This is a genomic window from Streptomyces sp. NPDC042002 (assembly GCF_055588305.1).
The window spans coordinates 144,916-200,912 of sequence record NZ_JBVJCT010000008.1 but is presented as its reverse complement, the minus strand read 5'-3'; the positions used below and the strand labels follow the sequence as shown (position 1 = coordinate 200,912).

Genomic DNA, 55,997 nt, shown 5'->3' with positions numbered 1-55,997 from the left:
TCCTGCTGGACGTCGACCACTCGCCGCGTCATGTGCTGCACCCCGACCATGCCGTGCTCTACACACGGGCCGGTCTGACGGCCCTGGCCGAACTGCTGTATCCCGGCGGCGTGTTCGCGCTGTGGTCGAACGACCCACCGGACAAGGAGTTCGGCTCGGTACTCGCGGAGGTCTTCGTGGAGACGGCCGCGCATGTAGTGAATTTCGACAACCCGCTTCAAGGCGGGACCGCCGCCAACACCGTCTACGTCGCCCGAAGGCGCGATGGCTGATACCGCTGGGGCCGACCCGGACGCGGACCGCCCCCCCGGTAGCGGGTTCGGTGTCGTCAAGATCGAGCGGTCTGGAGCCTGCGCACGATGCGAGAGCACGCATGATGACGAACCCGAGGTCTCGGTTCGGCGGACCGGCCGGAGCCGGTTCGCGTTGCCGGCCTCAGGCTTCGTTCTGGTGGGGGGACTGGGAGGCGGGCCGGTTCGTCCTGCGAGAGCCGCAGCGCGCCCGCGGTGACGTTCTCGATCAGGTGGTCGGGATCGCCGGTGCCCGGAATGGCCAGCACATGCGGTCCACGGTGCAGGGTCCACGCCGGCCGGACCTGCGCGGGCCGAGCGCGCACTGGCGGGTCACGGGAACGGCCCTGTGGGAGTCGACCCGCACGCCGGCCGACCGGGTCGGTCGGGGGTCGTCGAGGATCTCGCCACCGACCGGCACGAGGAGAGCCGGGTCCGGCTGCTGCTCCTGGACGCGACCCTGGGCCTGCATGACGCGGGCGGGTGGTGGCCGTACGAGAAGGCGGCCGTCGACGACCCGTACGGCCCGTGAGGGAGTGGCGTGGACGTTCGGCCTCATCGCCGAGACGTACGAGCCGTCTCAGCAGACGTGAGGACGACGGACGGCCTCCGGCGACGCCGACCGGTGTCCACGGTTCAGCGCCGCTGACCCCAGGCCATCATCAGGCCGGGTCCGAGTTCGGCGAGCCGGGGTGAGGCCAGGTAGGCGAGTGCGTCGTCGATGGCGGCGGAGTCCACGCGCCCGGTTTCCTCCAGGGCGGGCCGCATCCGGTTCCATGTCTCGGACCAGAAACGAGCCAGGGGGCCGCCCGCGACCAGCGGTGGGCAGAACAGCTCGCCGGCGACGTTCTGGAGGCCTTCCTCTCTCAGGAAGTGCGGATATGCCGGAACGTCCGACGTGTCGGTGCCGATGGTCGACCGCAGTGCCTGCCACATGGCGTCCATGGTCCGCCGGTAGGCCGACGTGGTGTCCAGCGGATTCGGCACCTCCAGGGCGTCGCCGAGCACCAGCCGGCCGCCCGGGTTCAGCCATCGTGCGAGACGTGAGACGAGCTGACGGCGTTCGGGCAGGTGCATGAGAACGAACCTGGCATGAATCAGGTCGAAGCCGCCCAGGTCCAGGCTCTCGTCCCGCAGATCGGCGGTGACCACGCGCAGCCGCGGATCCGCGAGGCCGTCCAGGCCGCCGGTGTCCCGGTCCAGCGCGACCACCTCCGCCGCGCCCGACTCCTCCAGCAGCCAGCGGACCACGGTCCCGGTCCCGGCCCCCACTTCCAGGCAGCGGCTGCCCGGCCCCGAGCCCAGAGCGCGCAGACGACCTGTCGTGACGGGGTCGTAGACCAGCGCCGCCGCGTCGATGCGCTCGGCTTCCTGGGGGTGCTCCGGCTCGAACAGGTCCTGTCCGTAGTGGCCCTCGGAGGCTGGAGGGCCCGTCATGGCCGGCCCTCCAACCCCGGTCCGCCTGTGCCTCTTCTGACCGTCCGTCCCATGGAAACTCCTGAGCATTGAAGATCGGCTGAACCCAGGGTGACAGCTTTCCGGCCGCACGGCAGATCGATGATCACAGGATCGGCTCACCTTTGCACCCCCTGTGACCCTTGAAACCCGCCCGTAACGCTCATAGCATGATCGAACTCACGACGATTGCCCTGATCGTCCGTCCTTCACTAGAAGAACACGCTGTCTAGCGCGAAGGGTGAGCCATTTGACCAACATCTAACAAATCGGCCGAATAGTTGATATCTATAGCATCGCGAATACTTTCGCGGACAAACAACAGAATTGCGTTCGTCGCGCGACACCGGCCACGGGTGATGCTGTGGGCCGTGGCGGGTGTGGTGACCTTCGGATTCCTCGTCACGATGGAGATCGTCGCGCGTCACTACGGCCTGCCGGGGCCGATCGCCAATCAGGTGCGGGAGGTGATACTCGCCCCCGCGTCAGGGCCGCTGCTGTACGCCGGCCTGGCGCTGATGATGGTGGTGCTCACCTGGCGGGAGCGGTTCATCGCGCTGGGTGCCGCGATCGGCATCGACGTCGTCTTCGTGCTGATGCGGTGGGTGCTCGACGCCAGGATGAGCTTCGGCAACGGCGCCTTGTGGGTGATTCTGGGCTATGCGTTCATCGCCGTCACGCGCCGCACCGGCCGGGAACGCGTCCTGCTGCTGAAAGGCGCCGGGCTGGGCCTGCTCCTGGTGGCCGGTCACAAGACGGGCGACACCTGGCTGCTCATCACATCGAAGACCCGTCCGGCCGTCCTCGACCCGTACGTGGCGACAGCCGATCACGCGCTGGGCAACCCCTCATGGGTGGCGGGCCGGATCGTCGCGGCCACCGGTCCGATCGGTACCCACGTTCTCCACCTCGTCTACGGTCAGCTCCCGCTGGCGGCGGCCGTCTTCGCGCTGTACCAGTTGCGAAACGTGGCGGTCGAACGCCGGTTCCCTGGCCATCATCTGGTGCGCACCTTTCTGGCCATCGGTCTGCTCGGGCCGGCCATTTACATGATCTTCCCTGTGGCCGGGCCGGTCTTCGCCTACGGCGCCGAAGGCGGGCACTGGGCGGCGGCCAACCTGTGGCCGCACACGGCGCCGCCGATCCATGCCCCGCACAAGATCCTGTTCGACGACATCACCCCTCGCAACTGCATGCCCAGCCTGCACACGGCCTGGGCCACCACGCTCTTCATCCATACGCGTGAGGCCTCAAGGATCCTGCGATACGCGGGCACGTTCTGGCTGGTCGGCACGCTCACGGCAACACTGGGATTCGGCTACCACTACGGAGCGGATCTCGTTGCCGGCGTGGTGTTCGCGCTCACGATCGAGGCGGCGATGCGCTCGTTCGACCGAGGATGGGACCGGGCGGGAATCCGGCTGGTCAGCTACGGGACGACCGTCTTCATCGCGCTCCTGGTGTCGTACCGCTACCTGCCGCTGGAGATGGCCAGACATCCCTGGGCGTTCGGACCAGGCCTTCTTCTGGCGATGACCTCAGTGGTCTACGGCTACGTGCGGACCAACAAGCTGTGGAGTCCGCAGGCCGTACCGGCGCAGCAATCGGAACCGCAACTCGTACAGGTGTGACCGCGGTCCGCCCACACCCCTCCCAGAAGCCTTGGACCGGCCGTGGAGGGCTTCCGGACCCGGGCGGGGACGGGGAGCCGGTGTCGGGCCGCGCCGGGGAAGGCTGGAGTTGCCTTGGAGCCCACTCGAAGGTGTTGGGTGGTGGGAAAGGCATCGCGACGCGACGTGGTGACCGAGTGGACGACGGGTTTCATGAGGAGCACTCCATGACACAGAAGATCTGGTTCATCACCGGCGCCTCACGCGGCTTCGGGCGGGAATGGGCGATCGCCGCGCTCGAACGCGGCGACTCCGTGGCCGCGACGGCGCGCGACCTGTCCACGTTGGGCGATCTTCGCGAGACGTACGGAGAGCGGCTGCTGCCGCTGCAACTCGACGTCACGGACCGCGACGCCGACTTCGCCGCCGTACGGCTGGCGCACGAGCGGTTCGGGCGGCTCGATGTGGTGGTCAACAACGCCGGCTACGGCCACTTCGGAATGGTCGAGGAAATCACCGAGGCGGAGGCTCGCGCCCAGCTGGAGACCAACCTGTTCGGGGCGCTGTGGGTCACCCAGGCGGCACTGCCGTTCCTGCGCGAGCAGGGCAGCGGCCACATTCTGCAGGTTTCCTCCATCGGCGGGATCAGCGCTTTCCCGCTGGTAGGCATCTACCACGCGTCGAAATGGGCACTCGAGGGAATGAGCCAGGCGCTGGCTCAGGAAGTGGCCCCGTTCGGCATCAAGGTCACACTGATCGAGCCCGGCGGGTTCGCAACCGACTGGGCCGGTTCCTCGTCGAGTACGTCCCGGCAGTTGCCGGCGTACGCCGACTTCCACAAGGAAGTGCAGGAACAGCGAAGCAAGCGCGTCGGCACCCCCGGCGACCCGCGCGCGTCCGCCGCGGCGGTGCTGGAGATCGTGGACGCCGAAGAGCCGCCGCTGCGCTGCTTCTTCGGTTCGGCGCCGCTGGGTATCGCCAAGGCCGACTACGAGCAGCGTCTGGCGTCATGGGAGAAGTGGCAGCCGGTGGCGGAGCTGGCCCAGGGCTGAGGGGCGGCCGGACTCGGTGCGGAGCACGGGACCGGACCCTGCGCAGGCCAAGAGAAGGGGGCCGACCGGGATTGTCTCCGGTCTGCCCCCGCCTGCGGCCTGGCGCCGGGTGAGGGCAGGCGCGGGGAGTTCGGCCGTGGGAAGGTCAGGCGCGGTGGCTCTGGTAGTAGCCGCCGACCTGCTGGTGGTAGTCGGCGTCGCCGACATGCTTGGCCCTGTCGAATTCGGGCGACTCCCTGATCTGTTCCTGGGTGAGCCCGATGTAGATCTTCCGCTCGGCCCGGTCGACCCTCTTCACCGTGCCGGCGGGCAGCATGACATGCCTGCCGAAGATCCACACACCGATGTCGACGACGAGGTACGAGGAGCCGACGTCGTCCGCATGCTTGTCGACCTTCCCGATGGCACCGTCGGTGGCCTCCACCTTGTACCCGATCAGATCGGTGCCCACGATGTGCCCGGCGGTCGGGTGGTAGCCCCAGATGTTGTCACTCACAAACGGCTCCCTCATCGAATTCCTCGCTCGTCCGCAGCAGAACTGGGGAGTCGCGCAGGCGTCATCCAGATTAGATGACGCTTTCGCGGAACATCGCATGCCTCGCCTCCCGGATGTCAGCGCCACACTCACACTGAAGAAATTCGGAAACCGTATTCACCGTTCCACGCCTTGGCGGCGGCAGAAAGCGCAGAGGCCCCGACGCAATCCCAGGGTGACGAAGATCGAGTGCGGATCCGCGAAGGGCGCGGGTGGGGGCGGGGTACGGTTCGCCCCGTGAACGTGGACGTCGACATCGACGGGTGGGAGTCGGGGCACCAGGTCGCCTACGGCTGCGGGGCGTGGGAGCGGGCTTGCCACCAGGCACGCCTGTTGGTCGCCTGGCACGACGAGCGGGATCTCGGCTTCGGCCCGCCCGCGCCCCGGCGGTTCTACGCGGACCCCGGCCCGCGGGTGAAGTGGCCGTGGGGGAGCGCCAGGCACAGCACGGTGGGCCTGTTGCTGTGGAGGGTCGCCTACGAGGCCGGGGTCCTGGTCGACGAGGTACCCCTGGCCGATGCCCTGCGCCACTGCGTCCAGGGCGCCGAACCATTGGACACAGGTCCGCTGCCCGATGCCGCCCGCGAGGCCGGGATCGGAGTCGGCAGCGCGGAATCGGTGGCCGGCATCAGGCACGTACTACAGGCCCATGTCGAGCCCGATCCTGCGAGCCCGCGCCCCACCGAGGCACGACTGACACTCGGCTACCGTGTCCGGGAACTGCGGGCGACGCCCGACTGGGACCTCGGCGACTGGCCGGCCGCCCTCACCGTGGTCCGGCAGGCCATGGGGCGGGCGGACGATCTGCGGGAGCAGGGGGCATGGCGGCCCACCGACCAGGAACGGTCTGTCGGCGCACGGATCGGCGGGGACTGGGAACCACTCGCCGACACGGCCGCCGCGTTCGGGCGCCCTGCATCGAGTTGGCTGGAGCGGGCCTCGCGCCTGGCCGGTACGGCCGCCGCGTTGGCCGTCGCCGCCGACCTGCTGCCGGGCGACGGGCGGGGCAGCGCAAGCCCGCTGGCCCAGGTCCTGGGCGCCACGGCCGACGCGTGCGGCAGGCTGGGGGCCGGCACCGAGGAGATCGGGCGCCTGTGGGCGGCGGAGCCGTACGAGCCCGCGGACCGGGCTTCCTGGGAACTGTCCCATGTACCGGGCGCGCTGCTGGTCCAGACCGAGGAGACGGAACACCTCGTGCGGGCGGTGGCGGTCTTCCTGTGGGTCTTGGCGTGCAGCTGATCGGATCGAGCACGCCGGTGTGGAGTGGGACTCGGGTCCGGGACCCGGGTCGTGTGGGGCACGGGGGACTCAGTAGAAGTCGTCTCGGCGTTGCGCGGGGTTGACTGTGTCACGCCGCTGTTGCTGCAAGCGGGCTGTCCGCACGGCTGATATCTCCCGCAGGTGCGCCTGGCTCTGAAGCATCATCATCGACCCCAGTGCGTGGCGCCCGGTCATCGGGTTGTCCACACAGGACTGATACATCACGGCGGCTCGTTCGGCGTCCTGGTACAGGGTGCGGTAGACCTCCGCGGCACGGTACTGGGCGTAGGGATGGCTGCGTGCGGCGGCAGCGAGGAATTGCTCCAGGGCATGTTCGGCGGGGGTCCGGGCGAGAGGCAGCAACCGCTCCAGGTACAGGTCGCCCAGCGCGAGCATCGCCTCCGGCTCGCCCAGTTCGGCCGAGGCGTGATACCAGCGGCCTGCTTCGTCCAACGACTGAACGATGCCCGCTTGGGGACAGCCCTGGTGGTAGAGCGACGCGAGGTAGTAGGCCGCTCGCGGCGAACCGCTGCTGTGCCGCAGCCGCGGCACCGCGCTCGCGTACCGTCCCTGCACGTAGTCGATGTGCCCCAGAAGCTCGATCGCGGCGCTGTGGCCGCTGGCCGCCGCGGCTTCCAGGAAGTAGACGTCCGCACCGCGGTGCTGGGCGCTGTTCCAGCAGTGCAGGCCGATCTGGTAGTACTCGTCGGCACTCGTCGGCTCGTGTCCGTCCACGGTGAAGTTGGTCCCCTGCCACTGCACCACGTCGCTGCCTTTCGCGTCTTGGCCTGCCTCGGCGGGCACATGCGGCTCCTTGCGCCACAGCCTCGTCAGGAGGGCCGGACCGGCGGTGAGGGACAAGCCGGTTGTTCCCGTACGACGTCCCGGTGCCTCGGGGCCTCAGCAGATGGTATGGCTCGTCCATCGCCCCAATCGTAGGCCGGGTCGTCGGAAAGCCCAGTCGTCCCGCGAGGTGGATCGCCACCGTGGCCCGTTTCGAGTGGCCGCGGCGGTGAGGCGACAGGCACCGGCAGTCGCGGCGACCACTGCCACCAATGTCGTCCAGGTCACCCACGGCATCCCCTCGGCCAGCGGCTTTCCAGCCATCCGCCACCTCACCACTTCGCCTTTACGGCGCTGATCACCGCAGCCACCGCAAGCGGGACACGGCCTCGGCTCGTACGTCGGCTGGCTGAAGACGCGCGGGAGTACCGAAGTTCGACGTTGCCCCCAACGCACCTGTCCGCACACGGAAGCGGTCACCTGTCCGCGCGTGGACAGCCTCATCCGGATGGACCGCGTGACGCTTCCCGCCGCTCCGGAGGCAGCCGAGTGAGCGCGGCCTCGAAGAACCGCCACCCGTCAACACGGGTGGCGTGCCCGAAAGGCTGCCCGTCCGCCAAGACCTCATCGATCAACGCCCTCACGGTCGCCGGCCTGTGGAGATCGAGGTACCCGCCGCCGCTGATCCGGCTGACGCCGCCCTCGTGGGCACCCCAACCACCGCCGCCCACCACACGATCCGGACCGGAAGCGAAGACAACGCGGACGACATCTGGCGAGCCCTCGCGCGCGAAGGCAAGGACTTCTCGGCATGAGCGTCCGACCACACCGCCGGGCTCCGGATCCGGCACATGCTGATGGCTGACCCACCACCGGTAGCGCTCGGGGCCAACGATCAAGTGCCGATATCGACGACGTCCCATGCCATCACGTCAGCAACGTGGGGACCATCAACCTGGACCGTTTTCCCGCCCCATCCGCTGGGCCGGCGACGCGTATCCGTACGCGGCGCGCCACCGTTTCGCGAGTGGCTTTCAGTTCCCCTGGAGGGCAAAAGGAAAAGGCAAGGAGAGCTCTCTCCTTGCCGCTCTCAACTTATAGCGCACTGGGGGGCTTGCCGCAAGACCCGGGTCACGGCGCAGAATCGGCGGCCGATGCCACAACCTGTGGGGGACCGGCGGGGGCAGTTGCGGGTGCTCGGCGCGGAGGAGCGGGGTGCGGGGTGCGGGGTGCGGGGGGTGCGCGCCGTCCGTCCGGCGGAGTGGCCGGCCGACTCGGCAGGGGAAGACAACGAGGGACGAGGACGTGCTCGACAAGAGGTCCGACGGAGTTGGAGGCGCCGGTGATTCGATCGGCCACCGCAGTGCGACGAACACGGCTGCCCCGGAGGCATCGCGATGACTGAGCGGTACGTGTGGGATCTCCAAGAGGTCGACGAGACGCAGGTCGCGGTCGTCGGCGGCAAGGCCGCGCACCTGGGCGGGCTGTCGCGGATCGAAGGCATCCGCGTGCCGGCCGGCTTTTGCGTGACGACGGAGGCCTTCCGGCGGATCATGGCGGAAGCGCCGTCGATCGACGATCGGCTCGATCAGTTGTCGCGCTTGAACCCGGACGACCGGGAGGGGCTCCGCGCGCTCAGCGCGCGGATTCGTCGGACCATCGAAGGGATCGCGGTCCCGGGCGATCTCGCGGCGGAGATCACCCGCGCGCTCGCCCAGTTCGGCGAGCAGGCCGCCTACGCCGTCCGGTCCAGCGCGACGGCAGAGGACCTGCCTACGGCTTCCTTCGCCGGCCAGCAGGACACCTACCTGAACGTCGTGGGGCCGACGGCGATCCTCCAGCACGTCAGCCGGTGCTGGGCCTCGCTGTTCACCGAGCGGGCCGTGACCTACCGTCAGCGGAACGGCATCGACCACCGTACGGTCCACATGGCCGTGGTCGTGCAGCGGATGGTCTTCCCGCACGCGGCCGGCATCCTCTTCACGGCCGACCCCGTCACGGGCAACCGGAAGCTCGCCACCGTGGACGCCGGCTTCGGCCTCGGCGAGGCCCTGGTCTCCGGCCTGGTGAACCCGGACGTCTTCACGGTGCGAGACGGCGAAGTCGTCGCGAAGACGATCGCCGCCAAACGGCGTGCCGTTCAGGCACTGCCGGCCGGTGGTACGCGGGAGGTGGCGATCGACGCGCAGCGGCAGGAGGAACCGGCGCTGACGGATGCGCAGGTCGTGCGGCTCGTGCGGCTCGGGCGGCGGATCGAAGCGCGCTTCGGCCGCCCGCAGGACATCGAATGGTGCCTGGCCGACGACGGCTTCCAGATCGTTCAGAGCCGGCCGATCACGACGCTGTTCCCCGTCCCCGAGGCCGGCGACCAGGAGAACCACGTCTACGTCTCCGTCGGCCATCAGCAGATGATGACCGACCCCATGAAGCCCCTTGGGCTCTCCATGTGGCAGCTGACAGCCATGGTGCCGATGCACGCGGCCGGAGGGAGGCTGTTCGTCGACGTCACCCGGCGCCTGGCCTCGCCCGCGAGCCGCGCCGCCCTCCTGGACGTCATGGGGAGAGGCGATCCACTGGTCAGGGACGCTCTGGAGACCGTTCTCGGCCACGACGATTTCGTCCCGTCGCTCCCGGACGCGGGTCCCGGCGGGCCGCCGGCCAGGGGCGCGTCCGCCCCGAGCGAGCCCGATCCGGCCATCGTCACCGAGCTGATCGAGCGCAGCCAGACGTCCATCGCCGCCCTGGAGCGCGACATCCGGACGAAGACCGGACCGGCGCTGTTCGACTTCCTGCTGACGGCCTTCGAGGAGCACAGGCGAGTCCTCGGTGATCCGCTGAACCTTCAGGCGATCATGGCGGGGATGGATGCCACGTGGTGGCTCAACGACAAGCTGCGGGAGTGGCTGGGCGAGAAGAACGCGGCTGACACACTGACGCTGTCCGCCCCCGACAACGTCACGTCGGAGATGGGACTGGCGCTGCTCGACGTCGCGGACGTGATCCGCCCGCACCCGGAGGTCGTGGCGTTCCTGGAGGGCGTCGACGACGAAGGGTTCCTTGACGAGCTGGCGAAGCTCATGGGTGGGACCGAAGCGCGCGATGCCATCGAGGCCTACCTCGACCGGTACGGCATGCGCTGCGTCGGCGAGATCGACATCACGAGGCCACGCTGGCGCGAGCGCCCCACCACGCTCGTGCCCGTGATCCTCGACAACGTCAGGAACTTCGGGCCCGGCGCCGCCGAGCGGCGCTTCGAGCAAGGGCGGCAGAAGGCGCGGAAGAAGGAACAGGACGTGCTGTCACGCTTGCGGGCCCTGCCGGACGGGGACCGGAAAGCCGACGAGACCAAGCGGATGATCGACCGGGTCCGAACCTTCATCGGGTACCGGGAGTACCCGAAGTACGGCATCGTCAGCCGTTACTTCGTCTACAAGAAGGCCCTGCTGGGGGAGGCCGAGCGCCTCGTGCGGGCCAACGTGCTTGATGAGAAGGAGGACGTCTTCTACCTCACGTTCCAGGAACTCCACGACGTCGTGCGCTCGAACCGGGTGGACGACCAGCTCATCCAGCGGCGGAAGGACGCGTTCCGGTCGTACCACGCGCTCACACCGCCCCGGGTGCTCACATCGGACGGTGAGGCCGTCACCGGGGCGTACCGGCGTGACGACGTGCCGGCCGGCGCGTTGATCGGCCTGCCGGTTTCCGCCGGGAGCATCGAGGGAAGGGCCCGCGTCATCCATGACATGGCGGAGGCCGATCTCGAAGCGGGCGACATCCTGGTCACGACCTTCACGGACCCCAGCTGGTCACCGCTGTTCGTCGGAATCGCGGGCCTGGTGACGGAGGTCGGCGGCCTGATGACCCATGGCGCGGTGATCGCCCGGGAATACGGTTTGCCGACCGTCGTGGGCGTGGAGCAGGCCACCCGGCTGATCCGGGACGGGCAGCGGATCCGCGTGCACGGAACCGACGGGTACGTCGAGATCCTGCCTTGACCGACCGCACGGAGAAGGCGCATCCGTAGAACTCGGCCGCTCCGCCGTCGGCTTGGGCAGTACGGCCAGAGCCTGATCACCTGCGGATAGGTTCGGGACATGACTCGTGACTGGCGGACGGATCGGATCGGGGCTGCTCTGCGGGGTGAGAATCCGACGGTGGTGCGGCGGCTCGACTCGGGGTTCGCGGCGATCGGCGACGTGCAGTTCCTGCCGGGCTACGCCGTGCTCCTCGTGGATGAACCGCATGTGCAGCGGCTGTCCGACCTCCCGAAGCGCAAGCGGCTGGCATTCCTGTCCGACATGGACCGGCTCGGCGAAGCGGTCGAGCGGACCTGTCGGCAACTGGACCCGGATTTCCGCCGGGTGAACCTGGAGATCCTGGGGAACACCGACCCCTTTCTGCATGCCCACGTCTGGCCGCGGTTCGAGTGGGAGCCGCCCGAACTGGTGGGCAAGCCGGTGTGGCTCTATCCGCACGAGCGGTGGAGTGACGAGCGGTTCGGTCTCGGTCCGCAGCACGACGTGCTGCGAGACACGATCGGCACTGAACTGGACCGGCTGCATACGACGGACTGATCACTGCGGGCGCGGTGGTCAGCGCCCTCGTCCTGACGGCGGAAGTCGTCGCTCTGGGCCTGGCGCTCGTACGGCGCACTCGCCATATCCTGTGGGCACGGCGCGAGTGTGCCCGCATGCCCCACGAGAACGAGTTGTCCGTCATCGACGACGACAGGCCCCAGGCTTTCGCCCTCCCGGGCTCGCCCGGCCGGATCGTCGTCTCCCGCGGAATGCTCCAGTGCCTCGCCTCGGATGAACGCGAGGCCCTGCTCGCGCACGAGAGAGCCCGTCTTCGCCACCGCCACCACCACTTCCAGACCTTGTGGCAGCTCACGGCGGCCGCGAACCCGTTGCTGCGGCCGGTCGCCGACGCGGGCGCCTTCGCCCTGGAGCGCTGGGCCGACGAAGACGCGGCAGCGACGGTCGGCAACCGCGGGGTGGCGAGCCCGGGACGTCGATGCGCAGGTCGCCGAACTGGACCGGCCGACGCCGATGCCTGGCCCGTCGTGGACGGGTGCGGCACCGCTGATGGCCGCGGCCGAACGGCCACGGTGGCCCGGGCGCCGCACCCGGGTCTCCCCGGCTCCTCGGCGTGACGTCCTGAAGAGGCGACCGCCTGTGAGTTGCCTCACCCGCCGCGATCGGTTGCCGCACGCGAACCGCCTGGCCAGCAGCCCCTGTTGCCCATTCGGCGACTGCCCGTTGGCCGGATGCGTCAGTAATCTGTCATTGCAGTCGGTGTGATGATCGATACAGGCTGTGACCGTGGCAGAGCGACGTGTTGTTGTGGTGGTGTACGCGGGCGCCATGGCGCTGGACATCACCGGACCGATTGAAGTGTTCGATGTCGCCAACCGGCTCCTCGCCCCGGCGGCCGCCCCCTATCGGATCGACCTGGTGTCCGCTGACGCCCCACTGGTGCGCACGGGTTCAGGAGTGGTCCTGGGGGCCTTGCCGCTGGAGGCGGGGGAGGGCCCTGTCGACACCCTCCTCGTCCCGGGCGGATGGAGTGTCGGCGAGGTGCTTCGGGACCGGGCGCTGGTCTCGTGGATCGGTACGGCGGCGGCCCGGTCGCGCAGGGTCGCCTCGGTGTGTGGCGGATCCTTTCTGCTGGCCGAGGCGGGCCTCCTGGACGGCAGACGCGCCACCACGCACTGGGCGTACACCGAGGCGATGGCCTGCCGCTACCCGGCCGTGACGGTGGACGCCGAGCCGATCTTCGTCTGGGACGGCCCCTTCGTGACCTCGGCGGGCGTGTCGACCGGGATCGACATGGCGCTGGCCCTGGTGGAGGCCGATCACGGTGCGGCACTCGCACTGGAGACGGCACGGTTCCTGGTGCTCTTCCTCAAGCGGCACGGAGGACAGTCCCAGTTCAGCGCGATGCTCGACGCCCAATTGGCCGACCATCCGCCGATCCGTACCGCGCAGGAGTGGATTCTCGAGAACCTGCACAACCCCTTACCCGTGGCCGAGATGGCCCAGCAGGCCAACATGAGCCCGCGCAACTTCGCCCGGGTGTTCAGGCGCGAGGTGGGCACGACCCCCGGCCAGTACGTCCAGCGCACGCGGATCGCCCGCGCGCGCGAGCTGCTGGAGACCACTGATCTGTCGATCGGTCAGATAGCGGGCCGCTGCGGATACGGCGCTCCCGAGACCTTCTTCCGCTCCTTCGGGCGGACTCTGGGACTCACGCCGAAGGAGTACCGGCACCGCTTCCAGGTCATCACGCCGTCCGGCCTCGTCGACCGGCGCCACGAGAGGGACGGGAGCCCCGTATGACCAGCACCTCGGACTTACCGGAGACAGAGACGGTGCGTTTGGCCGACCACCTGGCCGACGAGCTCGCCAGGGCCGGGGTCACCTGCATGTTCGGTGTCGGGGGCGCGAACATCGAGGACCTGTATGACGCCGTTCACCGAGGCGGCATCGTCCGCGGTGTGGTCGCCAAGCACGAGTTCTCGGCCGTCACGATGGCCGACGGCTACGCCCGGACCACCGGGCGCCTCGGCGTTGTCGCCGCCACCTCGGGCGGCGGCGCGATGAACCTGGTACCGGGTCTGGCGGAGGCGTACGCCTCCCGGGTGCCCGTGCTGGCCCTGGTGGGGCAGCCGCCGACCGAACAGGACGGCCACGGAGCGTTCCAGGACACCAGCGGCAAGGGGGACTCCTTCGACGCGGGGGAGGTCTTCGCGCCGATCTCCCGGTTCTGTGCCCGGGTCGAGGACGCGGACTCGCTCATGGAGCTGCTGCCGCGGGCGATGGCGGCGGCACAGGCCGATCCGCGAGGGCCGGCGGTGCTGCTGCTGCCGAAGGACGTGCAGCAGGCGCGGATCCGGGTGCCCGGCCGCGGCGCGGCGCCGACGACGGCCGATCCTTCGCAGACCGTGCCCGCGCCGGCCGCGCCTTCAACGGGCGCGCCGGCTCCGGCACCGGCGGGGACCGCGTCGGCGACACTGCTCGACAGCGTGGCTCTCGCCGAGGTGTCGGACATCCTTCGCGGGGCGGACAAGGTCCTCGTCATCGCCGGTGAGGAGGTCGCCGCCGCCGACGCGCGGGCGGAACTGGCCGGACTGGCCCGGAACCTCGGGGCGTGGGTGGCGGTCACCCCGGACGCCAAGGACGTCTTCGACAACAGTGATCCCCGGTTCGCGGGCGTGGCCGGGGTGATGGGCCATGCCAACGTCGAGGACTGTCTGCGGCGGGCCGACGTGTGCCTTCTGGTCGGTACACGGCTGCCGCTCCTGGCGCGCGGCGGCCTGGAGCGGGCCCTGGCCGCCACCGACGTCGTACACCTGGGCCACGAGAAGCCGTTCGTGCCGGCCACCGTACTGGGCGGAGACCTGCGGGACGCCCTGCGCGCGGTGACCGGCCGGCTCCCGTCGCGCCCGCATGACTGTCCCGAGCACTCCGGTCCCCTCCCCACCGTCATGACGGGTCCGGCCTCCTCGGCCGCCCGGGGGCGAACCGTTCTTCCCTACGCCCAGGCCGTCGCCGCGGTGGAGGCGGCACTCCCGCAGGACGCGCACGTCTTCGTGGACGCCGGCAACGCGGGCGCCAGCGCGATCCATCTCCTCCCGGCACCGCGCCACGGCCGCTTCGTGGTGGCGCTGGGCATGGGGGGCATGGGCTACACCTTCGGTGCCGGCATCGGCGCCGCGCTCGCCACCGGGCGGCGCACGTACGTACTCGCGGGCGACGGGTCCTTCCTCATGCACGGCATGGAAGTGCACACCGCCGTCGAGTACGCCGCACCCGTGACCTTCGTCATCTTCAACAACAACGCCCACGCCATGTGCGCTGTGCGCGAGGAATTCCTCCAGGGCGGCGTCCGCAGCGACGACCTGTTCGGCCGGACCGACATCGCCGCCGGGGTGGCCGCAGCGTTCCCGTCCCTCGACGTCACCGGAGCCGAGAACGCGGCGCAGCTGCGCGGCGCACTGCTGCGCGGCAACGAGGGCGGCGGCCCGGCGTTCGTCGCACTGGACTGCGACCCGGGGGAGATCCCCCCGTTCCTCCCCTTCCAGCCGTTCGCCGAAGCCACCGGCAGTACCCGACACGCCGACAGCAAGGAGTATTCAGATGAGCGACGAGTCGTCCACGTTGGCTGACATCCCCGGCCTGATGCGGATAGAGAACCCCGGCAGGGACGAGCTGACCGCCCACTGCATGGAACTCACCCACGCCGTCTACCCGCACCACCAGGTCTACGGGCAGTACTGCACCATCCACGAGTACGTCGACTGTCCTCCGGAACTGGCCTACGACTACCTCCGCCAGGGCCACCACCTGGAGGAGTGGACCTGCAGCCTGCGGGACTTCGCCCCCTCCGGCACACCCGGACTGTGGGTCGGCCACGACCGGCTCGAGGACGACACCAGGATCTACTGCGAGGTGGTCGCCAACCCCGAGGCCATGACCGTGGACTACCACTGCTCCTGGGACCAGGGCGACAAGCTGTGGATGATCTACCTGATGCGCGTCGTACCGGCCCGCCGGGTGCTCGACAAACCGGGCTCGGTGATCACCTGGACCAACTGCCGCCATCCCTATTACGACAACAACCCGCACCCCGGCCTGGCCCCCCGCCCGGACCGGCCCTGGGTGGGTGACTACTGGGACCTCTTCTACGCGGGGCACACCGTGGAGATGAACAACCTCAAGGCGATCCTGGAACACCGTCACCGCAACGGACTTCCGATCAGCGTGGCTCCGGCGAGGGCGGTGGCACCGTGACCACGGTCAGCCTCACCGACGTCGCGAGCTACCTTCCCGGCGAGCCGGTCCTCGCGGACTTCTACACCGACTACCCCGGAGCGGAGGACAAGCTCCGCGGCCACCCCATGTTCAAGGTCCCCCCGGCACGGCACCACGTGGCCGCGGACGAGACCAACGCGGACATGGTCGAGCGCGCGGTGCAGCCCCTGATCGAACGGCACGGCAGGGACGAGATCCGAGGCGTCGACGTGCTGCTGGTGCACAGCCAGCTGCCGGATCTGCCGTTCGTCGGCGCCGGCACCGAGGTGGCACGCCGACTGGGGCTGAACCCGGAGTGGCTCGTCGATGTGGCCAACGCCGGCTGCGCCTCCTTCGTGTACATGCTGAAGCTGGCCCGGCAGATCCTCAGCACCACTGACGCGAAGACCGCGCTGATCTGCAACGCGCAGAGCGCCGCCGGCCAGTGGTTCACCCAGTCCGAAGTGCGAAGGCTCGCGCAGGCGGCGATCCCGGGCGACGGCTGCGGCGTGGGATTCGTGACGACGTCGGCCGACGCCCCGGTCCTCGACGTGGAGACACGGCACATCGGCGACTACGCCGGGGACATGACCGTGGCGGTCGACGACGGCCGCAAGTACTGGGAGCCGGGGAAGTCCCAGCTGCGGATCGGGTTCACCGACGCCAGCGTCGCCAAGGTCCTGGCACGCGGCAACCGCCTCGTCCCCGAGGTGATCACGGACCTGTGCCGACGGCTCGGCGTGGCGACCGGAGACATCGACGTCCTCATCACCAACCAGCCGAACCGCACCTTCCTGCGGAACTGGCGGGAGGCGCTGCAACTGCCTGCCGAACGGCACCTGAACACCTTCGACCAGTACGGGAACCTCTTCGGAGCGGCGATCCCGGTCACCCTGGACCACGCGATCCGCTCGGGCCAGGTGAAGGACGGTGACCTGGTGGTCCTGGGGGGATTCGCCCACGCCGGCGACTTCGCCGGTGGCGCCGCCGTCCGCTGGCACGGCGGGCGGGGATGACCCAGGGGCGTGCCCCTGCGCGCGGTCGGCGTTCGCGGACGCCGGTGAGTCCGGGGTGGCGAAGGCGACCGTAGCCGCGACACCGAGGAGGGCGCCGTGGCCGCAGCGGCTATCCTTCTCACCTGCCGGGGCCGGCCCCCACACACTTGGGGGACCCGGTTCGGCCGGACGCGGCAAGCCGCGGGTCGATCTTGGAATGTACGGCCGTCCGGCGTTGCTGCACTCGCCATGGGCTCACCCCGTTCCAGGGGCGCCCCGGGCGATGGTGCTCGGCACGACGGGACACGAGAGCTGCTCACGCTCTCGATCCCGTCCGCTCCCATGCGCCCGGCCCGCTGTCTTCGAAAGGTTCTCCCGCACCATGCCCTTGGCTCTGCTGGCCCTGGCCGTCGTCGCGTTCGGTATCGGCACGACCGAGTTCGCCACGATGGGGCTGCTCCCCCAGATCGCTCACGGGATCGGTGTGTCCGTGCCGCACGCCGGCAACGTCGTGTCGGCCTACGCGCTCGGTGTCGTCGTCGGCGCGCCGTTGCTGACGGGCATCGGCGCGCGCGTCCCGCACAAACGCCTGCTGCTGCTCCTGACCGGACTGTTCGTGATCGGCAACATAGCGTCCGCGCTCGCCCCCGACTTCGGCACGCTCTTCGCCGCGCGCTTCCTGGCAGGTCTGCCGCACGGCGCGCTGTTCGGCGTGGGTGCCGTCGTCGCCTCACGACTGGTCGCCCCGGAGCGCGCGGCACGCGCCGTATCGAAGATGTTCCTCGGCCTCACGATCGCCAACATCATCGGAGTTCCGGCCTGCACGGCCCTCGGACAGCACCTGGGCTGGCGGTCCGCCTACGGCGCGGTCGCCGTCATCGGTCTCGTCGCCCTGGCCGGAGTGGCCGCCTTCGTCCCGCACCAGCCGCGCGGGCAGGCGTCCGGCATCCGGCACGAACTGCGGGCCATGGGCAACAAGCAGGTCGGCATCGGCCTGGCCACGGCCGTCATCGGGTTCGGCGGATTCTTCGCCGTCTACAGCTATCTCGTGCCCATGCTCACGCACCTCACCGGAATCGCGGACGCCTCGACCACCTGGGTCCTCGCGCTGTACGGCGTGGGCATGACGCTCGGCACCCTGGTCGCCGGACCGCTCACGGACCGCGCACTGCGCCCGACGATGTACTGGGGGCTCGTTCTGCTCGCCGCGGCGTTGACGACGTTCTACTTCACCGTCCACAGCACCGTGCCCGCCCTGGTCACCATCACGTTCATCGGCGCGATGGGTTCCCTCATCACCACGCCGGTCCAGATGCTCCTCATGTCCAAGGCGAAGAACGCCCCGACGATGGCGGCGGCCTCCAACCACTCCGCCTTCAACCTGGCCAACGCGGGTGGTGCCTGGCTCGGCGGCCTGGTCATCTCGGCGGGCTGGGGCTGGGCCGCCCCCAACCTGGTCGGCGCGGTTCTCGCACTGGCCGGTCTCGGCCTCGCCTTCACGGGCGGTCTCATGGAACGCGGCGACCGACGCTCCGAAGTGATCGCGCAAGCGTCGCCCGCGGTCGAACCGGAGACGCGCGTCCGCACAGCGGACTGAGGCGTCGACACTCGATTGACCCTTGACCGACGTTCGGCAGGGCGCTGGGACCACTCGGACGATGGGGCGCCGGGACTACTCGGACCTGACGGCGCCTTCGGCGGCCGGCCCGTCGGACCGAGTCGACCCGGCATGGCCCTGGACGCCGGCGGGGTGCGGCGGGGCGGCGAGCCCGCACGGCGCACATCCGGATGCCCGGTCCGGGCTCAGCGGCACGCCGTTGCCGCGCAGCACGTCGCGCAGGTCCAGGATGAGCGGGAACACCTCGTGGTTGTGGTCCTCGCCCTGTTCGTCCCAGGCACGCTGTTCCGCCTCGACCGCCGTGCGGTCCTGGGCGAAGACGCGCTCGGTGAAGCGGCGGATGAGCGGCCAGGCGACGTGGAGCGCCCCGGGAACCGACGGTTTCGCGATCGTCAGCAGGCCGTAGGCGTGGTTGACGCGCTGCTCCGCGTCCTCCGGCACGTAGGCGGCCCAGAGGGAGAACACCGGGAGGTCGGCGCCTTCAGGGACGTCCCGCAGGGTCTGGTACGGGTACTCGGTGCGGATGGTGATGACGTCGGGCCTGTCCCGGCCACCGATCCCCTCCGCGGACAGCAGACCCGCGCCCCGGTCCTTGCGCCCTCCGGCGGGGACGAAGAGATACCGGGCCTCGACGTGGCGTGGGCCGGTCTCGTACCCGAGCAGCTCCGGCCGGATCCTGCCGAGCACACTCCGGTGCAGGAACTGGTGGTTCATGTCCAGCAGGTTCTCGTGCATGAACGAGTAGTGGCAGCGCACCGTACGGGAGAACGTCATGGTCCGGTGGGCGGCCGAATGGTATTCGGGCAGCGACGGGAACGGCGCCGCCGCGGCCAGAGCCGGGTCTCCGGGAAACACGAACACCAGGCCGTAGGCCTCTCGGACCGGGTAGGAACGCACCCCGCGCGGCGGCCGTTCGCAGCCCTTGGGCAGGTAGGGGATCTGCGAGATGCGGCCGTCACCGCGGTAGGCCCAGGCGTGGTAGCAGCAGCGCAGAATGTCACCCTCCACCACACCCATGCTCAGCGGCACCTGCCGGTGCGCGCAGCGGTCCTCCAGCGCGTGGACGGTGCCGCTGCGCCCCCGGTACAGCGCGATCCGCTCACCGGCGAACACGGCCGCGAACGTCCGGTTGCGCCGCACGCTCCGGGAGGTCGCCACCGGATACCAGTGGTCCGGGGAGATACCGACCCGCCGCAGGTCGGGAACCGGACCGGGCAGGTCCCGGAGGCGGCCGTCCACGACATGGGGCGGATACGCGACCGCGTCGGTGGCCGACGACCGGTCCTGCCGGTCAGCTCCGGAGCGGCCGGGTCGGGCCTCGGTCATGGGCTGTGGTCCTTTGCGCTCGCGCGAGGTCGTGCCGTGCGGTCGGGAATGCCGCCCACCAGGTTCACGGTGTCCCGCCCGCCCGCTACGCCACCGCGGACGGCCGCTGCCGACGCGGGCGATCCCCCCGCCGCCGCAGGGGATCCACCTCCCTACGGTCGCCGGGGGCGCCTCGGCCGTCAACCGCAGACGCGCGTTGGTGTCCGAGCAGAACATGCGGGCCGCTGACGTCTCCCTCACCCACCGGTGGGGACGGCATGGCTGGGAGCATGGCTCGGTGAGCTACTTCTCGTACTTCAGCATCGGTCCCGGTCAGGACCGGCCGTACCACCCGCAGCCCAGGCGAGCCGAGCCCGGCGAGTGGCCGAAGCTGGAGGCCGCGCTCGCGGTGGTCAACCGCGACGTGGTGGCGACACTGCCGGGTCAGGACGCGCTGGTGCTGATGGTTGTCCCCCCGTGGGAGCCTGGGTCCCGTGGCGCGATCGACGGCGATCAGGTCTACGTGGCGCTGCCGGACGGCCGTTCGCACGGCAATTCGGTGAACGCGTGTTATGTGGAGGAGGGCGACCCGCCAGAGCCGGACGATGCGATGACGGTCCTGGCCGTGGTCGCGGACGCGGCGCAGTCGACCATCATGGAGCTGCTCTGGCAGGTCTGGCCCGTCTGCTGGGAACACAAGATCGGAATGCATCCTCGCCCCGCAGGAACCACTGACGACGAGTGCCACGGCGAAACGGACTCGGCCGACCCGCCGGTGTGGTGGTGCCGGGGCAGCAGGAACGGCGAGTGCCACGACGTCTCCCTGGTGGGCGAGTTGGCGGCCACACTGCCGGGAAAGCAGCGCCGCGCGCTACGCCGCGGCGAGCGCCGTCCCCGTTAGCCGCGGTCCGGACACCTTTCCCACGTCGAGTTCGTGTGTGGCACATGAGCCCTTCGGGTCGGCGTGTCGTACCTGGGGGATCATGCGCTAATATTGATCTTGAGCTGATCGGCGGAAGTCGCACCGGTTCGCGATGCGTTGGTGGTCCAAGGAAAGACGTCCCGCTTCCTGCGGGGAGATGCAGGTGCAAGGCCTGCCCGGCGCTCTGTGAAGACCCTGTCCCGTGTTGTCCGGGACAGGGTCTTTTTTTGGGATCTCCCGGCCGTGATCCGAGTTGACCGCGTCGGCCTTGCCGCGGTTGCCCATGGCGGAGGCCGTGCACTACGGGATGGCACGCTTTCCGAGGTTCGACCGGCCTGCCCGACCCGGGCGGGGACCACGTACGGGAGGCAGCATGGCCGACAGCAGTCGCGGATACGTCAGGGACCGGCGCGGATGCCGCCATTGGGGCCCGCAGGGCGCCGCGGGACTGCTGCTGCGCCAGGACGGCCGATTCCTGCTCCAGCGCCGTTCCTGGCGGGTTCACCATGGCCGCACCTGGAGCATTCCCGGCGGAGCGCTGAAAGCCGGTGAGATCCCGTTGGAGGGGGCACGCCGCGAGTTCGAGGAGGAACTCGGCACCGTTCCGGCACTGCGTCACGTCCGCACCTTCGTGGACGACCACGGCGGATGGGCCTACCACACCCTCGTCATGGACCTGGCGGAGCCGTTCTCGCCGCGACACGGCGACGGCGAGGGCGCCGCCTACCGGTGGTGCACCCCTGCCGAGATCGAGGCGCTTGCGCTCCACCCCGGATTCGAGGCCACATGGCCGCGGTTGCTGACGGCGTTGGACGGACTCTGACCCTTGGGCGGCACGAGGCCGGGAGTGCGCCGGGGCCCGGCTGCGCGCTCTCGGGCCACCGGTGGGCGTTTCCGCGCCGACAACCTGGTCGTCTCTCCCTCCACACGCCGACGAACCCCGGGCGCGGACCCGGTCAGGGCTTCGGGGAGGAAGGCGTCGTAGGCGGCTGCGGGCATCGCGGGGTTGAGCAGGCCGGTCTCGGTGCTCACCGCCTCGGCTGTCCGGGTAGGGCCCGGGCTTGCTGCGGGCCGCCAGGGGACGGGGAAGCGCGCCGCTCCGGGGCGGAGGCCCGGTGGTGGCGGTCAGGCCGTCTGGTTCTGGGGACAGTTTCCGACGGGGCCCATGGCGCCGTTGACCCGGCGGCTGATCTCTCGCAGCTGCTTGTAGTGCGTCCTGGTGAGGGGGTCGATGAGCAGGCGGCGGACTTCGGCGACGTGCCCGGGCGCGGTGGCCCCGACCTTGTCCCAGCCCGCGTCGGTCAGGACGGCGAGGGTGTACCGGCCGTCGGCGGGGTCGGGAGTACGGCGGAGCCAGCCCTTGGCTTCCAGGCGCTTGGCGGTGTGCGAGAGCCGGGAGAGGGAGCCCGCGACGAACTCGGCCAGGTCGCTCATCCGCAGCGTGCGGCCCTCGGTCATGGAGAGCCCGGCAAGGACCTGGTACTCGAAGTGGGAGATGCCCGCGTCGCGCTGCAGTTGGGCGTCCAAGGCGGCGGGGAACCTCACGAGCATCGTGGCCATGGCGAGCCAGGTCTCCTGCTCATCGGGGTCCAGCCAGCGGGGCTCTTCGGTACTCACGCCTCCCACCCTAGCTTGACCGTTCAATCCAAGGAGCCCGGCATTCGCTTGAAGCCTCATGTCGCGCAGTACGTCCATTCGCTTGACGCTTCAATCAATGCGCACGTAGCTTCCGGTTGACCGTTCAAGTCGTCGAGTAGAGAAGTGCCTGATGAACATCACCTTGTGGATCATTGCCGGTCTCCTTGCCGCGGCCTTCCTGGCCGCCGGCCTGATGAAGGCCACCCGGCCTCAGGAGAAGCTCGCCGCCTCCGGCATGACCTGGGCGGCGGATTACCCGGCGGGTGCGGTCAAGGCGATAGGCGTCGTCGAGGTTCTCGGCGCACTCGGCCTGGTCCTGCCCGCCGCGGTGGACATCGCCCCGGTACTGGTCCCCTGGGCGGCCGTCGGCATCGCGGTCACCATGCTCGGGGCGGCCGCCGTCCACCTGCGCCGGGGCGAGGCCAAGGCGCTCCCGGTCAACCTGGTCCTCCTGATCCTGGCCGTCGTCGTCGCCTGGGGCCGTTTCGGCAGCCACGCCTTCTGAGCGGCGGCCCTTCGAGTCAAATCCCTGTCCTCCTGCGATGAGAGGGCGGGGCCGCCGCCTCCCCGTCCACCAGTCCGGGACACGAGCCATCGATCAGGTCCTGGTCGTTCCCGCCGAACCCGCGTGGCCATCCGATGACGTCCGCTGCTTGAACATCGCGGAGGGACGCTCCCTCGAACCTGGCCCCCGTGACGTCGGTCAGCCCGAGCGGGGGCATGCCGGTGTTCACGCTTCCGAGCCTCGCGTCGGTCAGATCGGTGTCGCGCAGGTCAGCACCCCGTAGATCGCATCCGGCCAGGCCGGCCCCGCGCAGGGAAGCCCCGCGCAGGTCTGCGCCGCCGAAGTCGCACAACTTGAACCAACACCCGTCCAGGGTGGCGTGGCGCAGATCGGCCCCGGTGAACGAGCAGCGCGTGAACCGCAGTTGCAACGTGCGAGCGGAAGCAAGGTTCTGGCCCGTGAAGTCCTCCCCGTTCACGGCCGCATAACGGGGGAGAGCGGCAAGTCGTGCTCTCGCGGACAGTGGCGTGGTCATGTGCGACACCCTGTCAGCCCGATCGGTATCCGTCGCCTCCATTCCCCGACAGCGAGCCGCCCGCCAGCCGATCACGCAGGTCCGGGCGGGTCCGGAACGCGGGTGCGGCCACCAATGATCATCTGCGATCACCTGTGATCACTCGTGTGACGGAACTGCCGAACGGACGGACCTTGTTCCAGGAGGCTTCGGAGCGATGGCTGCCGTCTGGTGGTCACACGAGGTGATCAGCCGCAGAAGGCGCCGTCAGTGTGATGTCGCGGTCCCGGACGCAACCGAAGAGGTCCTTGCCGAGCTCTGGACCAGTAGCCGCCGCAACTCACCTGGTGAGGAGACAGAGATGACCCCCTGGAACAGCGAGACCCTCGGTTCCTGCGCCTTCGTCGACCCCTATGCCGCACACTCCCGGGACGACGCCTGGCCGACTCCGGACCAGCCCCGCGATGACATCGACTCCTACCTGCCGCCGCCCGACCCCACCCTGCGCCTCAGCTACACCCTCGACCCACACGACCAGCGACGCCTCGCCCTGCACGCGACACTCACCGCCGCCGGCATCCCGCCGATGCCTGAGGACCGTGCCGTCATCGACCAGATCAGCGCGCTGCCCGCCGACGTCAACGATGTGCTCCAGCGCTGGCTGCACCACGTCCTGTAGTCCCCGAGGTGGCCGCCCCGCCGGGCCTGGCCGGTGCCCTCGAGATCCGGCCGACGTCCGGGAACAGGCTTGGCCGGCTGCACGACCGCTTCCCCGCCCATCGTGGAATTCCGCGTGGCGATGTTCCACGATGGGCAACGGCGCTTCCGGCGGCCCCCGGCCGAGGCGTGGACGTCCCCGGAGGACGCGGGTGGGTTCCTGCGCCCGCTCACGGTTATCCTGCCTCGTCCTGAACAGGCCAGAGAGGTTCCGCACCATGAACAGCACCATGTCGTCCTTTCCCGAGCGGATCGAGCTCTCGGGGGAGGGCCTCGTTCTCCGTGACTGGACGGAGGCGGACCTCACGGCGATGCCGGAGCTGTTCGACCACCCCGACATCGCGTACTGGACACCGCTCGTCTCCCCCTTCGACGAAACGGCCGCCCGCGCACGCCTGGACCGGGACCGGCAGTTGCGGGCCGAGGGTACGAGCGTCCTGCTCGCCATCACCGTCGACGGCGGCGCACCGCTCGGCGAGGTGATGCTGCGGCGTGCCCCCGAGGGCATGGAGATCGGCTACGTCGTCGGTCCCGCGCACCGCGGCCAGGGGCTCGCGTCGCGGGCGGTACGGGTGATGGCCGCGTACGCCTTCGAGCAGTTGGGCGCCGGGCAGGTGATCCTGGAACTGGAGGCCGAGAACGCGGCCAGCGTCGCCGTGGCCACCAAGTCGGGCTTCAGCCTGCTCGACGTGCCGCTGATCACAGGTGAGGAGAAGGGACGGCCCTACGCCCTGCAGACATGGGGTCTCAACCGCCCCTGACACCCCGCTTCCTCGTGGGGGCGGCTTCCGACTCGAACGCTGCTGGTCAGTGGGGACGGTGGCGGACGAGATCGACCGGATCCAGTACCGATCCTTCGACCCCGCTTCCCGGCCTGTCGCTGTCGTCGGCGACAACGGGCCGTTCGCGGCGGGGACTTGGGTCCTCCTGAGAAGGATCCCGGACGTGAACTCCGCCAGCGGGGCCATGATCGTGGATCCGGCGGACTGCTGCTGGAGGGCTGTGTCGTCGAGGCCGGGGCCTTCCCCGATGCGGCCCTGGCGGCACGTCGTGATGAAGAACGATGAAGAACCCGGTGGCGGACTCGGACCGGCGCGGATCACCATGCACCCTATGAGTGACCAACCGGCACGGTGGACCCAGGCGACTGTCTATCCCGACATGTGGGCCGACCCGGACGACGACCCCCGCGACAAGGAAGGTGTCGGTCCGGACGGCGAACTCGCGACGTTGCAGGACTTCTTGACGGACTACCGTATGACCCTGCGGATGAAGTGCGAGGGTCTGGACGCGGAGCAGTTGGCCCGTCGGTCGGTTCCGCCGTCGACGATGTCACTGCTCGGCCTGCTCCGGCACCTCGCCGAGGTGGAACGGGACTGGCGCAACTGGATCAGCGACGGTGACCCGCTGCCGAAGCTGTACGGCCGACGTGACGCGGACTTCGAGGGAGCCGTCGCCGAGCAGGCGGTGGTCGACGCCGCGTACACCGATCTGGAGCGTGAGCAGGGGGCGACCGACGCCGCGCTGGCCGAACACCCGGATCTGAGCGAGCGCGTGGGGAAGGACGGGATCGCGGTCCGTGAGCTGATGGTGCACAGGATCGAGGAGTACGCCCGTCACTGCGGGCACGCCGACCTGTTGCGCGAGTGCACCGACGGCAGGGTGGGGCAGTGACGAGGGCCGGGATCCACCTCCGCCCCCACCCGTCATGCCGGGATCCACACCCGTCCCCGTCATGCCGGGACCCACACCCGCCCCGCCGTGTCAGGAAGTGCCTACGCGTCGGCGGTGCGACGCAGGGGTGGCGACGTCCGGACGCCGAATTCCCCCGCCGCCGCTTCGGCTGGTAACGCGGTCCCGCGGGGCGGGCGGTTCGCCCGGTCGGGGGTGCGCATGCGACTGCCGAGGGCCACCCCCAGCTGGAAGCGGTTGTCGACCCCGAGCCTGTCCATGAGTGAGCGCAGGATGTTCGTCACCGTCCGGGGACTGACGCCGAGCCTGCCGGCGGCACTCGCGTCCGTGTGCCCCGCGAGCAGCAACGCGACGAGTTTCCGCTGACGCTCGTCCAGCGGCATGACGGCGGCGAGCCTGTCCTCGACGCTCGGCCGCAGAGGGACGGGCCGCTGTTCGTTCCCGGGCATCCGGAGGCTGTTGCGGCGCAGAGGTGTGGGGTTCGGTGAGGTACGCACGGGACTCCCCTGGTCGGTGTGATCTGGCGTGTTGTGTGGTGGCGGCCGTGTGCCCTTCGCGGGGGTCGTGACCGGCCCCGTCCGGCGTGACGGCGACACTGGGAGAGGCGCTGGGCGAGGTCAGGCCTTTCGGATCAGAATCGTGGCGCGGAAAGGGTCATTCGTGCCCTTTCGAGTGGCCCGATGGTTGACAGCGGGAGTGACTGTGGTCAATAACCACGTCCCGCTCGCACCAAAACTGCCGAAAGCGGAATCGAAACGCGGCGAGTGGTATCGCTCCCATGATCAGGGCGGTCGCCCTCCATGGGTGCGTCTAGCTGCGATGATGGCCACGGAGGTGGGTGCGCGTACAGAAGGAATGGCCGTCCGTCGGATGCGCGACTTACGAAGACGGTTCACTGCCGGGCAATGGTTTGAGCTAAACTTGACTCATTGGTAATGCCCGTCAAGTTGGCCGAGGAGCAGGTGTGAAGATCTCGGGTGAAGTCGGTACGCGTATCCGACGCCTGCGCCGATCCGCCGGAATGTCCCAGGCCGACCTTGCGGGCGGCGATCTGTCCGCGAGTTACATCTCGCTGCTGGAAGCCGGCAAGCGGACGCCGTCGACGGAGGTGCTCGCACAGCTGGCCAAGCGGTTGGACTGCGACCTGTCCGACCTGACCGGCGCTCCCGCGGAGATCCCGGTCAACGAGCTCGAGGTGGAACTGAACTACGCCGAGATGGCCCTGAACAACGGGGACCCGCACGCGGCGTTCGAGGCGTATCGCGCCGTCCAGGAGAAGATGACGGTCTCCGCCCAGCCCGAGGTCTGGTACAAGGCGGAGAGCGGGATGGCCCGCTCCCTGGAGCACGGTGGCCGCCTCGAGGAGGCGGTCGCCCGGCTCGAGGCGCTGCATTCCGCCTCCCTGGAGCGTCCCGACCTGGTGCCCCGGCTCACCACCGTGATCGCGTTGTGCCGCTGCTACCGCGAACTGGGCGACCTCTCCCACGCGATAGAGGTGGCCGAGGCCACGCTCGCGGAGCTGGAAAAGCTCCAGCTCGGTCCGACGGTCATCGGCGTCGAGTTGCTGTCCACCCTGGTGGGCGTGCACATGGAGCGCGGCGACATGCACCGCGCGTCGTACCTGGCCACCAAGGCGATCGAGCAGGCGGGCACGATCACGGACTCCCGCGCGCTGGGTGCCGCGTACTGGAACGCCAGCGTGGTCATGCACCGCAACGGGAACACCGCGGACGCGCTGACGCTGATCGAGAAGGCACTGGCCATCTACGCGGAGGGCGACGACCAGCGAGCCCTCGCGCGGCTGCGCAACGCCTACGCCATGGTGCTTCTTCAGTCGGAGACGGCGCAGCCCGAGGTGGCCCGCGACGTCCTCAGCCAGAGCCTTGCGAGCCTGCGCGACGTCGGCAGCAGCGTGGACATCGCCTACTGCCTTTCGGCCCTGGCTCAGGCCGAGCTGCGCCTCGGGAACGGGGCGGCCGCCATCGATCACGCCGAACGCGCACTGGAGCTGCTGGGCCCCGACCATCGTCTGCAGAGCGCGCGCAACCATCTGGTGCTGGCCGCGGCCCGGCTGGCCCGGGGCGAGAAGCAGTCCGCCCAGGACGCCTATGAGCGGGGTGCCCTGATGCTGGAGGCGTCGGAGGCGAACCGGCAGGCGGGGTTCGCCTGGGCCGAGCTGGCCGAGATTCTGAAGCTCTGCGGCGAGGACGAGCGCGCGGTGTGGGCGTACCGGCAGAGCATGCGGTGCATGGGGCACCGGGAGACCTTCCTGACGGGGCAGAGGCTGACATCGCTCACATAAGGACGGTGCTGGGCCGAGGGTGAGCGCTGTGAGGGCGGCGGGGGATGTCACCGCCGCCCTCGCGTGGTTCGGACCGGACCGTCAGCAGCAGAGAGGGATGTCCGAGCCGTCCTTGTCGACCGGGGGCTCGACGGACGAGGGCGCCGCGATCTCGGTGGTCATGCCGGTCCGCGCCCTGGAATGACCCGGCTGCCCGCCCTGGGCGGCGACCGCTCCGAGGGTGGCGACACACAGCAACGGCACAACGGCTATCGAAAAGCGCCTTGAGCGAATCATTCTTACTTCTCTCCCCGACGTGTCTCTCATGAGTGGCTGAGCACCCGGTCTCGGTCAGTGACTCATTTTGTGACTCACTTGACTGGCCCGGCGGAAAGATGCTGACACGGCATGACTGCGATGGTCAACACGTGAATTAAGTGCCGCGAAATATGCGTGTCGCACCTTATCTCCCTCAATGCGGCTTTTCTGTGAAGGTGTAAAGAGTGATCATTCTGGACAAGTTGAGCGTCGAAGAAACCGTGATGCGGGAAATTGCGAGCCATGACTAATATTTGTGACTCATAGTCAAGTTGTGTTGGGCTGAAAGTGGGGAGTGGTGTGAGTGCGCGAGAGCGTGCCGCAGGGGTGGCCGGACGGGGCAGGTGCCCACGCCGCGTCGGCGTTCGCCGAATGCCTGGTGAGGCTCGGTTACCGTCGACAACCGCCCGGGCCCCTGCTCGCCGAGGACGGCGGCGCCACACTTTTCACCTCCGTCGCGGCCCCGGCCTGGCGGAGGTCCCTGACCGGCCATCCGAGACCCGAACCGGGAGGCGCCGTCGTACTCCAGTGGGTGCTGAACACCAGTCGGCTGGTGGCCCTGCCTCCCGCCTCACCGCCCAGCGCCGGACGCGCGGTGGGAGCCGTCTGGACCGGCACACGTGCTTACGAGGAGGCACTTCGCGACGTTCTGGAGGCCCTGCTGGAGACCGGCACCGGACACGGTGACCTGACGTTCCTGCTCCGCGCCGAGCCGCAGGACGCCGCCCCGGTGACAACTGCCCTGCGAGGGCTGGGCGTCGAACGGGAACGCATCGCCCACGGCCCCCGGCTACCGGAGACCCCGGTGCGCATGGCCCCCGAACTGGGGCCGTGTCTCACACTGCGGCGCCGCTCCCGGGGGCCCGCGTTCGCGCACTGCGACGGCCGCTGCGCGTGTGGCTGTCACGTCTCCGTCGCACACATCCAGTTCGTGGAACGACGGCGGACGGCGGGACGCGTGGCGCCACTGCGGCAGCCGCTGTTCGAGATGATCGTCTCCGAACACACGCTGACGCACGGCCCCCGCGCGGGAACACTGACGCCGCACGAGCCGAGACAGCCCGTGCCGCCGCTGCTGGGGCCGCTCATCGCGGGGATCTCCGAACTGCTGGCCGGGGTGACCGGAGCGGAAGGCCCGAGTCCGGTGTTCCTGGCGGACGCGTCGAGCGCCGCTTCGCTGCTGCTCGGCGAGGGGATGGCCCCGGGGCCCCGCGGCGGTCCGTACGTCCTGCGTCGGCTCATCCGCATGGTCGGCACGGAACTGGCGGTGCACGGTCTTCCGCCGGCGTTGCTCACCTCGGTCATGGCCACCGCGGAACTCGCCTACCGGGCCCCCCTCGGTTTTCCCCGGCTGTCCGCGCGCTCCTGGGTGCACATGACGGACGAGCGGGACGCCTTCCTCAAGGTGCTGAGCAAGGGGCGCAGCCATGTGATGCGGCCCGGTGTCCTCTCGGACCGGCCGTGGGAGACGGCGAGGCAGTTGATGCGGCTCCGGTCGGAGCGAGGGGTGCCGCTCGCGCTGTCGCTGCGCTGGTGCCGTGAAGCGGGGATGGAGTTGCCCCTCGTCCACCTGGCGCTCGCGGATCTCTGGGACACCCCGAGGCCCGCGCCGCCGCCCGGCACCCGGGCGTGACGTAACACCGGGGGCGTGCCTCTGCGGGAAACACGGCCGTCCCCTCGGCTGAGGGGGCGGTACCTCGGCCGAGGGGATCGTCTCGTGCGGTGTCGCGGGGCCCCGCCGACAACGCGCAGCGGGGGCTCGTCCGGTCAGGGCGTGTGCCGCGGACTGGTGGTGAGGGCCGGGTCCGTGAGGGCCACGGGGGCGAGGACGGCGTCCACGGCCGCCCTGAGGTCGTCGTCCAGGACGACGTCGCAGGCCGCCGTGTTGGCGGTGATCTGCTCGGGTCTGCTGGCTCCGATGACCGCGCTCGCCACATTCGGTTCGTGCAGGACCCAGGACAGGGCCAGGACGGGCAGGGAGATGCCGGCCGCCTCGGCCAGGGGCAGCAGCCGCCGCACGCGATCGAGGATCTCGTCGCGCAGCACCTTCTCCATGAAGTGCCCCCCGGACCCCTTCGTGTCCGTCGCGCGCGACGCGGGGGGCGGAGGCCGGCCGGGCACGTACTTCCCGGTCAGGACACCCTGCGCCAGCGGGGAGAACGCGAGCTGACTCAGGCCCAGTTCCCGGCAGGCGGGCATCACCTCGGCCTCGATGACGCGGTGCAGGGCCGAATAGCGGGACTGGTTGGACACCAGCGGCACCCGCAGTTCGCGGGCGAGGGACTGGGCGGCCCGTATCTCCTCCGCCCGCCACTCCGAGACACCGATGTACAGGGCCTTGCCCGAGCGGACGACGTCGGCGAACGCGGTCATCGTCTCTTCCAACGGGGTGCCGTGGTCGAAACGGTGGGCCTGGTAGAGGTCCACGTAGTCGGTGCCGAGCCGCCGCAGCGAGACCTCGATCGTCTCCATGATGTGCTTGCGGGACAGACCCCGGTCGTTCGGCCCGGGGCCGACCGGCCAGTACACCTTGGTGAAGATCTCGACGCCCGAGCGGCGCTCGCCCGCCAGCGCGCGGCCGAGGATCTCCTCGCCGGCGCCGAACGCGTAGCCGTCGGCCGTGTCGAAACTGGTGACACCGCAGTCCAGCGCGGCCCGCACGCAGGCGAGAGCCGCGTCAGCGTCGATCTGCCCGCCATGGGTGATCCAGTTCCCGTAGGCGATCTCGCTGACGTGCAGACCGCTGCGGCCCAGCCGACGGTGCTTCACCGGGTGCCTCCCGTCATGCCGCGCCGTCCTGTGCCGGGTCGGTCGGGTCGGTCCAGAAGTGCACCGTGACGGTCTTGCGGGTGACGGGCGCCGGGGCGTGCACGGCGGACACCCCGTGCAGCGAGAGGGCCGTCGTCTCGATGAGGACACTGCGGTCGAACGAGGGCAGGATCCTCACCGGGGACCGGCCGCGCACCGGCTCGCCCAGCTCCAGCCACCCGCCGTCCTCCGGGCGCCAGCCCTCGCTGAGGTAGGTGAACAGCGAGTACCGGCGCCGCCGTCCGGTCTCCGGGTGACGGTTGGAGCCGACATGCGCGTGATGGACGGCGCCATGGCCGGCGAGCCGGTAGCTGCCCCAGTCCCCGTCCGGTTCCGTGCGCAGGCCCGCCACGCCCGTCACCTTCCCGAGGAACGCGGCGAGATCGTCCCCGAGCAGCGCCTCGCACAGTTCCCGCAGGGCCGGTCCGGCCAGGCCACGGTTCTGGGAGTGCCAGCGCGGAATGCCCGGCTTCGCCGTCATCACGGAGGTGTCAGGGAAGGCCCGCGCTGCGGCGCGCAGGGCCTCGGCGGGGAGGATTCCGTCCCACACGTAGTGGGGGAAGGGTCCGGCGCGGAAGCAGGGCTCGTGCGCCCCGTCCAACTGCCGTTCCATGGCCGCGTAGTCGATCACTTCAGTTCCTGCCTTTCTTCAGGACGCCCGGTGGCGTCCGACGGGGTGTCCGGGGCCGGGGCTGTCGCCGGGCCCGCCGGGGAGACGCCGAGCCGGGCCCGGCCGTTGGAGCAGGCGCCGTCCGGCAGGGCGAAGCGCCAGCCGTGCTGGGGGCAGACCACCGACCCCAGCTCCGGGTCGTAGTCCTGCGGTCCGAGGCGCGCGCCCAGGTGGGGACAGGTGTCGGACACCAGATAGGCCCCCGTGGCCGTCTCCAGCCGAAACGCGCCGGGCTCGCGCTCGCGGTCGGGGGCCGTCCGGACGAGGTACTCGGCCAGGTCGTCGGGCGCGCTGCAGCGCAGCACCGACATCAGCTCCTCGTTGTAGGCACCGATGCCCGGACGCCAGGCCTGGAAGCGGAAGGAGAAGAAGAACTCCTCCCAGCTCATCCCGCCGTCGAGGATGTCCGGGAGGAACCGCGACGGCAGGGTGAACCGGTAGTCGTGCGCGTCCGCCTCGGGCCCGGTTCCCTCCCGGACCTCGAGGGAACGGAAGTCGACGAGCCAGAAGCCGCCGCCGGAGCCGCCGATGTCGAAGGCGACGACGGCGTCGACGGCGCGGCACAGGCTCTCACCCGCCGCGAACAGTGCCGCGAAGTGCGCGGCGAAGTCGCCGTAGAGGCTGCTTCGCGGCTCCGGATGGCGGGCCAGCACCTCGGCGACGGCGGGAGCCCGTCTGCGGGCGTAGTCCTCCACGTACGCCGGCAGGTCCGCCCAGTCGAACTCCTCGCGGATCTTCGGGTCGGGGCTCAAGTGGCCGGTGCCCACGTCGAGTTCGTCCCCCGGCAGCGGAGTCACCGTGCGTTCCGCCAGGTCCGGGTGTTCCTGCCGTAGCCACGCCAGCAGTTCGGGCGGTGTGGTGAACACCGAGGACTTCGCGAAGAAGTGCGGGGCGAGCTCCGGGTCGAGCAGGGCCGGCGGTCCGGCGAACGCGACGGCGCCGCGCGGGTCGAGGGCCTGCATGTAACGGGTCCACCGGCGCATGGAGTTGACCTTCTTGCGCTCCGCCGCGTCCACCTGCTCCTCCGCGGCGAAGGAGTAGGCGAAGGGGAACCAGGTGGCACCGGAGAACTGGGCCATCACGACGTCGATGCGCGGGTGCAGCCGGCGGATCGCGCGCAACTGGTCGCGGTCGACCTGACAGTCGTTGAGGTTGACCACGACCTGGCCGGTGGTGGTGTCCTCGATGACCAGGGCCGAGTCCTGGTGCCGTGGTGTGGGGGAGTGGATCAGGCGCAGGCGGAGCGGACCGGCGCGGAAGACCTCCTGGTCGCCGAGCAGGACGGGGGCCGGGCCGCGCAGTGAGCCGACGAGCCGCTTCCAGCTCGGCAGCGGGTAGTCGGGCATCAGCAGGGTGACCGACGGGTCGAGCGCGTTCAGCACGTCGGCGTCGAAATGGTCCTGGTGGTCGTGCGAGACGTACACATGTGTCGCGTCGGACGTGAGCGGCGCGTACGGACTGTTGTCGGGGAGCTGGTGCCAGCCCGACACGAAGGCGCCACCCGGGGAGAACCACGGATCGCAGACCAGCTTCACGCCGTCGGCCTCCACGAGGGCACCGGCGTGCCCCAGGAACGTGATCTTCATGGCTGCCTCCAGGGATGTGGGCGGTGGGTGGTGTGCCGCTTGCGTGCCGCTACGAGATGCCGCGCGAGGTTGGGATCGGCGGATCCGGCGAACGGCCTTCCCCGCAAGCACACTTCGAGTCCGGCCGAGGCGAGATGAGCGGCGATCTGCTCGGCGGTCGGCACGTGCAGGACGGAGTGGAAGACCTCGGGCGGCCCGCCGCCGCTGCCGTCGCCCACCGCGATGATCCGGTGGCCGAGCAACGCCCCGCCCGCGGCGACGAACCCCTCGCTGAGCAGCAGGTGCGGGCCGTCCCGGAACACCGATCCGGCACGGCGCCGGTGCACTTGGCGTCCCTCGTCGAATCCGTCGGTGCCGTCCTCGACGAGCCGCAGATCGAGGACGGCGGTGCCGCCCCGGCGCAGATTCCGCACGAGCGAGCCGAGCAGTTCCCGCAGGGCGTGCGGGGCGAAGAAGTTGGCCGCGTCGTAGGTGAGCAGCAGGGTGTCGTACGTGTGGTCCGCCGCCGGAGACGTCGTGTCCGCCGCGTCTCCGAGCAGGAAGCGGGTGTCGTCCTGGCCGGCGAACCGGCGCCGGGCGTGGTCGACGATGGCGGGCCCGGCGTCGACGCCGACGTAGGAGGTCATGCCGTGCTCGCGCAGGGCGGCCGTGTAGTGCCCCGGACCGCACAGCGGGTGGTGCACGCGGCCGGCCTGCCAGTCGGGCAACGCCGCGTGCAGCCAGGCGAGTTGACGCGCCACGACGGCCGGGGGGCGGGAGGAGTCCGTCGTCGTGGTGTCGGTCTGCTCCCGGAGAAGACGGGTGCTGAACGCGAGGTCGCCGTACGGCAGGGACGGCAGTGCGGCGACGCGGTCCGGGGCCATGCCGGTGAGGTCGGGCAGGTCCGGCCAGAGGGACTGAGCGCCGTGCTCCAGGAATTCCGCGGCTATGTCCCGCGGTGTTTTGTCGACGAGTTCCATACTGACTCCGTAGCTTGCGGAACGTGCCCGCCCCGCGCTCCATTTCGCGTTCAGGTTCTGTGCGCGGGATCGCCGTGGTCAACGGATTTGCGGATACCCGCTATTTCTTGGACTCCGCTGGTCGGCCCGGGCATGATGCGCGGCATGTTCGCCAATTCATGCACCGTGGTATTGGATCTGGTCCCTCATTGCGCTTCCTCGCCGCGTGCGGAGTGGAGCGGTGACGACGACCTGCGACCTCTGAGCGAGGAGGGAATGCGGCAGGCGGCCGTCCTGGGCGAGGTGTTCGAGCCGGGAGTGGACGCCGTGTACAGCAGTCCCTCGTTGCGCTGTCGCCAGTCGGTCGCCCCGCTGGCGGCGGCCGGCGGCGTTCCGGTCGTGTCCGAGGACCGGTTGCGCGAGGCTCGGGGGTTCGCCGAGCCGGCGGCCTGGATCCAGGGCGTGTTCGAACCCATCGGCCCGTCGCTCGGCGGCGCGTGGGCGGCCGGCCGCGCGCTGGGCGCCCTGGCGGAGATCGCCACCCGTCACCAGGGCGGCCACGCGGTCGCCTGCTCCCACGGCGACGCCATCCCCGCCGTGCTGGCGCACCTGGCGGCGGCGTACGGCTGTGAGCTGCCGCAGATCGTGGGGCGGGGAAGCTGGTTCCGGCTGCGGCTGGAACGCGGCCGGCTGTCCATGACCGGCATGCGTCCGACGGATCTCGTCTGACCGGTCTTGTCCTACCGGTCCTGGTCTTGTCCGACCCGTCGTGCCTGACGGGTCTCTCCGGCCGATCTCGTCCGGTCGGCGACGCCCGTCCAGCTTCGTCCGACGGATCTCGTCCGACGAGGCTGGAGGGAGGGGCCGGTCAGAGGGGCCCGTACAGCCTCAAGCCTCGGTCAGGGGTCAGGCAGACGCCCTCACCCGCGCGCGGGTGGCCGCAGGTCCGGTTGGGCCTGCTCCACCAGGGCCGTCATGACGGCGACGCGGCGCCGCGTCGCCGGGTCGTCCGCCGCCTCACTCCGGGACGCGGCGTCCCGGGCGAGCAGCCGGTCCGCGACCCGGACCAGCGGGAGCCCGAAGTGGTAGGCGGCCACGAGCCGGAACGCGAGCGCGACGGACTCCGGATCGCACGGGCCGCCCGCCGCCGCCATCCCCGCGTGATGGCGCGCGGCGGCCTCGGCACCGAGGGCGAGAGTGGCGCCGGGCTCCAGGTCCGCGGCCACCGCCGACGACAGCGTGAGGGTGGCCAGGTCCTCGCCGGCCGGTCCCCGGCCCACCTGGCCCCAGTCGATAGCGACCGTCCGCCCGCCGGTCCGGAACAGGTTGCGGGGGGTCAGGTCCCGGTGCACCAGCCCGACAGGCAGCGACCGCAGCGTCCGTACGGCCTCGTCGTGACGGCGCGACAGCACCCGCAGCGCCGTGACGGTCTCCCGGGGGAACAGCCGGCGCACCGCCGGGTCCGCGCTCGTGGCGGCGTCCGCGACCCGGTCGATCAGCGCGAACCGCGCGTGCAGCGCGGCCTGTTCCACGAACGGCCTGCACCACCACTCATGGTGCGGGGGCCGTTGCCGCAGTGAGCGGGCGTGGAAGCCACCCAGGCACTCGGCCGTGTCGAGCAGTTCGCGGGCCGTCCAGGCGTCGCCTGGCGTGCCGTCGACCCGCTCCAGCCACAGGCGGAGCCGGTCCCCGGGCAGCGGCACGACACCCAGGCACCGGACGGTGGCGAAACCGCCGTCGTCGGCGCCCAGCAGCGGTGAGGCCAGGGCCAGTGCCTCGCGCCGCCAGTACGCCCAGTCCGCCGGGCCGTCGCCCCCGTCGTCGATCTGTCGGGCCAGGTCCCGCGGGCCGGGCTGCCAGCGGCGGTACCTGACCTGCTTGAGCACGATCTCCCACGCGCGGTCGCCGCCGTCGGAGTCGGAGGAGGCCGTGCCGCGGATCACGTAGAGCCCGTCGCTCGCCCTGCTCCAGCTCTCGTAGCCGACCGGTTCGCCCGTGAAGGCGCGTACCCGGGCCGTGGGGTCGGCCAGCAGCGCCCGCACGGGCTCCCGCAGGTCCTCGGCGGTGAGGTCGGGCAGCGTGCCCAGGTGACGGTAGGGCGGTCCTGACACCAGGTGCCGCCCCTCAGACCGCGCGGCGCGCGTCGGCGACGGCGGCCCGCAGGTAGCTGCGCAGGCGTTCACTGCGCACCTGGTCGAAGCACGCGAGGGCCGACTCGTGGCCGAGTTCCAGCGACTCCAGCTCGACCTCCAGACGTCGGCGCAGGACGGCGGCGAGCTGCGAGCCGTCGTCGCTCGCCGGCTGGATGCGCGAGAGGTACTGGATGACGTTCGCGAAGGCGAGAGCGGCGTGCACGATGCCGAACACCGGACGGTCCTCGTTCTTCCACGGTGAGTGGAAGAGGTCACCACCGTCCTCGAAGGCCACCCCTTCGGACTCCAGGGACTCGTTCAGCCAGGAGTGCGTGGCCTCGTGCACGAGGGTCTCGCCCAGGCGCAGCGGTTCGTCGGTCCAGTTCAGGACGACGGTGCCCGGCAGGAAGTCGAACGTGTAGCTGCGGCAGGTGGCGCCGAGCGGCACGGCCTCGGTCCAGATGACCACGGCGGTGGAGGAGCGCAGCACCTCGCCGCCGACGGCGAGGGCGGCGTCCACGGCCTCGTTCAGGGTTCGCGCCATGCGCTCCCGCTCCGCCGCGTCCTGCCCGGGCGACGTGCCGAGCAGGTACATCTGGCTGCCGAGGCGGTCGTCGTCCACGGCCTCGCAGTCCGCGGCCCGCACCACCATGACCGGTCCGACGGCGGTGGGCACGGCCTCGGCGCGCAGCGCCGCCCGGTTCTGCCACAGGCGTACGGCCCGCCGGGCCCGCTCGGCGTCCCGGGTCCGCGCGGCGATCCGCGCCTGCTGGAAGGCGTGGTGCAGGACGGCGTTGTCGAACGCGTCCGGGGCGCCGTCCAGGTCGCCGAGGTCCGTGCCCGGTACGAGCCTTCGAAGAGTGGCGAGGATGGTGTGCGCGCGCTCGGAGCGGCGTGCCACCAGCCGCGCGGTGAGGTCGGCCCGCAGCGGCGCGGCGGGCGTGGCCGTCTCGACGGTGTCGGTCTCGGTCATGGTGGTTCCCGTTCCTTTCAGGGCGGCGGCCGTCAGCGTACGGCGCTCGGGGCGGCCCACCGGTCGAGGTGTTCCGTCTTCTCGGCGTCCGTCAGCGGCCTGATCTCGCGGATGTAGTCGAAGGGGGACTTCACGGCGAACTGCCGCCGGTTCCAGCAGGGATACGTGGTCCCGATGAGCTCGGCGACGATCCCCATGCCGACCGTCTCACCCACCCTGCCCGGCAGTTCGCCGCGCAGGGCGCGGAGCTTGTCGTGGATCTCCCGGAGGCGACGGGCGACGGGCACCGCCGTGTCCCCTGGCTCCCGCGGGGCGAGCCGGTCGTAGAGCTGGAAGGCGAGGGAGTCGGCGAAGACGCCGGTCAGCCACGCCCGGTCGGTCACGGACAGCGGGCCGGTACGCGCGCCGACGGCCTCCTCCGTGCGCAGCCACTGGCCCATCCAGGACCGGGCTCCCTCGCGCAGCAGCGCCTCCGCGAACGGCAGCGGGTCGGACCCGGGCGGGCCGGGCCGGGCCACGTCGCACACGTCGGCGAGCGACGCGGTTCCGGGATCGTCACCGAGGACGACGGCGCCGACGGCGAGGTCGACGACATAGCGCAGGCCCACGTCGTTCAGTACCTGTGCGGCGTCGGCGACCGCCTCGCGGCCGTGCGGGCCGGCCGGGCGGAGTCCCAGGAGTCCGCCGCCGTCTGCCCCGCCGTCGAGGACCGCGATCCGGGGGCCGTTCGGCAGGGACACCAGGGCGGTGGCCACCTCGGCGGGGTCGAAGGCGACGGCCGGACTGTGAGTGAGGCCGACAAGGGCACGGCCGAGCGCGTCCTCGGCCGTGCCGGCCGCCTCGGCCGGCGACCTGTCACCGGCCGAGGCGGCGCGTCGGGCCCAGGCGTTGCTGTGCGGCTCGACCCACAGCAGGAAGGAATGGATGGCGCGGCCGTCGAGCGAGGCGTTCCAATAGCGGTTCTGTGTCTCGTCGTCATCGATGACGGGGAGAAGGAACATCGGGCTTTCCCTTTCAGGCCGCAGCCGGCAGGGCCGCGGCCACGTGGTCGATGACCTTGCGGCGGTAGTCGCAGTACTCCTCCTCGAAGCCGGTTCCCTCGAAGCGGAGCCGGTCGGGGAGGGCGCCGCCACGGCACGACGCCTCGTGCGAGCAGCCCGCGCACTTGCTGAGCAGGGCGGACAGATCGGTGCGGAGCTTGGGGTTGCTGTCCAGGGTGAGCAGCTCGTCCATGCCGGGGGCCGTGTCCACGGAGCCCAGCAGCGCGCCGGGCATGCTCAGTTCGTCGGAACTGCCGATGCGCCCGTCGGGATAGAGCGTCACGACGAAGGGTTCCTTGCGGTCGCTGAAGCTCGTGTAGCTGGTGGGCAGTCCGGACAGCGACCGGATGACGCTGAAGAACGGTTCCAGTACGTACGAACCGTAGGAGCGGGTCGACGACCAGTGCTCGAAGGCCTCGATCAGGAAGTCCGCGTACTCGTCGGGAGTCGTCGCCCACCCGGGCATGCCGACTCCGTCGGGGTTGAGTAGTTGCAGCGACTGCCGGTTGGGCGTCTGGTAGTCCTTGCTCTTCACGTTGAAGTCCAGGCACCCCGAGAGCTTCACGACCTTCACGGCCTCGAACTTGCTGAGCGAGTCGAGTACGTCCCCGGCGCGGCCGAGGATGCGACGGGTGACCACGACGATCACGCCCACGTTGCGTCCCCGGGCCGCCATCATCTCGAGGGCCTTGGTGACCTTGCGGTAGGTGGGGCGGTCCCTGAAGTCGACGCGGTGCGCGTTGCCCTCCTCGTCGCCGTCCAGGCTGATGCCGATCTCGATGTCCGGCCATTCGCTGTCGAAGAAGTCGAGCCACGCCTTGTCGAGGAGGATGCCGTTGGTCTGCATCGAGACCGTCACCGGCCCCTCGTACCGCCGTAGTTCCGCGAACAGGTCGCCCATCCTGCGCCGGCCGATCAGCAGCGGCTCACCGCCGTGGAGTTCGACCGCCAGCGGCCGCCCGTCGCACAGGCCGAGGAATTTCCGCAGCACCTCCGGCTTCAGCATGAGGGCATTGGGGTACGGCTTCCGTCGTTCGTAGCAGTAATGGCAGTTGATGTTGCACATTTCTCCGGGGAGTTTGAGCATGGCCAATATGGTTTCCCCGGGAGCCGGCAACTGAAGTTCCATGGTGCAGCTCCTCACATCGAATGGCTGCGAAAAGATTCTCGTGGCCGTGGAAATGCGTCAACGAAATGCCGTTCTTCTTGCGCGAACCCGCATGTCACCGCCCGGCGGTGACCGCACCGGTCTGGTCATCGCCCGGCGTGGCCGCACCGCTCCGCCGCGCCTGCGCCGTCTTCCGTACGAGCGCGGCGGCCGACAGCCAGTCGGTCCCGCCGACGGCCGCGGTCAGCCGCTCCACGCGGGGCACGCGGCCGGTCACGTCGGTGCGGCCGGGGAAGACCGAGTCGTAGGGCACGTGGACGACCCCGGCAGTGCCGCCGGTGGCGTCGAGGACCAGGCGGGCCAGGTCACCGATCGCCGTCTCGGTGGTGGAGCCGATGTTGAACACGTTGGCGTCCGGCCGCCAGGCGGTGTCGGACGCGGCGAGGTCGAGCAGGCGGCGGGTGAACTGGTCGATGTCCGTGAAGCAGCGGCGCTGGGTGCCGTCCCCGTGGACGGTCAGCGGCAGGCCGGTCTCGGCCTGCCGGAAGAAGGTCGGCAGGACCATGCCGTAGCGGCCCGACTGGCCCGGTCCGACGACGTTGAAGGGGCGCACCATGAGCACGGGCCGTTGGTGCGCGGCCTGCTGCCCCAGCCGTTCCATCTCCCACTTGCCGGTGGCGTACCCCGGGGCTCCGCCGTCGTACGCGAGCGGGACGGCCCGGTCCAGGGGCAGGTCCTCGCGCAGGACGGCGGCACTGTCGCTGAGCCCGTAGACGGCCGAGCTGGACACCAGGACGACGGGTGTGTCGCCGGAGTGAGCGAGGACGTTCGCGGTCCCTTGGTGTCCCATGGCGTAGGCGTACGCGGCCTGTTGCGCCGCGAGCCGCATGCCGACGACGCCCGCGAGGTGCAGGACGAGTCCCGTGCCGCGCGCGGCCTCGGCCACCGCGTCCGGGTCCAGCACGCTGCCGCGGACGAGGGTGGCTCCGGGGATGTCCACGACGGACTCCGGTCGGCCTGTCGTCAGGTCGTCCAGGACCCGGACCCGGTGGCCGGCGGAGGCGAGGGCCCGTACGAGGCGGCTCCCGATGAAACCGGCGCCGCCGGTGACGAGGACGGGCTGGGACGTGGCGGTGGAGGACCACATGATCAGTGTCTCCTTCGTGGTGGAACGGGAATGGTCGCCAGGGGCGGAGGGGGCGGAGAGACACCAGCGGTGCCAGCGGCAGATGGGGTGAATGGGGCGGCGCGGGGACAGCGGCGGGATGCCGGCGGTCGGATGACAGCGGGGGACTGAGGGATGGGCGGCGGGGCGGCACGGCGACCGCGATCCGGCGGTCCGGCGGTCGCTCCGGCGGGGCGGTCCGACTGTCCGCGGGACTCGGTCATCCGCGGACGGCGTCGTCGACCGTCTCTGGCAGTCGCCGGGCCCACCACAGCAGCCGTGGTGCCCAGCCCGGCCGCTCGTCCGGTTCCGCCTCGTCGAGGAAGTGCGTGTAGGTGACGATCTGGTTGAACACGGCGACGGGTTCGGCGAGTCGCCACACCGCCCGGCACTGTGCGGGCGACATCAGCGGCGACCAGCTCGCGAAGTACCGGTCGAGGGCCCGGGCCCGGGACCCGGGGTCCGGACAGGATCTGAGGGCGGCCACGACGTCCAGGAACGGGTGGCCGATGGCGGCTTCCGCCCAGTCCAGGATCACGATCCGGCCCGTCGCGCGCGTCACGCCCCAGTTGCCCGGGTGGAGGTCGCCGTGCACGAGGGTCTCGCCGGGCGGTGCCGCGGCCAGCGCGGCGCACAGCTCGGGCAGCCGGGCACACGCTTCGGACAACCGGCGCCGCTCCTGGGCGGACAACGCGCCCGGCAGACCCGAGGCGGGGCCGAACAGGTCGCCGCGTTCGGCCGTCGGGACCAGATCGGCCAGCGCGGGCGCCGTGCGCAACCAGCAACCCGTGGCGGTGAGTTCGGCCGTCCGGCCCAGCCACGCGCGCTGTGCGCCGCCGAGGACGGCGAGGGCCCGGCCCCGCGCGTCCTGCGGCAGTTCCGTGCCGGGCCGGAGGCGGACCTCCCGGGTGCACCAGCCGTCGTTCGGCGGTGCGGCGGGAGTGACGACAGCGGGCACGAGGCCGGGCCTGCGGGCCGCCAGCAGGGACAGCACGCGGCCCTCGTGCGCCAGGGACGGGAGGGACTGTTTGTAGAACACGGCGCCCCCGTCGGTCGGGCAGCGCAGCACGACCGAGAGCGACCATCGTTTGACGTCCTCGACGGGCCCGGTGCGCCGTAGTCCCGCCGCGGCCAGTTGGGCGTCGACGACGGCGACCGCCCGGTCCCGCCAGCCGGGCAGGAGCCAGGGCCGGGCGACGGGTCCCGTGTCAGTGGCGGAAGAAGCGTTCACCGGTCACGACCCAGCTCATGCCGTGTGCGGCGCAGGCCTCGCGCAGCGCGTCCGCGTCGGTCGAACCGCTGGGCGTGACCAACTGGGTGACTCCGAGACGGGCCGCGAGTTCGACGACCTCGACGAACGGGAAGTGGTTGTCGGCAGCCAGGGTCACCCCGGACAGCGGTGGCGTCGCGCTCCAGTCCGGTTCCCGGCCGGCGTCCTCCGGGTGGACCAGCACCCGGGCGAACTCGGCGCGGACCGAGGGCGTCAGGTCGCCCTCGGCGAGGCGCGCCCGCCACACCGCGCGCTCCGCGGGCCCGACGCCTTCGCGGAACAGGACGCCCAGGACGTCCGGGTGGCGGCGGCGCTGCCAGGTACGGGCGCGGGCGGCGGCCAGCCGGGTGCAGTCCAGGCGGTTCTGCTGCCCCATGCCGATGCCGATCGTGGCGCCGTCCAGGACGAAGGCCATGGCGTTCGACTGGGCGTGCCGGACCGCGGTGACCGCCACCGCGAGGTCGTCCGCGCGACCGGGTGTGCCGACCTCGGTCCGCACGCCGCCCGCGAACCCGGGCAGGGGCGCCGCGGAGCGTGTCAGCCGAAGTCCCGCCGTCTCCACGGTCTCCCGCGCTGCCGCGCTCCCAGCCCCTGGCTGCCCTGTCGGGTTCCCGCGCAGCACGATGAACCGGCCGTGATGGAACCGGGAGAGTTCCGCGAGCGCTTCGGGGGCGAAGTCCGGCGCGATGACGCCGATGGCGTTGGCGAACAGGGGCACCTCCGCCGGCGAGACCGGCTCCGCCACCGCGACGAAGTCGCCGTAGGAGCACTTCGGCGCGGTGTTCCGGGCCCGTAGGACGGCCCGGCCCTGGGCACCCGTCGGCAGCGGCCCCACGTCGTGGAAGCCCTCGTCGCCCGGTGCGAAGGGCACGCCGAGTGCGATGCCGGCCGGGGAGGTGTGCTTGAAGGAGGCGCAGGCGGCGACACCGGTGTGGCCGCGCAGGGCACGCACCGCCTCCCAGGCGCCGAGCGCGTCCAGCACGTTGATGTACGACGGGCTGCCGTGCAGCAAGGCGAAGGGGGGCTCGCCCGGGACGACCGGTTCCGCCAGGGCGGTCTCGTGCGGGTTCAGCCCTCGGGACAGTTCGATCACGGTGTCTCCGGACTCGGAAGGGAGGAGGGGGCGGGTACGGCGGACCGGAGCGCGCCCAGTACGCCCGCCTGCCAGCCCAGCTCCCACATCAGGGCGGACAGGGCGGCCGGGGCTCCGGCGCGGGCCGTGGCGGCCGGCAGCCGCAGCCAGTCCGTCAGGTGCGCGCGCCAGGTCACCGGAGGGACGCCGTGCGGGGCGTACTTCCCGCGCAGGGCCACGATGTCGCGGCCCTGGAACCGGCCCCGGCGGAATCTGCCCCGGTGCGTGCCGCGGACGCTGACGGACACGACGGTGTCCGCGACGCCGATGGTGCGGCCGGCGAGCTGGGCCCGCCAGGAGATGTCGATGTCGGCGAGGGCCGGCAGCCGCTCGTCGAAGCCGCCGAGCTCGTCGAACAGGGCCCGGGACATACCCATGAGCCCGCCCAGGACATGCGGTTTGAACAGGCTGGCGGTGAGGATGTCGCAGAGCTGGTCGGGAGGTGTGCCGCGCAGGACGGCGGGCGGGTTGAGGCGCCGGTAGTCGATGCCGGCGGTGACGAGTTCGGCCTTGTCGAGCGCCGCCGCCATCGCGTCGATGTGGTCGTCGGCGATCTCGTCGTCGGCGTCCAGGAACAGCAGACGGTCGCCACGGGCCGTACGGGCGCCGGTGTTGCGCGCGACCCCGGTGCCACCGCGCCGGGAGCGGGTGACGACGCGGACGTCCGCGGGCAGGTGGTGCCGGTGGCTGTCGACGACCGCGGCCAGGTCGTCGGTGGAACCGTCGTCGACGACCACGAGACCCCAGTCGGCGTCGGTGCGCTGGCGGCCGAGGGCGGCGAGCTGGCGGCCGACGCAGTGCGCGCTGTTGTAGCAGGGGAGGACGACGTCGAGCCGGCTCACGTGGTCTCCAGCAGCTGACGTGCGGGCGCCGAACGGGCGTCGTCGATGGCGTGGAACAGGTCCAGCAGGCGGCTGTCCTCGTGCGCGCCGGTGGTGTTGCGGAAGACGTGCACCGGCGGGAGGTACGGCGGCGGGTCGTCGAGGAGCAGCGAGCGGTACACCTTGCTGACCTTGTCGAGGGTGTAGCTGTTCTCGTAGTGCCGCATGCTCTTGCCGCGGGCGACGACACGGTCGGCGGCCAGGCCGACGGGAACGTCGAGATAGACGACGAGGTCGGGCAGCAGCGTGCCGTGCGTGTGGTGGCGGTCCAGCGTCTCGCGCGCCGGGATGCCGTAGAGCACCTCCAAGTAGGCCGCGTCGCTGAAGATGTAGCGGTCCGACAGCACGGTGCGGTCGCGCAGCAGGTCACCGATCGCGCCGGCCTGGAGCTGTTTGTCGCGGAAGTACGCCTCCGTGATCCGCCGGTGGCTGTGCCGGTGCGGCCGGTCCTCCCGGACGTCGATGATGACGCGGGCGGCCTGCGGGTCGAGCCAGGAGTGCTGGCCGATGCGGGACAGGGGACGCCCTTGTCCCCGTACGTGTTCGGCGATCAGCCGCGCGGTCGTGGTCTTCCCGGATCCGTCGACGCCTTCCAGCGCGAGGAAACCGTGGTTCGTGGTGCTGGGCAAGGGGATCTCCCTGTCTGCTGTCCGGGTCATGTCGTCGGCAGAGCCGAGCGCTCCGCCCCCCACGCGAAGGCCTCCTCCATGACCTGGGACATGGAGGAGTAGGTCCAGGTGCCGTAGCGCCCGAGCGGGGTGACGCCACGGGACGCGAGGAACCGGGTGGCTTCGGCGGCGGTGTCCCGGGCGGTGTCGGTGAACACGACGTATCCGGGGTCGGAGGTGAACACCCGCGATCCGACGATCCGGCTGCCGGGACCGAGCAGGCCCACCTCCTCGACACCGCGCAGTACGTCGGCCACCAGCGAGTCGTCCGGCGCGCGCGGCCCCTCGGACGGTTCGAGCACCTCGGCGAGGACGCCCCAGCCGTCGGCCGGTGCCATGTCGGGGTCGAATTCCGTCATGAAGACGAGGCGGGTGAACGGAACGTCCCCCCGCGTGTAGTAGCGCCAGTGCCCGGTGTCGCGCGGCCGGGGGCCGTGCACGGCGAGGGCCACCGACCGCACCCGGTTGCGCGGCAGGGCGCGGCACCGTTCGACGAGCGCGGCGGGTGCCTGACGGCACAGCGACACGGTGGTGGGCAGGGGGAGCGTGGAGACGCAGTCGTGCGTGTAGTGGAAGTCGGTGATGCCCTCGGGCGAGCGGGTCCGTACCGTGCGGGCGTCCGGGTCCAGGGCGGTGACGACGTGCCGCAGCCGCAGGTCGGCGACACGGCCGGCCAGCGCCCGGGAGAGCACCTCCATGCCGCGCTGCCCGTCGCCGGTGGGGCGTGGATACCAGCCGCGGGAGTTGTAACCGGACGCCGGGCGTGCGGTGTTCGCGCCGCGTTCGATCTCCGCGACGCTGGGCCGGGTCAGGTTCCAGTGGAAACCGGAGGCCGACAGACCGCTGAGCGGACGCTGCCAGAGCTTGCGGTTGTACGGGAAGAAGAACAACTCGCACAGGGCGCGGCCGAAGGCGCCCAGCAGCAGTTCCTCGTAGTTGCGCGGTGGCGCCGTCTCCTCGTGCGCGGCCCGCAGGTCGGCCAGACAGGCGGCGCGCACCTCGGGCGGGAGACCGAAGAGGTTCAGCTGGACGGGGAAGCGGGTGGTGCCCCGGCCGGTCTCGACCCGGGCGTCCGGGGGGCAGGGGCGCAGGACGTCGCCGAGCAGCGAGCTGACGCGGTCCTCGACGTCGGGGTGGCTGAAGTAGAGCAGATGGATGACGTGGTCGAACCAGTACTCCCCGACGCGCTCGGTGCGCACCAGGCCACCGGGGCGGTCCTCGGCCTCCAGGACGACAGCGCGGTCGTCGAGCAGCGAACCGGCGGCCAGGCCGGCCAGTCCTCCGCCGAGGATCAGTACCTCGGTCTCCACTTCACGGTCGGCGGGGTCCGCCCACGGGGACGGGTTGAGCATGACGAGCCACCTCGCAGTGCCGGCGGGGACGAACGCCGAGCCGCTGGTGCGCGGCGGGCGCGGGGACCGGCGGGCGGCCGCGAACAGCCGCCCGCCGGTTCTGGCGACGCAGGTCAGACGGCGTCCGAGGTCTGCTCGGTGACGTGCTCCCAGGGCTTCACCGAGACGGCGGAGGAGTGAGCCGTGTCCTTGGCGCTGACGGATTCCAGGTCGTACGACTTGACGGCGTCGACGAACGCGTCGAAGGAGATCTCGTTCTTCTCGGACATGATGTGCCTCTTCCTTTGGTGAGGGGGAAATCTGATTCCCGGGAATGAAATTAGCAGCGCTCCGGCGGCCGGATCAATGAAATGCGGCACCGTGAATTTCCGATATCCGCAGTTATTCGCGGTGCCGGTTTTCGGAAATGCGAATGTCCCGGCGGGCATCCCCTTTTTCGTGCTCGGATGCCGGCCGGGTGAGTCAGGGTGCTTTCGCGCGGGGGTCAGAGATGCAGCACGTGTGCCCCGACGGTGCGGCCGCTGGTGTCGAACAGCAGGGGTGCGATGTCGGCGATGGCGGCGAGGTCGTAGTCGAGGTGCGGTTGCAGCAGGACGACGAGATCGGCCTCCGCGACCGCGTCCTCCAGCGAATCGGCCGACGCGACGAGCTCTCCGTTCAGGCGCAGCGTGCTGAGGTACGGATCGTGGAACCGCACGAGGGCGCCGAGGTCCAGCAGCAGCTCGGCCACGGGAACCGCCGGTGAGTTGCGGCCGTCCGCGATGTCCGGCTTGTAGGTCGCCCCGAGCAGGAGCACCTGGGTGCCGCGGACGCTGCGCCGGCGGTCGTTGAGGAGGCGGGCGATGCGGTCGACGACGTAGGCCGGCATCCGGTCGTTCACCTCCTGCGCCATCTCGGGAAGTCTCAGCGGGTGGCCGGAGATCCGGCCGCTGAAGGCCAGGTAGCCGGGGTCGACGGGAATGCAGTGGCCGCCCACCCCCGGGCCCGGCGAGAACGTCTGGAAGCCGAACGGCTTGGTGCCGGCGGCGGCCACCACCTCCCACACGTCCACGCCGAGCCCGTCGCAGTACACGGCCAGCTCGTTGACCAGCGCGATGTTGACCTGCCGGTAGGTGTTCTCCAGCAGCTTGGTGAGTTCGGCGGCCGCCGGTGTGCTCACCGTCACCACCTTCTGCACCATGCGCTCGTACAGCGCGGTGGCGGCCGCCGTGCACCGTGCGGTGACACCCCCGACGACCTTCGGTGTGTTGTGCAGCCCGAACGCCGGATTGCCCGGGTCGACCCGCTCCGGTGAGAAGGCCAGCAGGAAGTCCTCGCCGACGGTCTTGACGCCCTGTGAGAGAACGGGCAGCAGGACGTCGGTGGTGGTTCCCGGGTAGGTGGTCGACTCCAGCACCACGAGCGCTCCCGGGCGCAGACGCGGTGCCACCAGGTGGGCGGCGTCCAGAACGGCCGTCAGGTCGGGTACGGAGTCACGCAGCGGTGTCGGTACGCAGATGGTGACGGCGTTCGCCCCGGCGATGACGTCGGGGTCCGCCGCCGGGGCGAATCCCGCGATCAGCGCCTCGGCGATCTCCTCGTCGGAGATGTCATCCACGTAACTGACCCCACGGGCCAGGGAGTTGACGCGTGCGGCGTCGACATCGAAGCCGGCGACCCGCATGCCGTTGCGGGCAGCCGCGACGACCAGCGGAAGCCCGGCGTAACCGAGTCCGACGACGGCCAGGTCGTATTTTTCAGCCACGGCCCCGACTCCTTCCAGTGCGCGGGAAGAGGATTCTGCGATCCGCCGCGAATGCGGCACGTCCCCGCAGGATGACCGAGGCGCGTATCCCGTGGCCAAGAAATTGCGGAAATGCGAACGGAAGAATGGAAGGGCCGCCGGGCGCTGCTGCGTGAATACGCATCCTTGGCCCGTCGGCGGCGGAATCGGACCGCCGCGGCACCGCCGTGTCGTTAGGATCGCCCGATCACTGCCAGCGTCAGGAAACCGGAGGGAATTGTGACGAGCACGGAAGAGGAAATCACCGCGGGGGCGAACGGTCCTTTCGAGCACTGCCGTACACTCACCCACCGCCCGCGATTCCCGAATGTCATGCCGGACGTCCCGGAATTCCTCGGCCGGTGGAACGCGCCCGGGGCGCCGCGCCGCGCCGCCCGGCTCCGTACCAGTGCGGAGGGCAACATCAACACGGTCGGGCTGCCGGGCATCCACGAGGCGGACGACGTCGACCCGGCCCACCCCCAGTGGCGTGCGGCCATCGAGGAGGGCGTCTGGCCCCTGGTGGACGCGCTCACCACGGGCGACTGGCGGCTCGCCACCTACGACAGCTGCCAGGGGCACGCCTACGACTCCCCGTCCCTCACGCCCGGTTGGCGCCGCGTCGGCGTCCTGCCGCGTACCCGGGACGAGTTCGCGCGGGCCGCGGCGGCCCTGTGCCGCTCCGTGCGCGCCGCGGCCCCGGACGTTCCCGCCCCGGTCCGGATCACGCTCAGCACCTGTGACCTGACCTGCGGGCGAACCGGGCGCGGCTACCCCGTGCTCGACCTGGGCCTGGAGCCCGCGCGCGGCGCCGACGCGGACGCGTACTTCGCGACGGTCGACACGGCGACCGCGGTGCTCACCGCCCGGCTGCTCGACCGGCGGCCCGCGGCGGACGAGCCGTGCGGCTGCGTCGGCGGCGAGCACCGGCCGGTCCGGGACCCCCGCCGTCAGTAGGACAGGTCCAGGGTGCCCGCCCGCCGGGCGGGCACCGCGACCAGCCAGCGGAACGTGACGACCGCGGCGACCAGCCAGAGGCCGGCGGCCAGCAGCGCGGGAACGACCGGGCCGAACACATCCGCCGCCGGACGGTTGTCACTGACGGCCCTGAGCGCCCGCAGCGTATGGGTCAGCGGTACCGCCTGGACCACCACTCCGACTCCCCGCGGCCAGAAGTCCACCGGCACCTGGACGCCGCAGAACGCCATCATCGCCAGGTAGGCGCAGTTGGAGACCACGTTGCGCAGCCGTGGGACGTTGACCACCACCACGGCCAGGAAGAGCCCGACGCAGTAGGTGCCCAGCGCCGTGAGCGCGGTCAGCAGCACGACCAGCGGAACCTGCGCCGCGCTCCAGGTGATCCCGAAGAACGGGCCGAGGCCGAACAGGGCCGCCAACGCGGTGGCGACGCCGCTGATCGGCCAGTGCAGACTGCGCCCGACGAACACCCACACCGGATCGGCGGGACTGGACACCAGCAGCGAGAGCGTCCCGGCCCTGCGCTCCCCGCTCGTCGTCGCCACCACGGCCATGGTGTCGACGACGCAGGTCATCAGCGCGTTGCCGAGCGCCAGATAGCGGACCGCGCCGGGCTGGTCCAGAACCCGGCCGAGACCGGTGAAGAACAGCACCTGGGCGAGCATCCTGCCCAGCCAGCCGAACAGCCAGCTCCGCCAGGTGTAGGTGGCCTTGAAGTCGGCCACGGCGTTGAGGAAGCCGTAGCGCACGAGGTGAAGTGCGGATGGGTACACGTCTGCTCTCAAGTGTGCGTAAGGGTGCCGAGCCGGCGGACCCGGCGCAGTACGCGGGCCAGCAGGAGCGCCCCGATGACGTAACCGGACAGCCCGAGCAGGGCGACGACGGCGATCCGCGCCGCCGGATCGGAGACCGCGGCGCCGTCCAGCGCGTCCCGGAACAGATCGGCGCTCCAGCTCAGGAACACCAGACGACCGAAGGGCCTGAGCCATTCCGGCAGCGTCGACAACGGCACGAGCACTCCGCTGAGCAGATACAGCGGATAGTTGAGCGTGTTCTGCACGATGCGCGCGGACGGCATCAGGACGAACAGCGACGACAGGATGCTCGCCGTCCCGGCCATGGCCGCCGCGTTCGCCAGCAGCGCGACGCCCAGCACGAAGGGGTGCGGTACGGCGATCCACCGGCCGAAGCCGAGCCCCGCGACCAGCCAGGCCTCCGCCATGGCGGTGACGCCGAGCAGACTGACCGCGCAGATCCGGCCCACGACGACCACGGACAGCCGGGCGGGTGTCGCGATCATCGCTTCGAGGGTGCCCTGGCTGCGCTCCTCCGTGATGAGTTCGCCCGCGATGCCCAGGGCCAGTGCCCACTGCCCCATCAGCGTCGGAGCGACGATCGCGTACGACGTGAGATCGGTCCGCCCCGCGTGCTCGGCGACCGACAGGAACACCGCGGTGAACAGCGGCGCGGTGGCCCATACCTGCAAGGTGCCGGGGGAGCGCGGAGCCAGGCGCAACTGGAAGCGCAGGGACGCCAGGAAGAGAGGCATCAGGTCACCGCCATGCCCCGGCGGCCCACCAGGTGCAGGTACACCTCGCCCAGGTCCGGCCGCGCGGTGCTGACCCGGTGCACCCCCGCTCCGGCGAGGACCGAGAGGACCGCGGAGGTGGCGGACGGCCGCTCGGTCTCGACTTCGACCCGGCCCGCCTCGTGCCGCACGGCGACGACTCCGTCGAGCGCCTCGACCCGCCGCGCCAGTTCGGCGGGCACATCGTCGGCGACCACGCGCTCGTAGCCCGACAGCAGCCGGCCGACGGCGCCGGTGCTCTCGGTCATGATCAGCCGGCCCCGGTCGATCAACGACACCCGGTCGCAGACCGCCTCGGCCTCCGCCATGTCGTGCGTGGTCAGCAGGACGGTCCGGCCCTCGCCCCGCAGCTCCCCGATGAGCGCGCGGAAGTCCAGCGCCGCCACCGGGTCCATGCCCACCGTGGGCTCGTCGAGGATCAGCACCCGCGGATCCCCGACCAGCCCGCGGGCCAGGTGCAGCCGCTGTTTCATCCCGCGGGAGAACGTGTCGACCCGGGAGTCGGCACGATCCGCCAGGCCCACCCGGTCGAGCAACACCTCGGCACGGGACCGCAGTCGGGGCCGTCGCAGCCCGTACATCGCGCCCCAGAACCACAGGTTCTCCCGGGCGCTCAGCCTTCCGTACAGTCCGCGGTCACCACCGAAGACCAGACCGATCGACCGCCGGACGGCCCGGGACTGCCCGGTCACGTCCATGCCGAGCACCTGCGCCGAACCCGTGGTGGGTTCCAGGGTCGTCGTCAGGATCTTGCACAGCGTCGTCTTGCCCGCGCCGTTCGGACCCAGCAGGCCGTGCACCTCACCGGGCGCCACCCGCAGGCTGACACCGCTCAGCGCGGTCACCTCACGGCTGGGGCGGCTGCGCCGGTCGACATAGACGCGCCCGACGTCCTCGACGACGATGGCGTCCGCCGTCGTGTTCCCGTCCGGGGTGGACTCCGGCGTACTCCGGCGCACCGGGCCGTACTCCTCATTGCTCACGACGGGCTCTCCCAGAAGCAGTGGTCGACCGACCAGTCACCTGCCACGAGGGCGCGCAGCACGCTGTCAGCGCCGCGCGCGGCCTCGGGCTCATACGGGTGTACGACATGGCCGCACAGGGGGCGTCCTCGGGTGGCTTCTACGGCGGCGGCCACCAGCGCGGCGATGGCGGCCCGCCGGCTTGGGGCGTCGTCCACCAGGGTGTCCACCAGCTCGGCGAACTCCTCGCCGGTCACGCTGTCCTGCTCGGAGGTCAGCACGGTGCCGTGGCCTATCGGTTCGCCGTGGAGTTCGGCGATGAACGACAGGCGGCCCGGAGCGGTCAGGACGTCCGTGACACCGGGGTGCCCGGACTCGATCTCCTGGCCCGGATAGGCGTTGCGAAACGCCTGGACCAGCCAGTCGCGTACGCGCGGATCGTCGGCGCGTGTCGCCGGCCGTACCGTGAGACCGGCGGGGGAGGGGGCACCGACGGCTTCGTACGCAGGGGCGCGGTCGTGCCGTACGTACGTCAGCCGAGGCCGCCACGGCGTTGGCAGTCGAAGATCACCGGCAACCCGCAGGAGCACGGTGTCGGCCTCGTGACCGCGGGCGCGCAACGCGGCGCGCAAGGCATCCAGTGCGACGGGGGAGGCGGGCAGCCCCGGGTCGCAGTACTCGACCAGTATCTGCCGGCGCCCGGTGAAGGGGTCGTCGCAGCGGTCGGCGACGAAGGCGAACCCGCCTGCCTCGTCGGCCAGTCCGGCCGACGCCGCCTGGCGGAGGTACTCCCGCGTGGCCGTCACGCTGCCTCCGGCCGGACCACGGCCCGCCAGCCGTTCAGCACCTGCGCGGCCGCCTCGCGGAGATCGGCCGCGCTCACCGCGGCGATGTTCGCCACCTCGACGGCGGGTGTCCAGTGGGCCGGGCCGCCGCTGCGCAGGGCGAGGAAACGCGCGCATTCCAGGGGGGCGTCGACGGAGGTGAAGATCCGCATCCGGGCCTGGCGGCGGGCGGAGTCCAGGTCGTCCGGCTTGGGGCCGTCCGTGGCGATCTCCTCAAGTGCCCCTCGGATCACGGCAAGCGCGGCGTCGCCGTTGCCGGCGTCCACACCGGCCAGCACCCGCCAGGCGCCCGTCTCCCCGTAGCCGCGGTTCCACGACTGGAACGCGTAGGCGAGACCGGCCTCTCCGCGCAGCCGCCGGTACAGCACCGACGACGGACTCGAACCCAGCAACTGGGCAAGGACGTTGAAGTGGGGGCGGCGCGGATCGTGGTTGCCGACCGAACGCGCTCCCGCGCAGACCCAGGCGAACTCGTCCGGCCAGCGCACCGGTTGCTCCGGACCGGGTGCGGGCAGGGAGGTCAGGTCACGCTCCGCCGTGCCGAGCCGGGCCAGCGCCGACGCCGGGACACCGGCGACGAGCGGGTCGGCACTGGCGGGGACCGCCGGGCCGACCACGATCAGCGACAACGGGGCGGTCAGCAGCCGCTCCTTGTGCCCCGCCGCCATCGCGGCGACATCGAAGCGTTCGACGGTCTCCCGTGTGCCGCCCACGGGCCGGCCCAGCGGATGGCCGGGAAACAGGTGGTCGAGGAAGGCGTCCTGCACCACGTCGCTCGGATCGGCGGCGGCCGTCGCCAACTCCTGGAAGACCGCCCGTTTCTCCTGGGGCAGCGTCCCCTCGTCCCACCGGGGGTCCAGCACCGCGTGCTGCAGCAGACCGGTGATCTCCTCGGCGTCGTCGGCGTGCACCTGCGCGTAGAACAGCATGCGGTCCAGGCCGGTCTCCGCGTTGGCGTGCCCGCCCAGCCGCTCGACGTACTCGCTGAACGACGGCACCGAGCCCACGGGCGCGGACATCAGCACATGTTCGAGGACATGAGCGAGACCGCACTCCTGCGACGGATCGTCCCGCGAACCGTACTTCGAGGTCAGACAGACCGTGGTCGTACTCAGCCGCTCGTCCACGACCGCCATGACCGGAAGCGGCCCGTCGATGGTCCGGAATTCGTACAAGGAAAGCACTCTCCCTCAATGATCCGTATAAGCGAATGCCGCCACACGAAAGGTGGCGGCATTCCACTTCAGAGACTGGTTCAGCGGCTCTGCGGCTTCACCTTGTCGAGACGCGGACGCAGGATGGAAGCGTGCTTCATCATGTGATTCTCCTTCGTTGGGAGTTGATCGAACGAAAGGGACTGTAGGCGGCCCCCATTGCCGCGGCAACAGCCGCTTCCGTAATCCGCACGTCGCGGCTTCCCTTCTCCTCAAGAACCCGCGCCATGCCCGGAGTCGAAAGTTTTCCGGAATCCGCATCCTTCGCGGCCCGTGCCGGCCCGCGAAGCTACGATGCTCGAAATTCCGCTGCGCACGGGTGCGTTGGCAGGCGTACGACGGTATTCCCGTCGTCCTGTCGCACCGGCCGGCCCTTTCCCTGGAGGTGCACCATGGACCTGTCGCTGCGGACCGTGCAGGAGGTCATGGGCGTGGCCCCCGACGTGCGGCTGGGGCTGGTCCTGGAGCGGGCCGCCCGGCGCGACCAGCGGCTGACCGGCGCCGTGTGCTCGCTCGCCGCCGCCGAGGGCCGCCGGCTCGGACGGCTCGGCGACGTGCTGCTCGACGTGGAGCGGGCACGACGTGACGAGCACGACCGGGTCATCGCGCTCGTGCGCGGGGCGGGCCGCGCGGATGTCCTCAAGGGAGCGGCCCTGCAGCGCTATTACCCGCCGGGCGTGCTGCGCACCAGCAGGGACGTGGACCTGCTGATGCCGGACGAGGACGAGCTGTGGGCGGGCGTCGCCGCGGTCGCGAGGGAGAGACCGGTGGACGAGGCCCGCGTGAGCATGATCGTGAGCGGCGGCCGGCGGCACTGGGCGGTGGCCCTGAACTGGCCCTCCCCGGAGTCGGATCTGGACTACGTGTACGCGGCCGAGTTCCTCACCGCGCCCTTCGTCGGAAACTCCACGACCGTTCCCCTGCGCGCGGAGCTGCCCGCCAACGAGACGGTCGCCCACCTGCTGCTCATCGCGGAGGAACTGTTCCAGCAGTCCCTGCGGGGTCGGGACGTGGTCGACGTCGCGGTCCTCGTCGACGCGCTGGCGGAGCAGGACGTGATGGACCTGCACCATGCGGCCGAGCGATGGCTGCTGGCCCCCGAGGTGCAGGAGGCGCTCGAACGGGTGAACGCCGTGCCCGGCCTGGTCACCGGGACCTCACGCCGGTTGGCGCGGGAGCTCGCCGGCTCCGCCGAGCGGGAACGCGCACGGCGGACGACGGCCGGCCCGGCGGACGGCGCCACGACGGTCACGCACTACGGCTTCCCCCTCGGCCCGGCCCTGAGCGCTCCAGGCGTCGCCGTCGAGCAGGACGCCGACATGACGGTCGTACGGTGCCCGGTCGGCGGCTTTCTGATGGTCGACACGCTCTCCGTGCCGCTCGAACTCGCCCAAGCCGCTCTGGACCGGTATCCCGAGGCCGTCCTGCCCGTATGACACCCCGAAAACCCGGCGGTCCCGTACAGGACGGGTCACCCCTGAATTGCGTGGGAAAACCGTGACCGATCGCCTATCCGAAGAAGGGACGGCCATGCACGCGCCGACGCTCGCCCAATGGGTGGGAAATCCCCAAGAGTTCCTCGACTCCTACTGGAACGACCGCCCCGGTGTCTTCCATCCGGCCGGCGGCGGCTACAGCTCGTTCACCCTGGCCGACCTCGACGCGGCCATATCCACGGGATTCTTCCGGGAGCCGTACGTGGAGATGTGGGACGGCGACAAACTGCCGACGAGGAAGTTCACCACCGCCCGGACCGTCGCCCGCAGTACACCCAGCGGATTCGCCGATGCCCGCAAGGTCCGGGATCTGCTCGACAGGGGCGCGACCCTGCTCCTGCGCTGCGTCGACCAGTGGCACGGTCCCACCCGCACCCTGCTCGCCTCCCTGGCCGCGGAACTCGGACGGCATGTCGAAGCGTTCTTCTTCGTCACACCGGCGGGGCGTCAGGGACTGCCCCTGCACCGCGACGACGCCGACGTCCTCGTCGTCCAGGTGGCCGGAAGCAAGACCTGGCACATCCACGAAGGTCCCGCGGACGAGAACTGGCATGCGGGCCGGGTCACCGAACAGGACGGGGCCCGTCCGGCCGAGATCCTGCGCACCACCCTGCACGCCGGGGACGTCCTGTACGTGCCCCGGGGCTTCGCCCACTGGGCCTCCGGGGACGAAGGGCTCTCCGCCCACCTCTCCCTGACCGTCCGTGAGGTCGGCGCCCCGGACCTGACCGACGCACTGCGAACCCTCCTCGCCGAGGAACTGCGCCTGCCGGAACGGCCGTTGGGGGAGGAGGCCCTCACCTCCGCGGCGGCCCGGCTGCTCGCCCACACCGCGGAACGCCTCGCCGCGCTGACCCCGCAGGAACTGGTGAGCCGGGCGAGGGATCGTGGTCTGGCCGGCATGCCGTCGGAACCTGCCGGCTACTCCTTCGCGGAACTGGCGGCGGACTGGGAGACACCGCGGACCCCCGACGTCTCACCGGAGAACTCGGCGGTGGTCGCGAGCGGGGTCGGCTGACCGACCGGGGCAGTGGATCGGGCTGTCCCTGCCACTGCCGCGGGGGGGGGGGGGGGGGGGGGGGGGGGGGGGGAGGGAGAGGGGGGGGGGGGGGGGGGGGGGGGGGGGGGGGGGGGGAGGGGGGGGGGA

General features: G+C 70.8%; 55 protein-coding genes, 1 tRNA gene and 2 pseudogenes (1 of these 58 running past the window's edge). 28 read left to right on the top strand and 30 right to left on the bottom strand.

Going from position 1 to position 55,997, the window contains the following annotated elements; genetic code table 11:
* Positions 1-272: the 3' portion of a polyamine aminopropyltransferase gene (locus ACZ6KY_RS15425; RefSeq protein ID WP_469310791.1), read on the top strand. It extends 547 nt beyond the left edge of the window; only the last 272 of its 819 coding nucleotides appear in the window; its start codon lies beyond the left edge, outside the window; it ends in the stop codon at positions 270-272.
* Positions 273-463: 191 nt separating this feature from the next.
* Here ACZ6KY_RS15425 and ACZ6KY_RS15420 read toward each other — a convergent pair.
* Positions 464-610, bottom strand: a pseudogene (locus ACZ6KY_RS15420) (aldo/keto reductase); the annotation flags it as partial.
* Positions 611-639: 29 nt separating this feature from the next.
* Between ACZ6KY_RS15420 and ACZ6KY_RS15415 the strand changes: the two are divergent.
* Positions 640-822 carry a hypothetical protein gene (locus ACZ6KY_RS15415; RefSeq protein ID WP_469310889.1) on the top strand — a complete coding sequence of 61 codons (183 nt, stop codon included), beginning with the start codon at positions 640-642 and terminating at the stop codon, positions 820-822.
* Positions 791-883: pseudogene (locus ACZ6KY_RS15410) on the top strand (DUF6745 domain-containing protein); the annotation flags it as partial. The gene ACZ6KY_RS15415 and the pseudogene ACZ6KY_RS15410, both read left to right, overlap by 32 nt.
* Positions 884-926: 43 nt before the next feature.
* Here the strand turns inward: ACZ6KY_RS15410 and ACZ6KY_RS15405 are convergent.
* Positions 927-1,727, bottom strand: coding sequence for a class I SAM-dependent methyltransferase (locus tag ACZ6KY_RS15405; protein ID WP_469310790.1), 801 nt, complete (start codon positions 1,725-1,727; stop codon positions 927-929).
* Between the two features lie 377 nt (positions 1,728-2,104).
* Between ACZ6KY_RS15405 and ACZ6KY_RS15400 the strand changes: the two genes are divergently transcribed.
* Positions 2,105-3,376: a phosphatase PAP2 family protein gene (locus ACZ6KY_RS15400; RefSeq protein WP_469310789.1), complete on the top strand. Its 1,272-nt coding sequence runs from the start codon at positions 2,105-2,107 to the stop codon at positions 3,374-3,376.
* Positions 3,377-3,582: 206 nt separating this feature from the next.
* Positions 3,583-4,407 carry an SDR family oxidoreductase gene (locus tag ACZ6KY_RS15395; RefSeq protein WP_469310788.1) on the top strand — a complete coding sequence of 275 codons (825 nt, stop codon included), beginning with the start codon at positions 3,583-3,585 and terminating at the stop codon, positions 4,405-4,407.
* 145 nt (positions 4,408-4,552) lie between these two features.
* On the opposite strand, the gene ACZ6KY_RS15390 is transcribed toward ACZ6KY_RS15395, so the two are convergent.
* Positions 4,553-4,903 (bottom strand): PRC-barrel domain containing protein, encoded by a 351-nt coding sequence (locus ACZ6KY_RS15390; RefSeq protein ID WP_469310787.1) that lies wholly within the window; start codon positions 4,901-4,903, stop codon positions 4,553-4,555.
* Positions 4,904-5,179: 276 nt separating this feature from the next.
* Between ACZ6KY_RS15390 and ACZ6KY_RS15385 the strand changes: the two genes are divergently transcribed.
* Positions 5,180-6,181: a hypothetical protein gene (locus ACZ6KY_RS15385; RefSeq protein WP_469310786.1), complete on the top strand. Its 1,002-nt coding sequence runs from the start codon at positions 5,180-5,182 to the stop codon at positions 6,179-6,181.
* A 69-nt stretch (positions 6,182-6,250) separates the two neighbouring features.
* Here the strand turns inward: ACZ6KY_RS15385 and ACZ6KY_RS15380 are convergent, their stop codons facing one another.
* Positions 6,251-7,006 carry a tetratricopeptide repeat protein gene (locus tag ACZ6KY_RS15380; RefSeq protein WP_469310785.1) on the bottom strand — a complete coding sequence of 252 codons (756 nt, stop codon included), beginning with the start codon at positions 7,004-7,006 and terminating at the stop codon, positions 6,251-6,253.
* Between the two features lie 635 nt (positions 7,007-7,641).
* On the opposite strand from ACZ6KY_RS15380, the gene ACZ6KY_RS15375 reads away from it, so the two are divergent.
* From ACZ6KY_RS15375 to ACZ6KY_RS15335, 9 genes are all read left to right on the top strand, one after another.
* Positions 7,642-7,800, top strand: coding sequence for a hypothetical protein (locus tag ACZ6KY_RS15375; protein WP_469310784.1), 159 nt, complete (start codon positions 7,642-7,644; stop codon positions 7,798-7,800).
* A gap of 582 nt (positions 7,801-8,382) precedes the next feature.
* Positions 8,383-10,980 carry a rifamycin-inactivating phosphotransferase gene (gene rph, locus ACZ6KY_RS15370; protein ID WP_469310783.1) on the top strand — a complete coding sequence of 866 codons (2,598 nt, stop codon included), beginning with the start codon at positions 8,383-8,385 and terminating at the stop codon, positions 10,978-10,980.
* A gap of 99 nt (positions 10,981-11,079) precedes the next feature.
* Positions 11,080-11,559: an HIT family protein gene (locus ACZ6KY_RS15365; protein WP_469310782.1), complete on the top strand. Its 480-nt coding sequence runs from the start codon at positions 11,080-11,082 to the stop codon at positions 11,557-11,559.
* 116 nt (positions 11,560-11,675) lie between these two features.
* Complete coding sequence (locus ACZ6KY_RS15360) at positions 11,676-12,137, top strand: M48 family metalloprotease (protein WP_469310781.1); 462 nt, start codon at positions 11,676-11,678, stop codon at positions 12,135-12,137.
* Positions 12,138-12,306: 169 nt separating this feature from the next.
* Complete coding sequence (locus tag ACZ6KY_RS15355; protein ID WP_469310780.1) at positions 12,307-13,323, top strand: GlxA family transcriptional regulator; 1,017 nt, start codon at positions 12,307-12,309, stop codon at positions 13,321-13,323.
* A complete protein-coding gene (locus ACZ6KY_RS15350) occupies positions 13,320-15,152 on the top strand; it encodes a thiamine pyrophosphate-binding protein (protein WP_469310779.1) in 1,833 nt (610 codons plus the stop codon). Before ACZ6KY_RS15355 ends, ACZ6KY_RS15350 begins: the two co-directional genes overlap by 4 nt.
* Positions 15,124-15,777, top strand: a complete 654-nt coding sequence (locus tag ACZ6KY_RS15345; RefSeq protein WP_469310778.1) for an SRPBCC family protein — start codon at positions 15,124-15,126, stop codon at positions 15,775-15,777. The genes ACZ6KY_RS15350 and ACZ6KY_RS15345 overlap by 29 nt, the downstream gene beginning before the upstream one ends.
* Positions 15,774-16,793, top strand: a complete 1,020-nt coding sequence (locus ACZ6KY_RS15340) for a 3-oxoacyl-ACP synthase III family protein (protein WP_469310777.1) — start codon at positions 15,774-15,776, stop codon at positions 16,791-16,793. Before ACZ6KY_RS15345 ends, ACZ6KY_RS15340 begins: the two co-directional genes overlap by 4 nt.
* Before the next feature lie 361 nt (positions 16,794-17,154).
* Positions 17,155-18,369: an MFS transporter gene (locus ACZ6KY_RS15335; protein ID WP_469310776.1), complete on the top strand. Its 1,215-nt coding sequence runs from the start codon at positions 17,155-17,157 to the stop codon at positions 18,367-18,369.
* A 75-nt stretch (positions 18,370-18,444) separates the two neighbouring features.
* On the opposite strand, the gene ACZ6KY_RS15330 is transcribed toward ACZ6KY_RS15335, so the two are convergent.
* Entirely contained in the window at positions 18,445-19,716 is a 1,272-nt protein-coding gene (locus tag ACZ6KY_RS15330; protein WP_469310775.1) for a Rieske 2Fe-2S domain-containing protein, read from the bottom strand.
* A gap of 199 nt (positions 19,717-19,915) precedes the next feature.
* Here ACZ6KY_RS15330 and ACZ6KY_RS15325 point away from each other — a divergent pair, with 199 nt between their 5' ends.
* From ACZ6KY_RS15325 to ACZ6KY_RS15315, 3 genes are all read left to right on the top strand, one after another.
* Positions 19,916-20,596 carry a hypothetical protein gene (locus tag ACZ6KY_RS15325; protein WP_469310774.1) on the top strand — a complete coding sequence of 227 codons (681 nt, stop codon included), beginning with the start codon at positions 19,916-19,918 and terminating at the stop codon, positions 20,594-20,596.
* Between the two features lie 135 nt (positions 20,597-20,731).
* Positions 20,732-20,801: transfer RNA gene (locus ACZ6KY_RS15320), tRNA-Arg, on the top strand.
* 189 nt (positions 20,802-20,990) lie between these two features.
* Entirely contained in the window at positions 20,991-21,440 is a 450-nt protein-coding gene (locus tag ACZ6KY_RS15315) for an NUDIX domain-containing protein (protein WP_469310773.1), read from the top strand.
* A gap of 302 nt (positions 21,441-21,742) precedes the next feature.
* Here ACZ6KY_RS15315 and ACZ6KY_RS15310 read toward each other — a convergent pair whose 3' ends face one another.
* Positions 21,743-22,234, bottom strand: a complete 492-nt coding sequence (locus tag ACZ6KY_RS15310; protein WP_469310772.1) for a MarR family winged helix-turn-helix transcriptional regulator — start codon at positions 22,232-22,234, stop codon at positions 21,743-21,745.
* Between the two features lie 151 nt (positions 22,235-22,385).
* On the opposite strand from ACZ6KY_RS15310, the gene ACZ6KY_RS15305 reads away from it, so the two are divergent.
* Positions 22,386-22,760 (top strand): DoxX family protein, encoded by a 375-nt coding sequence (locus ACZ6KY_RS15305; RefSeq protein ID WP_469310771.1) that lies wholly within the window; start codon positions 22,386-22,388, stop codon positions 22,758-22,760.
* A 16-nt stretch (positions 22,761-22,776) separates the two neighbouring features.
* Here the strand turns inward: ACZ6KY_RS15305 and ACZ6KY_RS15300 are convergent, their stop codons facing one another.
* Complete coding sequence (locus tag ACZ6KY_RS15300; protein ID WP_469310770.1) at positions 22,777-23,295, bottom strand: pentapeptide repeat-containing protein; 519 nt, start codon at positions 23,293-23,295, stop codon at positions 22,777-22,779.
* Positions 23,296-23,635: 340 nt separating this feature from the next.
* Here ACZ6KY_RS15300 and ACZ6KY_RS15295 point away from each other — a divergent pair, with 340 nt between their 5' ends.
* The 3 genes from ACZ6KY_RS15295 to ACZ6KY_RS15285 all read left to right on the top strand — a co-directional run bounded on the left by ACZ6KY_RS15295 (position 23,636) and on the right by ACZ6KY_RS15285 (position 25,665).
* Positions 23,636-23,953, top strand: coding sequence for a hypothetical protein (locus ACZ6KY_RS15295; RefSeq protein ID WP_469310769.1), 318 nt, complete (start codon positions 23,636-23,638; stop codon positions 23,951-23,953).
* 256 nt (positions 23,954-24,209) lie between these two features.
* Positions 24,210-24,752, top strand: coding sequence for a GNAT family N-acetyltransferase (locus ACZ6KY_RS15290; RefSeq protein ID WP_469310768.1), 543 nt, complete (start codon positions 24,210-24,212; stop codon positions 24,750-24,752).
* 352 nt (positions 24,753-25,104) lie between these two features.
* A complete protein-coding gene (locus ACZ6KY_RS15285) occupies positions 25,105-25,665 on the top strand; it encodes a DinB family protein (RefSeq protein ID WP_469310767.1) in 561 nt (186 codons plus the stop codon).
* A gap of 101 nt (positions 25,666-25,766) precedes the next feature.
* On the opposite strand, the gene ACZ6KY_RS15280 is transcribed toward ACZ6KY_RS15285, so the two are convergent.
* The gene (locus tag ACZ6KY_RS15280) at positions 25,767-26,180 is read right to left on the bottom strand and encodes a helix-turn-helix domain-containing protein (RefSeq protein WP_469310766.1); all 414 of its coding nucleotides are present in this window, start codon (positions 26,178-26,180) and stop codon (positions 25,767-25,769) included.
* A 467-nt stretch (positions 26,181-26,647) separates the two neighbouring features.
* On the opposite strand from ACZ6KY_RS15280, the gene ACZ6KY_RS15275 reads away from it, so the two are divergent.
* Positions 26,648-27,985, top strand: coding sequence for a helix-turn-helix domain-containing protein (locus ACZ6KY_RS15275; protein ID WP_469310765.1), 1,338 nt, complete (start codon positions 26,648-26,650; stop codon positions 27,983-27,985).
* Positions 27,986-28,066: 81 nt separating this feature from the next.
* Here ACZ6KY_RS15275 and ACZ6KY_RS15270 read toward each other — a convergent pair whose 3' ends face one another.
* Entirely contained in the window at positions 28,067-28,228 is a 162-nt protein-coding gene (locus ACZ6KY_RS15270) for a hypothetical protein (protein ID WP_469310764.1), read from the bottom strand.
* A gap of 358 nt (positions 28,229-28,586) precedes the next feature.
* On the opposite strand from ACZ6KY_RS15270, the gene ACZ6KY_RS15265 reads away from it, so the two are divergent.
* Positions 28,587-29,915, top strand: coding sequence for a hypothetical protein (locus ACZ6KY_RS15265; protein WP_469310763.1), 1,329 nt, complete (start codon positions 28,587-28,589; stop codon positions 29,913-29,915).
* A gap of 134 nt (positions 29,916-30,049) precedes the next feature.
* Here ACZ6KY_RS15265 and ACZ6KY_RS15260 read toward each other — a convergent pair whose 3' ends face one another.
* Genes ACZ6KY_RS15260 through ACZ6KY_RS15245 form a run of 4 tightly spaced genes read right to left on the bottom strand, consistent with a single transcriptional unit; the run spans position 30,050 to position 34,305 of the window.
* Positions 30,050-31,051: an aldo/keto reductase family protein gene (locus ACZ6KY_RS15260; RefSeq protein WP_469310762.1), complete on the bottom strand. Its 1,002-nt coding sequence runs from the start codon at positions 31,049-31,051 to the stop codon at positions 30,050-30,052.
* Between the two features lie 13 nt (positions 31,052-31,064).
* Positions 31,065-31,721, bottom strand: a complete 657-nt coding sequence (locus ACZ6KY_RS15255; RefSeq protein ID WP_469310761.1) for a 2OG-Fe(II) oxygenase — start codon at positions 31,719-31,721, stop codon at positions 31,065-31,067.
* The gene (locus ACZ6KY_RS15250; protein WP_469310760.1) at positions 31,718-33,346 is read right to left on the bottom strand and encodes an MBL fold metallo-hydrolase; all 1,629 of its coding nucleotides are present in this window, start codon (positions 33,344-33,346) and stop codon (positions 31,718-31,720) included. The genes ACZ6KY_RS15255 and ACZ6KY_RS15250 overlap by 4 nt, the downstream gene beginning before the upstream one ends.
* Positions 33,343-34,305, bottom strand: a complete 963-nt coding sequence (locus ACZ6KY_RS15245) for a class I SAM-dependent methyltransferase (protein WP_469310759.1) — start codon at positions 34,303-34,305, stop codon at positions 33,343-33,345. Before ACZ6KY_RS15245 ends, ACZ6KY_RS15250 begins: the two co-directional genes overlap by 4 nt.
* A 144-nt stretch (positions 34,306-34,449) precedes the next feature.
* Between ACZ6KY_RS15245 and ACZ6KY_RS15240 the strand changes: the two genes are divergently transcribed.
* Complete coding sequence (locus tag ACZ6KY_RS15240) at positions 34,450-35,013, top strand: histidine phosphatase family protein (protein ID WP_469310758.1); 564 nt, start codon at positions 34,450-34,452, stop codon at positions 35,011-35,013.
* A gap of 191 nt (positions 35,014-35,204) precedes the next feature.
* Here the strand turns inward: ACZ6KY_RS15240 and ACZ6KY_RS15235 are convergent, their stop codons facing one another.
* The 12 genes from ACZ6KY_RS15235 to ACZ6KY_RS15180 all read right to left on the bottom strand — a co-directional run bounded on the left by ACZ6KY_RS15235 (position 35,205) and on the right by ACZ6KY_RS15180 (position 47,749).
* Complete coding sequence (locus ACZ6KY_RS15235; RefSeq protein WP_469310757.1) at positions 35,205-36,395, bottom strand: phosphotransferase; 1,191 nt, start codon at positions 36,393-36,395, stop codon at positions 35,205-35,207.
* 13 nt (positions 36,396-36,408) lie between these two features.
* On the bottom strand, positions 36,409-37,389 hold the full coding sequence (locus ACZ6KY_RS15230) for an aKG-HExxH-type peptide beta-hydroxylase (protein ID WP_469310756.1): 981 nt from the start codon (positions 37,387-37,389) through the stop codon (positions 36,409-36,411).
* 32 nt (positions 37,390-37,421) lie between these two features.
* On the bottom strand, positions 37,422-38,390 hold the full coding sequence (locus ACZ6KY_RS15225; RefSeq protein WP_469310755.1) for a hypothetical protein: 969 nt from the start codon (positions 38,388-38,390) through the stop codon (positions 37,422-37,424).
* A gap of 13 nt (positions 38,391-38,403) precedes the next feature.
* A complete protein-coding gene (locus ACZ6KY_RS15220; protein ID WP_469310754.1) occupies positions 38,404-39,516 on the bottom strand; it encodes a radical SAM protein in 1,113 nt (370 codons plus the stop codon).
* A 136-nt stretch (positions 39,517-39,652) separates the two neighbouring features.
* Positions 39,653-40,684, bottom strand: a complete 1,032-nt coding sequence (locus ACZ6KY_RS15215) for an NAD-dependent epimerase/dehydratase family protein (RefSeq protein ID WP_469310753.1) — start codon at positions 40,682-40,684, stop codon at positions 39,653-39,655.
* A gap of 238 nt (positions 40,685-40,922) precedes the next feature.
* Positions 40,923-41,933 carry a phosphotransferase family protein gene (locus ACZ6KY_RS15210; RefSeq protein WP_469310752.1) on the bottom strand — a complete coding sequence of 337 codons (1,011 nt, stop codon included), beginning with the start codon at positions 41,931-41,933 and terminating at the stop codon, positions 40,923-40,925.
* The gene (locus ACZ6KY_RS15205; RefSeq protein ID WP_469310751.1) at positions 41,911-43,065 is read right to left on the bottom strand and encodes a hypothetical protein; all 1,155 of its coding nucleotides are present in this window, start codon (positions 43,063-43,065) and stop codon (positions 41,911-41,913) included. Before ACZ6KY_RS15205 ends, ACZ6KY_RS15210 begins: the two co-directional genes overlap by 23 nt.
* Positions 43,062-43,946 (bottom strand): glycosyltransferase family 2 protein, encoded by an 885-nt coding sequence (locus tag ACZ6KY_RS15200; RefSeq protein WP_469310750.1) that lies wholly within the window; start codon positions 43,944-43,946, stop codon positions 43,062-43,064. Before ACZ6KY_RS15200 ends, ACZ6KY_RS15205 begins: the two co-directional genes overlap by 4 nt.
* Positions 43,943-44,614, bottom strand: coding sequence for an AAA family ATPase (locus tag ACZ6KY_RS15195; RefSeq protein ID WP_469310749.1), 672 nt, complete (start codon positions 44,612-44,614; stop codon positions 43,943-43,945). Before ACZ6KY_RS15195 ends, ACZ6KY_RS15200 begins: the two co-directional genes overlap by 4 nt.
* A 26-nt stretch (positions 44,615-44,640) precedes the next feature.
* Positions 44,641-46,005 carry a protoporphyrinogen/coproporphyrinogen oxidase gene (locus ACZ6KY_RS15190; RefSeq protein WP_469310748.1) on the bottom strand — a complete coding sequence of 455 codons (1,365 nt, stop codon included), beginning with the start codon at positions 46,003-46,005 and terminating at the stop codon, positions 44,641-44,643.
* A 113-nt stretch (positions 46,006-46,118) separates the two neighbouring features.
* Complete coding sequence (locus ACZ6KY_RS15185) at positions 46,119-46,274, bottom strand: hypothetical protein (protein WP_159765597.1); 156 nt, start codon at positions 46,272-46,274, stop codon at positions 46,119-46,121.
* Between the two features lie 215 nt (positions 46,275-46,489).
* Positions 46,490-47,749, bottom strand: a complete 1,260-nt coding sequence (locus ACZ6KY_RS15180) for a nucleotide sugar dehydrogenase (RefSeq protein WP_469310747.1) — start codon at positions 47,747-47,749, stop codon at positions 46,490-46,492.
* 351 nt (positions 47,750-48,100) lie between these two features.
* Between ACZ6KY_RS15180 and ACZ6KY_RS15175 the strand changes: the two genes are divergently transcribed.
* A complete protein-coding gene (locus ACZ6KY_RS15175) occupies positions 48,101-48,724 on the top strand; it encodes a hypothetical protein (protein ID WP_469310746.1) in 624 nt (207 codons plus the stop codon).
* Here ACZ6KY_RS15175 and ACZ6KY_RS15170 read toward each other — a convergent pair.
* From ACZ6KY_RS15170 to ACZ6KY_RS15150, 5 genes are read right to left on the bottom strand one after another with little or no spacing between them, the layout of a single operon-like run.
* On the bottom strand, positions 48,718-49,518 hold the full coding sequence (locus ACZ6KY_RS15170; RefSeq protein WP_469310745.1) for an ABC transporter permease: 801 nt from the start codon (positions 49,516-49,518) through the stop codon (positions 48,718-48,720). The two genes, ACZ6KY_RS15175 and ACZ6KY_RS15170, sit on opposite strands and share 7 nt — an antisense overlap.
* An 8-nt stretch (positions 49,519-49,526) precedes the next feature.
* Entirely contained in the window at positions 49,527-50,294 is a 768-nt protein-coding gene (locus tag ACZ6KY_RS15165; protein WP_469310744.1) for an ABC transporter permease, read from the bottom strand.
* Positions 50,294-51,316: an ABC transporter ATP-binding protein gene (locus ACZ6KY_RS15160; RefSeq protein WP_469310743.1), complete on the bottom strand. Its 1,023-nt coding sequence runs from the start codon at positions 51,314-51,316 to the stop codon at positions 50,294-50,296. Before ACZ6KY_RS15160 ends, ACZ6KY_RS15165 begins: the two co-directional genes overlap by 1 nt.
* Positions 51,313-52,101, bottom strand: coding sequence for a hypothetical protein (locus ACZ6KY_RS15155; protein ID WP_469310742.1), 789 nt, complete (start codon positions 52,099-52,101; stop codon positions 51,313-51,315). The genes ACZ6KY_RS15160 and ACZ6KY_RS15155 overlap by 4 nt, the downstream gene beginning before the upstream one ends.
* Positions 52,098-53,315 (bottom strand): M16 family metallopeptidase, encoded by a 1,218-nt coding sequence (locus tag ACZ6KY_RS15150; RefSeq protein WP_469310741.1) that lies wholly within the window; start codon positions 53,313-53,315, stop codon positions 52,098-52,100. The genes ACZ6KY_RS15155 and ACZ6KY_RS15150 overlap by 4 nt, the downstream gene beginning before the upstream one ends.
* 431 nt (positions 53,316-53,746) lie before the next feature.
* On the opposite strand from ACZ6KY_RS15150, the gene ACZ6KY_RS15145 reads away from it, so the two are divergent.
* Together ACZ6KY_RS15145 and ACZ6KY_RS15140 are read left to right on the top strand one after the other, a co-directional pair.
* Positions 53,747-54,790 carry a hypothetical protein gene (locus ACZ6KY_RS15145; RefSeq protein ID WP_469310740.1) on the top strand — a complete coding sequence of 348 codons (1,044 nt, stop codon included), beginning with the start codon at positions 53,747-53,749 and terminating at the stop codon, positions 54,788-54,790.
* A 94-nt stretch (positions 54,791-54,884) separates the two neighbouring features.
* Positions 54,885-55,868, top strand: coding sequence for a JmjC domain-containing protein (locus ACZ6KY_RS15140; protein WP_469310739.1), 984 nt, complete (start codon positions 54,885-54,887; stop codon positions 55,866-55,868).
* The last annotated feature ends 129 nt before the right edge of the window (positions 55,869-55,997 follow it).

What these genes read in the sequence shown, in the direction of transcription:
- ACZ6KY_RS15405 (WP_469310790.1), bottom strand. Translation starts at nt 1,727, where the DNA reads ATGACGGGCCCTCCAGCCTCCGAGGGCCACTACGGACAGGACCTGTTC.
- ACZ6KY_RS15400 (WP_469310789.1), top strand. Translation starts at nt 2,105, where the DNA reads ATGCTGTGGGCCGTGGCGGGTGTGGTGACCTTCGGATTCCTCGTCACG.
- ACZ6KY_RS15395 (WP_469310788.1), top strand. Translation starts at nt 3,583, where the DNA reads ATGACACAGAAGATCTGGTTCATCACCGGCGCCTCACGCGGCTTCGGG.
- rph (WP_469310783.1), top strand. Translation starts at nt 8,383, where the DNA reads ATGACTGAGCGGTACGTGTGGGATCTCCAAGAGGTCGACGAGACGCAG.
- ACZ6KY_RS15365 (WP_469310782.1), top strand. Translation starts at nt 11,080, where the DNA reads ATGACTCGTGACTGGCGGACGGATCGGATCGGGGCTGCTCTGCGGGGT.
- ACZ6KY_RS15360 (WP_469310781.1), top strand. Translation starts at nt 11,676, where the DNA reads ATGCCCCACGAGAACGAGTTGTCCGTCATCGACGACGACAGGCCCCAG.
- ACZ6KY_RS15350 (WP_469310779.1), top strand. Translation starts at nt 13,320, where the DNA reads ATGACCAGCACCTCGGACTTACCGGAGACAGAGACGGTGCGTTTGGCC.
- ACZ6KY_RS15345 (WP_469310778.1), top strand. Translation starts at nt 15,124, where the DNA reads ATGAGCGACGAGTCGTCCACGTTGGCTGACATCCCCGGCCTGATGCGG.
- ACZ6KY_RS15335 (WP_469310776.1), top strand. Translation starts at nt 17,155, where the DNA reads ATGCCCTTGGCTCTGCTGGCCCTGGCCGTCGTCGCGTTCGGTATCGGC.
- ACZ6KY_RS15330 (WP_469310775.1), bottom strand. Translation starts at nt 19,716, where the DNA reads ATGACCGAGGCCCGACCCGGCCGCTCCGGAGCTGACCGGCAGGACCGG.
- ACZ6KY_RS15315 (WP_469310773.1), top strand. Translation starts at nt 20,991, where the DNA reads ATGGCCGACAGCAGTCGCGGATACGTCAGGGACCGGCGCGGATGCCGC.
- ACZ6KY_RS15305 (WP_469310771.1), top strand. Translation starts at nt 22,386, where the DNA reads ATGAACATCACCTTGTGGATCATTGCCGGTCTCCTTGCCGCGGCCTTC.
- ACZ6KY_RS15300 (WP_469310770.1), bottom strand. Translation starts at nt 23,295, where the DNA reads ATGACCACGCCACTGTCCGCGAGAGCACGACTTGCCGCTCTCCCCCGT.
- ACZ6KY_RS15295 (WP_469310769.1), top strand. Translation starts at nt 23,636, where the DNA reads ATGACCCCCTGGAACAGCGAGACCCTCGGTTCCTGCGCCTTCGTCGAC.
- ACZ6KY_RS15290 (WP_469310768.1), top strand. Translation starts at nt 24,210, where the DNA reads ATGAACAGCACCATGTCGTCCTTTCCCGAGCGGATCGAGCTCTCGGGG.
- ACZ6KY_RS15285 (WP_469310767.1), top strand. Translation starts at nt 25,105, where the DNA reads ATGAGTGACCAACCGGCACGGTGGACCCAGGCGACTGTCTATCCCGAC.
- ACZ6KY_RS15250 (WP_469310760.1), bottom strand. Translation starts at nt 33,346, where the DNA reads ATGAAGATCACGTTCCTGGGGCACGCCGGTGCCCTCGTGGAGGCCGAC.
- ACZ6KY_RS15245 (WP_469310759.1), bottom strand. Translation starts at nt 34,305, where the DNA reads ATGGAACTCGTCGACAAAACACCGCGGGACATAGCCGCGGAATTCCTG.
- ACZ6KY_RS15240 (WP_469310758.1), top strand. Translation starts at nt 34,450, where the DNA reads ATGTTCGCCAATTCATGCACCGTGGTATTGGATCTGGTCCCTCATTGC.
- ACZ6KY_RS15230 (WP_469310756.1), bottom strand. Translation starts at nt 37,389, where the DNA reads ATGACCGAGACCGACACCGTCGAGACGGCCACGCCCGCCGCGCCGCTG.
- ACZ6KY_RS15225 (WP_469310755.1), bottom strand. Translation starts at nt 38,390, where the DNA reads ATGTTCCTTCTCCCCGTCATCGATGACGACGAGACACAGAACCGCTAT.
- ACZ6KY_RS15220 (WP_469310754.1), bottom strand. Translation starts at nt 39,516, where the DNA reads ATGCTCAAACTCCCCGGAGAAATGTGCAACATCAACTGCCATTACTGC.
- ACZ6KY_RS15215 (WP_469310753.1), bottom strand. Translation starts at nt 40,684, where the DNA reads ATGTGGTCCTCCACCGCCACGTCCCAGCCCGTCCTCGTCACCGGCGGC.
- ACZ6KY_RS15190 (WP_469310748.1), bottom strand. Translation starts at nt 46,005, where the DNA reads ATGCTCAACCCGTCCCCGTGGGCGGACCCCGCCGACCGTGAAGTGGAG.
- ACZ6KY_RS15185 (WP_159765597.1), bottom strand. Translation starts at nt 46,274, where the DNA reads ATGTCCGAGAAGAACGAGATCTCCTTCGACGCGTTCGTCGACGCCGTC.
- ACZ6KY_RS15175 (WP_469310746.1), top strand. Translation starts at nt 48,101, where the DNA reads ATGCCGGACGTCCCGGAATTCCTCGGCCGGTGGAACGCGCCCGGGGCG.
- ACZ6KY_RS15165 (WP_469310744.1), bottom strand. Translation starts at nt 50,294, where the DNA reads ATGCCTCTCTTCCTGGCGTCCCTGCGCTTCCAGTTGCGCCTGGCTCCG.
- ACZ6KY_RS15145 (WP_469310740.1), top strand. Translation starts at nt 53,747, where the DNA reads ATGGACCTGTCGCTGCGGACCGTGCAGGAGGTCATGGGCGTGGCCCCC.
- ACZ6KY_RS15140 (WP_469310739.1), top strand. Translation starts at nt 54,885, where the DNA reads ATGCACGCGCCGACGCTCGCCCAATGGGTGGGAAATCCCCAAGAGTTC.